The sequence below is a fragment of the Jonquetella sp. BV3C21 genome, from assembly GCF_000468895.1.
GTDB classification, from domain to species: domain Bacteria; phylum Synergistota; class Synergistia; order Synergistales; family Dethiosulfovibrionaceae; genus Jonquetella; species Jonquetella anthropi.
On record NZ_AWWC01000006.1, the window covers coordinates 1 to 54,839 of the forward strand.

At 60.3% G+C, this 54,839-nt stretch carries 58 protein-coding genes and 5 tRNA genes (1 of these 63 running past the window's edge); 44 read left to right on the forward strand and 19 right to left on the reverse strand.

Going from position 1 to position 54,839, the window contains the following annotated elements; translation table 11 throughout:
• On the forward strand, positions 1-235 hold a 235-nt coding region (locus HMPREF1249_RS00975; protein ID WP_008520807.1), incomplete at its 5' end, for an IS3 family transposase.
• A 190-nt stretch (positions 236-425) separates the two neighbouring features.
• Here the strand turns inward: HMPREF1249_RS00975 and HMPREF1249_RS00980 are convergent.
• The 4 genes from HMPREF1249_RS00980 to HMPREF1249_RS00995 form a co-directional block, all read right to left on the reverse strand.
• Positions 426-2,444 (reverse strand): hypothetical protein, encoded by a 2,019-nt coding sequence (locus tag HMPREF1249_RS00980; RefSeq protein WP_196799694.1) that lies wholly within the window; start codon positions 2,442-2,444, stop codon positions 426-428.
• Between the two features lie 318 nt (positions 2,445-2,762).
• On the reverse strand, positions 2,763-3,524 hold the full coding sequence (locus HMPREF1249_RS00985) for an amino acid ABC transporter ATP-binding protein (RefSeq protein WP_008521957.1): 762 nt from the start codon (positions 3,522-3,524) through the stop codon (positions 2,763-2,765).
• The gene (locus tag HMPREF1249_RS00990; RefSeq protein ID WP_008521958.1) at positions 3,521-4,201 is read right to left on the reverse strand and encodes an amino acid ABC transporter permease; all 681 of its coding nucleotides are present in this window, start codon (positions 4,199-4,201) and stop codon (positions 3,521-3,523) included. Before HMPREF1249_RS00990 ends, HMPREF1249_RS00985 begins: the two co-directional genes overlap by 4 nt.
• Positions 4,198-4,974 (reverse strand): transporter substrate-binding domain-containing protein, encoded by a 777-nt coding sequence (locus HMPREF1249_RS00995; protein ID WP_008521959.1) that lies wholly within the window; start codon positions 4,972-4,974, stop codon positions 4,198-4,200. Before HMPREF1249_RS00995 ends, HMPREF1249_RS00990 begins: the two co-directional genes overlap by 4 nt.
• Before the next feature lie 349 nt (positions 4,975-5,323).
• On the opposite strand from HMPREF1249_RS00995, the gene groES reads away from it, so the two are divergent.
• Both groES and groL read left to right on the forward strand, forming a co-directional pair.
• On the forward strand, positions 5,324-5,614 hold the full coding sequence (gene groES, locus HMPREF1249_RS01000; protein WP_008521961.1) for a co-chaperone GroES: 291 nt from the start codon (positions 5,324-5,326) through the stop codon (positions 5,612-5,614).
• A 26-nt stretch (positions 5,615-5,640) separates the two neighbouring features.
• Positions 5,641-7,284, forward strand: a complete 1,644-nt coding sequence (groL, locus tag HMPREF1249_RS01005) for a chaperonin GroEL (protein ID WP_021775726.1) — start codon at positions 5,641-5,643, stop codon at positions 7,282-7,284.
• Positions 7,285-7,354: 70 nt separating this feature from the next.
• Here the strand turns inward: groL and HMPREF1249_RS08185 are convergent, their stop codons facing one another.
• The 6 genes from HMPREF1249_RS08185 to HMPREF1249_RS01030 form a co-directional block, all read right to left on the reverse strand.
• Positions 7,355-8,026, reverse strand: a complete 672-nt coding sequence (locus tag HMPREF1249_RS08185) for an esterase-like activity of phytase family protein (protein WP_342399224.1) — start codon at positions 8,024-8,026, stop codon at positions 7,355-7,357.
• Positions 7,930-8,700: an esterase-like activity of phytase family protein gene (locus HMPREF1249_RS08190; RefSeq protein ID WP_342399223.1), complete on the reverse strand. Its 771-nt coding sequence runs from the start codon at positions 8,698-8,700 to the stop codon at positions 7,930-7,932. The genes HMPREF1249_RS08185 and HMPREF1249_RS08190 overlap by 97 nt, the downstream gene beginning before the upstream one ends.
• 162 nt (positions 8,701-8,862) lie before the next feature.
• A complete protein-coding gene (locus tag HMPREF1249_RS01015; protein WP_008521964.1) occupies positions 8,863-9,033 on the reverse strand; it encodes a 4Fe-4S binding protein in 171 nt (56 codons plus the stop codon).
• 85 nt (positions 9,034-9,118) lie between these two features.
• Positions 9,119-10,126: an NAD(P)H-dependent glycerol-3-phosphate dehydrogenase gene (locus tag HMPREF1249_RS01020; protein ID WP_008521965.1), complete on the reverse strand. Its 1,008-nt coding sequence runs from the start codon at positions 10,124-10,126 to the stop codon at positions 9,119-9,121.
• Positions 10,127-10,188: 62 nt separating this feature from the next.
• Positions 10,189-12,081: a translational GTPase TypA gene (gene typA / locus HMPREF1249_RS01025; RefSeq protein WP_008521966.1), complete on the reverse strand. Its 1,893-nt coding sequence runs from the start codon at positions 12,079-12,081 to the stop codon at positions 10,189-10,191.
• Positions 12,082-12,247: 166 nt separating this feature from the next.
• Positions 12,248-12,952, reverse strand: a complete 705-nt coding sequence (locus HMPREF1249_RS01030; protein WP_008521967.1) for a DedA family protein — start codon at positions 12,950-12,952, stop codon at positions 12,248-12,250.
• Between the two features lie 89 nt (positions 12,953-13,041).
• Between HMPREF1249_RS01030 and HMPREF1249_RS01035 the strand changes: the two genes are divergently transcribed.
• The 3 genes from HMPREF1249_RS01035 (at position 13,042) to rpoD (ending at position 16,243) form a co-directional block, all read left to right on the forward strand.
• The gene (locus tag HMPREF1249_RS01035; protein ID WP_008521968.1) at positions 13,042-13,695 is read left to right on the forward strand and encodes a hypothetical protein; all 654 of its coding nucleotides are present in this window, start codon (positions 13,042-13,044) and stop codon (positions 13,693-13,695) included.
• Positions 13,696-13,826: 131 nt separating this feature from the next.
• Positions 13,827-14,453 carry a hypothetical protein gene (locus tag HMPREF1249_RS07775; RefSeq protein WP_021775721.1) on the forward strand — a complete coding sequence of 209 codons (627 nt, stop codon included), beginning with the start codon at positions 13,827-13,829 and terminating at the stop codon, positions 14,451-14,453.
• 665 nt (positions 14,454-15,118) lie between these two features.
• Complete coding sequence (gene rpoD, locus HMPREF1249_RS01045; RefSeq protein WP_196792683.1) at positions 15,119-16,243, forward strand: RNA polymerase sigma factor RpoD; 1,125 nt, start codon at positions 15,119-15,121, stop codon at positions 16,241-16,243.
• Positions 16,244-16,344: 101 nt separating this feature from the next.
• On the opposite strand, the gene HMPREF1249_RS01050 is transcribed toward rpoD, so the two are convergent.
• Genes HMPREF1249_RS01050 through HMPREF1249_RS01060 form a run of 3 tightly spaced genes read right to left on the reverse strand, consistent with a single transcriptional unit; the run spans position 16,345 to position 19,730 of the window.
• A complete protein-coding gene (locus HMPREF1249_RS01050; RefSeq protein ID WP_008521971.1) occupies positions 16,345-17,868 on the reverse strand; it encodes an AMP-binding protein in 1,524 nt (507 codons plus the stop codon).
• Between the two features lie 30 nt (positions 17,869-17,898).
• Positions 17,899-19,224 carry an OmpP1/FadL family transporter gene (locus HMPREF1249_RS01055; RefSeq protein ID WP_008521974.1) on the reverse strand — a complete coding sequence of 442 codons (1,326 nt, stop codon included), beginning with the start codon at positions 19,222-19,224 and terminating at the stop codon, positions 17,899-17,901.
• A gap of 8 nt (positions 19,225-19,232) precedes the next feature.
• Positions 19,233-19,730, reverse strand: coding sequence for an RrF2 family transcriptional regulator (locus HMPREF1249_RS01060; protein ID WP_039873041.1), 498 nt, complete (start codon positions 19,728-19,730; stop codon positions 19,233-19,235).
• Between the two features lie 302 nt (positions 19,731-20,032).
• Between HMPREF1249_RS01060 and def the strand changes: the two genes are divergently transcribed.
• The 14 genes from def (at position 20,033) to tsaD (ending at position 30,489) form a co-directional block, all read left to right on the forward strand.
• Complete coding sequence (gene def, locus HMPREF1249_RS01065) at positions 20,033-20,521, forward strand: peptide deformylase (RefSeq protein WP_021775710.1); 489 nt, start codon at positions 20,033-20,035, stop codon at positions 20,519-20,521.
• A complete protein-coding gene (fmt, locus tag HMPREF1249_RS01070) occupies positions 20,518-21,444 on the forward strand; it encodes a methionyl-tRNA formyltransferase (RefSeq protein ID WP_021775744.1) in 927 nt (308 codons plus the stop codon). Before def ends, fmt begins: the two co-directional genes overlap by 4 nt.
• Positions 21,441-22,268, forward strand: a complete 828-nt coding sequence (locus HMPREF1249_RS01075; protein ID WP_008521981.1) for a hypothetical protein — start codon at positions 21,441-21,443, stop codon at positions 22,266-22,268. Before fmt ends, HMPREF1249_RS01075 begins: the two co-directional genes overlap by 4 nt.
• Positions 22,269-22,341: 73 nt before the next feature.
• Positions 22,342-22,563, forward strand: coding sequence for a 4Fe-4S dicluster domain-containing protein (locus HMPREF1249_RS01080; protein WP_008521982.1), 222 nt, complete (start codon positions 22,342-22,344; stop codon positions 22,561-22,563).
• 16 nt (positions 22,564-22,579) lie between these two features.
• Positions 22,580-23,629: a 3-methyl-2-oxobutanoate dehydrogenase subunit VorB gene (vorB, locus tag HMPREF1249_RS01085; protein ID WP_008521983.1), complete on the forward strand. Its 1,050-nt coding sequence runs from the start codon at positions 22,580-22,582 to the stop codon at positions 23,627-23,629.
• Positions 23,630-23,643: 14 nt separating this feature from the next.
• On the forward strand, positions 23,644-24,405 hold the full coding sequence (locus HMPREF1249_RS01090; protein WP_008522351.1) for a thiamine pyrophosphate-dependent enzyme: 762 nt from the start codon (positions 23,644-23,646) through the stop codon (positions 24,403-24,405).
• A gap of 12 nt (positions 24,406-24,417) precedes the next feature.
• On the forward strand, positions 24,418-24,966 hold the full coding sequence (locus tag HMPREF1249_RS01095; RefSeq protein ID WP_008521985.1) for a 2-oxoacid:acceptor oxidoreductase family protein: 549 nt from the start codon (positions 24,418-24,420) through the stop codon (positions 24,964-24,966).
• Between the two features lie 4 nt (positions 24,967-24,970).
• A complete protein-coding gene (locus tag HMPREF1249_RS01100; protein WP_008521986.1) occupies positions 24,971-25,504 on the forward strand; it encodes an NUDIX hydrolase in 534 nt (177 codons plus the stop codon).
• A 160-nt stretch (positions 25,505-25,664) separates the two neighbouring features.
• The gene (locus HMPREF1249_RS01105; protein ID WP_008522352.1) at positions 25,665-26,474 is read left to right on the forward strand and encodes an LptA/OstA family protein; all 810 of its coding nucleotides are present in this window, start codon (positions 25,665-25,667) and stop codon (positions 26,472-26,474) included.
• Positions 26,471-27,208 carry an LPS export ABC transporter ATP-binding protein gene (gene lptB / locus HMPREF1249_RS01110; RefSeq protein ID WP_008521988.1) on the forward strand — a complete coding sequence of 246 codons (738 nt, stop codon included), beginning with the start codon at positions 26,471-26,473 and terminating at the stop codon, positions 27,206-27,208. Before HMPREF1249_RS01105 ends, lptB begins: the two co-directional genes overlap by 4 nt.
• Positions 27,209-27,228: 20 nt before the next feature.
• Positions 27,229-28,764: a murein biosynthesis integral membrane protein MurJ gene (gene murJ, locus HMPREF1249_RS01115; RefSeq protein ID WP_021775700.1), complete on the forward strand. Its 1,536-nt coding sequence runs from the start codon at positions 27,229-27,231 to the stop codon at positions 28,762-28,764.
• Positions 28,761-29,294, forward strand: a complete 534-nt coding sequence (locus tag HMPREF1249_RS01120; protein WP_008521990.1) for a hypothetical protein — start codon at positions 28,761-28,763, stop codon at positions 29,292-29,294. The genes murJ and HMPREF1249_RS01120 overlap by 4 nt, the downstream gene beginning before the upstream one ends.
• A gap of 5 nt (positions 29,295-29,299) precedes the next feature.
• Complete coding sequence (locus HMPREF1249_RS08005; RefSeq protein ID WP_008521992.1) at positions 29,300-29,476, forward strand: zinc ribbon domain-containing protein; 177 nt, start codon at positions 29,300-29,302, stop codon at positions 29,474-29,476.
• Positions 29,428-30,489, forward strand: a complete 1,062-nt coding sequence (gene tsaD / locus HMPREF1249_RS01125) for a tRNA (adenosine(37)-N6)-threonylcarbamoyltransferase complex transferase subunit TsaD (RefSeq protein WP_008521993.1) — start codon at positions 29,428-29,430, stop codon at positions 30,487-30,489. The genes HMPREF1249_RS08005 and tsaD overlap by 49 nt, the downstream gene beginning before the upstream one ends.
• A gap of 56 nt (positions 30,490-30,545) precedes the next feature.
• On the opposite strand, the gene HMPREF1249_RS07965 is transcribed toward tsaD, so the two are convergent.
• From HMPREF1249_RS07965 to HMPREF1249_RS01145, 5 genes are all read right to left on the reverse strand, one after another.
• Positions 30,546-30,644 (reverse strand) — tRNA-Sec (locus HMPREF1249_RS07965).
• Positions 30,645-30,696: 52 nt separating this feature from the next.
• Positions 30,697-31,095: a J domain-containing protein gene (locus HMPREF1249_RS01130; protein ID WP_008522000.1), complete on the reverse strand. Its 399-nt coding sequence runs from the start codon at positions 31,093-31,095 to the stop codon at positions 30,697-30,699.
• A gap of 10 nt (positions 31,096-31,105) precedes the next feature.
• The gene (locus tag HMPREF1249_RS01135) at positions 31,106-31,939 is read right to left on the reverse strand and encodes a purine-nucleoside phosphorylase (protein ID WP_008522002.1); all 834 of its coding nucleotides are present in this window, start codon (positions 31,937-31,939) and stop codon (positions 31,106-31,108) included.
• Positions 31,936-32,862 (reverse strand): tyrosine-type recombinase/integrase, encoded by a 927-nt coding sequence (locus HMPREF1249_RS01140; protein ID WP_008522004.1) that lies wholly within the window; start codon positions 32,860-32,862, stop codon positions 31,936-31,938. The genes HMPREF1249_RS01135 and HMPREF1249_RS01140 overlap by 4 nt, the downstream gene beginning before the upstream one ends.
• Before the next feature lie 79 nt (positions 32,863-32,941).
• The gene (locus HMPREF1249_RS01145; protein WP_008522005.1) at positions 32,942-33,424 is read right to left on the reverse strand and encodes a YbaK/EbsC family protein; all 483 of its coding nucleotides are present in this window, start codon (positions 33,422-33,424) and stop codon (positions 32,942-32,944) included.
• A 191-nt stretch (positions 33,425-33,615) separates the two neighbouring features.
• Here HMPREF1249_RS01145 and HMPREF1249_RS01150 point away from each other — a divergent pair, with 191 nt between their 5' ends.
• The 8 genes from HMPREF1249_RS01150 (at position 33,616) to HMPREF1249_RS01185 (ending at position 39,116) form a co-directional block, all read left to right on the forward strand.
• Complete coding sequence (locus HMPREF1249_RS01150; RefSeq protein ID WP_008522006.1) at positions 33,616-34,032, forward strand: hypothetical protein; 417 nt, start codon at positions 33,616-33,618, stop codon at positions 34,030-34,032.
• A 253-nt stretch (positions 34,033-34,285) separates the two neighbouring features.
• On the forward strand, positions 34,286-35,647 hold the full coding sequence (gene mgtE / locus HMPREF1249_RS01155; protein ID WP_008522008.1) for a magnesium transporter: 1,362 nt from the start codon (positions 34,286-34,288) through the stop codon (positions 35,645-35,647).
• Positions 35,648-35,784: 137 nt separating this feature from the next.
• On the forward strand, positions 35,785-37,050 hold the full coding sequence (mgtE, locus tag HMPREF1249_RS01160; RefSeq protein WP_231286765.1) for a magnesium transporter: 1,266 nt from the start codon (positions 35,785-35,787) through the stop codon (positions 37,048-37,050).
• 27 nt (positions 37,051-37,077) lie between these two features.
• Positions 37,078-38,487 (forward strand): TolC family protein, encoded by a 1,410-nt coding sequence (locus HMPREF1249_RS01165; RefSeq protein WP_008522354.1) that lies wholly within the window; start codon positions 37,078-37,080, stop codon positions 38,485-38,487.
• Positions 38,468-38,770 (forward strand): MTH1187 family thiamine-binding protein, encoded by a 303-nt coding sequence (locus HMPREF1249_RS01170; RefSeq protein ID WP_008522011.1) that lies wholly within the window; start codon positions 38,468-38,470, stop codon positions 38,768-38,770. The genes HMPREF1249_RS01165 and HMPREF1249_RS01170 overlap by 20 nt, the downstream gene beginning before the upstream one ends.
• An 82-nt stretch (positions 38,771-38,852) precedes the next feature.
• A tRNA-Thr gene (locus tag HMPREF1249_RS01175) sits at positions 38,853-38,928 on the forward strand.
• Positions 38,929-38,951: 23 nt separating this feature from the next.
• A tRNA-Tyr gene (locus HMPREF1249_RS01180) sits at positions 38,952-39,037 on the forward strand.
• Between the two features lie 3 nt (positions 39,038-39,040).
• Positions 39,041-39,116, forward strand: a tRNA-Thr gene (locus HMPREF1249_RS01185).
• A gap of 105 nt (positions 39,117-39,221) precedes the next feature.
• Here the strand turns inward: HMPREF1249_RS01185 and HMPREF1249_RS01190 are convergent.
• Positions 39,222-39,974 (reverse strand): SIR2 family NAD-dependent protein deacylase, encoded by a 753-nt coding sequence (locus tag HMPREF1249_RS01190; protein WP_021775690.1) that lies wholly within the window; start codon positions 39,972-39,974, stop codon positions 39,222-39,224.
• Positions 39,975-40,055: 81 nt separating this feature from the next.
• Here HMPREF1249_RS01190 and HMPREF1249_RS01195 point away from each other — a divergent pair, with 81 nt between their 5' ends.
• The 16 genes from HMPREF1249_RS01195 to HMPREF1249_RS01270 form a co-directional block, all read left to right on the forward strand.
• Positions 40,056-41,429, forward strand: coding sequence for a uracil-xanthine permease family protein (locus HMPREF1249_RS01195; RefSeq protein WP_008522357.1), 1,374 nt, complete (start codon positions 40,056-40,058; stop codon positions 41,427-41,429).
• A gap of 67 nt (positions 41,430-41,496) precedes the next feature.
• Positions 41,497-41,988: a ferritin gene (locus HMPREF1249_RS01200; protein ID WP_021775751.1), complete on the forward strand. Its 492-nt coding sequence runs from the start codon at positions 41,497-41,499 to the stop codon at positions 41,986-41,988.
• A 58-nt stretch (positions 41,989-42,046) separates the two neighbouring features.
• A complete protein-coding gene (locus HMPREF1249_RS01205; RefSeq protein WP_021775707.1) occupies positions 42,047-42,856 on the forward strand; it encodes a TIGR02757 family protein in 810 nt (269 codons plus the stop codon).
• On the forward strand, positions 42,853-43,479 hold the full coding sequence (locus HMPREF1249_RS01210; protein WP_008522020.1) for a 3'-5' exonuclease: 627 nt from the start codon (positions 42,853-42,855) through the stop codon (positions 43,477-43,479). The genes HMPREF1249_RS01205 and HMPREF1249_RS01210 overlap by 4 nt, the downstream gene beginning before the upstream one ends.
• A 13-nt stretch (positions 43,480-43,492) precedes the next feature.
• Positions 43,493-43,568: transfer RNA gene (locus HMPREF1249_RS01215), tRNA-Gly, on the forward strand.
• Positions 43,569-43,935: 367 nt separating this feature from the next.
• On the forward strand, positions 43,936-44,262 hold the full coding sequence (locus tag HMPREF1249_RS01220; RefSeq protein ID WP_008522361.1) for a hypothetical protein: 327 nt from the start codon (positions 43,936-43,938) through the stop codon (positions 44,260-44,262).
• Entirely contained in the window at positions 44,249-46,249 is a 2,001-nt protein-coding gene (locus tag HMPREF1249_RS01225) for a V-type ATP synthase subunit I (protein WP_008522363.1), read from the forward strand. Before HMPREF1249_RS01220 ends, HMPREF1249_RS01225 begins: the two co-directional genes overlap by 14 nt.
• 41 nt (positions 46,250-46,290) lie before the next feature.
• Complete coding sequence (locus tag HMPREF1249_RS01230) at positions 46,291-46,767, forward strand: V-type ATP synthase subunit K (RefSeq protein ID WP_008522024.1); 477 nt, start codon at positions 46,291-46,293, stop codon at positions 46,765-46,767.
• A gap of 12 nt (positions 46,768-46,779) precedes the next feature.
• Complete coding sequence (locus HMPREF1249_RS01235; protein ID WP_008522025.1) at positions 46,780-47,364, forward strand: V-type ATP synthase subunit E; 585 nt, start codon at positions 46,780-46,782, stop codon at positions 47,362-47,364.
• 10 nt (positions 47,365-47,374) lie between these two features.
• Entirely contained in the window at positions 47,375-48,385 is a 1,011-nt protein-coding gene (locus tag HMPREF1249_RS01240; RefSeq protein ID WP_008522365.1) for a V-type ATPase subunit, read from the forward strand.
• On the forward strand, positions 48,378-48,710 hold the full coding sequence (locus tag HMPREF1249_RS01245; protein ID WP_008522367.1) for a V-type ATP synthase subunit F: 333 nt from the start codon (positions 48,378-48,380) through the stop codon (positions 48,708-48,710). The genes HMPREF1249_RS01240 and HMPREF1249_RS01245 overlap by 8 nt, the downstream gene beginning before the upstream one ends.
• A 36-nt stretch (positions 48,711-48,746) precedes the next feature.
• A complete protein-coding gene (locus HMPREF1249_RS01250; protein WP_008522029.1) occupies positions 48,747-50,522 on the forward strand; it encodes a V-type ATP synthase subunit A in 1,776 nt (591 codons plus the stop codon).
• Positions 50,519-51,934, forward strand: coding sequence for a V-type ATP synthase subunit B (locus HMPREF1249_RS01255; RefSeq protein WP_008522031.1), 1,416 nt, complete (start codon positions 50,519-50,521; stop codon positions 51,932-51,934). Before HMPREF1249_RS01250 ends, HMPREF1249_RS01255 begins: the two co-directional genes overlap by 4 nt.
• 12 nt (positions 51,935-51,946) lie before the next feature.
• Positions 51,947-52,570, forward strand: a complete 624-nt coding sequence (locus tag HMPREF1249_RS01260; RefSeq protein WP_008522370.1) for a V-type ATP synthase subunit D — start codon at positions 51,947-51,949, stop codon at positions 52,568-52,570.
• A 358-nt stretch (positions 52,571-52,928) separates the two neighbouring features.
• Entirely contained in the window at positions 52,929-54,251 is a 1,323-nt protein-coding gene (locus tag HMPREF1249_RS01265; protein ID WP_039873049.1) for a nucleotide sugar dehydrogenase, read from the forward strand.
• Between the two features lie 9 nt (positions 54,252-54,260).
• On the forward strand, positions 54,261-54,839 hold the 5' portion of the coding sequence (locus HMPREF1249_RS01270; RefSeq protein ID WP_021775750.1) for a Gfo/Idh/MocA family protein. 435 nt of this gene lie beyond the right edge of the window; the window shows 579 of its 1,014 coding nt (coding positions 1-579); it begins with the start codon at positions 54,261-54,263; its stop codon lies beyond the right edge, outside the window.

The window sequence follows — 54,839 nt, forward strand, 5'->3', positions numbered from 1 at the left end:
TCGAATGAAGCAGAGCATGTCCAGAGTAGCCCATTGCATTGACAATGGGCCTATGGAAGGCTTCTGGGGGATCCTGAAGCGTGAAATGTACTACAGGAAACGCTTCACCTCAAAGATGGATCTGGTGAAGACCATAGAGTCATACATCAGGTATTACAACACGGAGCGGTTCCAACGGAAATTGCATCTGATGACACCTGCCGAATACCATGCAAGCTTCTATACTGCGGCGTAAAAGAACCGCCAGCCGATTACTCGACTGGCGGTACGGGACTTTTTGATTTTTCACTGTCCTATTGACGGGGAGCAGACCAAAACGGGAGAGGCGGTTTTATTTACATATGTAATTGAGGGTGTTTGGAGGAGTAGTGAGACGAGGTCTTCTCCTGCGGTCTCTGGTATTACTGCTCTACTGCTGTTTTCATTTAGTGTCCGCATCCGCCACCCTTGTCGTCTTTACCCCAGATTTCCCTTTCTCTTCGGCTCTGTTCTCTCAAGGTGGGCTTTTTAGGTTTTTGGGGTTTCCCTTTTTCTGTCGGCGGCGTTTTTTTCGGTCCCTGTCCTTGAGCTCGGCGTTTTTGTTCCTGAAGTCGCCGTTTTTTTTCTTGAGCTCGGCGTTTTACCTCTTGGGCCTGGCGCTGTTTTTTTAAATTTTCAGCGCGTTGCACGGCTTGATGTTCTTCCGTGGCTATATCAATAAATTTTTGTAGTTCGTCTGGGACAATGTCTCTCCAGTCCAAATCAACAGGCTTTTCATGGTCCGTTCCGTCGACGCTGCTCGTCGAGGGATTTTCATTCGTATCGACAATTTCTTCGGTATTCTCGTTCTCACCCGTTTGCTCTACGGTGTTCGAGGCGGCTTCTTGTCCCGCTTGTGGTTCTGTTTTTTCCGGCCGAGTTTCTTGAGCGTTGTCCTCTGGTGTCTCATCTTGGGTTTCTTGGGCATCCTTCTCTGGCTTTTTCTCTGACGTCTCATCGGTTATTCCGCCGGCCTCGCGAACCGCTATTGTTCCGGGGTTATTTCTGTCTGTGGAAAGGATGTCTTTGGTGTATTGATTTTTGTTAAACGCGTCTATCGCAGCTATTAACACCGACAGTTGTGTGGGGTGTTTCTTTTCCCAGTCCGGTGTCCTCTTTTTGTAGAGAGTGACCACATTTTGAGTAAGAGTCACTCTCGCCTCATTATTGGCCGAGTCGAGTCTGCCGAGTGTCTCAATTCCCCACTCAGTCAACGTTTTAGTGATTGCATTGCCATCGATGAAATCTAGTGCCACGGAGGAAGCTGCATACGTGACGGAAAGTCCGCTTTCTATTGCTTCCTTGCGAACGTGAATCACGCTGAATGGGTCGAGAATGGCGGTTACATAGGATCCTTTATTGCCTAAATCCGCTAATATATCGGCAAAGTTTTCTTTTCTGTAGTCGCCTTGAGCAGCGCCCACACAATTAAAAAGGTGGGATGTCGTATTAAGCGATCCGACTGCCATGGTGGCAGTCGCTTTTACAGCGAAAAAAGCGGCTCCACCGAGAGTCGTGGGTATCGCCATCGTGGCCACTGCGCCTACAGTAGTAGCTAGGGTCGCGGTTGCTGCGGTAGCCGACGAGAGAATGACTCCTGCGTTGGCGACATTTGCGATGCTTTGATAAGCTTCGGAAGTTTGGGCGTAAATTTCTTGAGTTTTATTGTAATGTTCAAGGGCTTTCGCCTTGGCTTCCGGCGTCGGGGCATTTTTTATTCGTTGAGTGAGGCTTTGTATGTCCTGCTTAGTGTTTGCGATTTGATCTGCGATTTGTATTGCGGAGGCTTTATCAAAGTAGCCTTCAGCCGCTTTTTTAAAGCCCAAAGTTCCCACAAGGGTTCCCCAAGTGTTATAAAACGTTGAGCCCATCGCGGCGTTAGCCGGTGTCCCGATAAAGAAACTTAACAGCTGTGCGAGCCGGTTGGCGTCTTCTTCCGGCATTGTGTTCATGGCTTGGGTAGCCCACGAGATGGCCTCGGAATACGTTTGGGCGCTGGCGCTCAGTTTTTCAATCAGGTCAAAACAGACGTTCATCATGGCTTGATGCTGCTGGTCGGTGAGTTCTACGCCGGTCACGTACCGAGAATCATAGATGGCCTTGATGTAGGTTCGAAGCCCCATTTCCGCGTTGATTAGATTCAAGCAGAATTGATTGTGAAAAGGAATAATTTTTGCCGCGACATCTTCGGGGATCGTTTCAGAAAAAGATGTGAGTCTGTTTGCCGATTCGTCAGAATCGGACTCTTCAATCAGGTTTTCCGCACGACTGATTTCCTCTGTTGCCGCGTTTGGCTGGGCTGCTTCATCTTGCGACTGCACGGCAGGTTCACTTGGAGCCGACAGGCTGGCTAGGAGTGGCGTTGTTGCAAACGATAGGAAAAATGTCAGCGCAATTATCGGTGCGAATATACGGTGCGATTTCATGGTTAATCCTCCTTTGACTGGAATGAAGTTAGCATTTTTTGTTCGCTAAGTGTAATTACGTAAATGTAATCCTTTTATTCCATTTAACAGCCTTTATGTATTGTTGTCAAATCAGAGAGGTAACGCTTTAGGGTGTCTTGTGCTCTTTGAGCAAAAACGAAGTGTGAAGAAGTCGGGCAGGTGGCTGCGGAGCAAGGCGCGTCTTTTTGCAGAGAGGTATAACTGCGCTGGCAGTTTGTTCACACAAAAGATTATCAGAGGTTCAGTGTTGTCCCCAAAAAGCACAGCAGGCCGTCGAGCTTCGACGGCCTGCTTCCTTTAAGAGTCGCTTCCTTTGGGGACCCCACGTTGAGCGAGGGAGTTGAGAAACTGCTGCAATCGTTCGCTTTTGGGGTGTCCGATGATCTGGTCTGCTGGGCCGTGTTCGATGATCTGGCCTTGGTCCATGAAGCATATTTCGTGGGCCACCGACGCGGCGAAGGATATTTCGTGCGTGACGATGATCATGGTCTGCTGCTGTTTTGCTAGGCTGCCGATGAGGCGCAGGACTTCGTTAACGAGTTCGGGGTCAAGGGCGCTGGTCGGCTCGTCGAGCAGGAGGACTTTCGGGTCGAGCGCGAGGGCCCGGCCGATGGCGATTCGCTGCTGCTGGCCGCCGGAGAGGGTCTGAGGGTAGCTGTCTTTCTTGTCGGCTAGGCCGATTCGCTCTAGGATCTGCAGGCCCGTTTCCCGCGCCTGATCTGGCGGGACGCGCCGGACGACTGTGAGCCCTTCGGTGATGTTTTCCAGCGCCGTTTTGTTGGCGAACAGGTTGAACGACTGGAAGACCATGCCGGTGTGCCGGCGAAGGAAGAGGGTTTCCAGTTTCCTGATGGTCTGAAAGTCGACGGTCGTGTCGGCGATGGTGACGGTCCCGCGGTCGGCTTTTTCGAGGCAGTTGATGCACCGGAGCAGGGTCGACTTGCCCGTGCCGCTGGGGCCGATGACCGCCATGACGTGGCCGGTCTGCAGGGAGAACGAGACGTCCCGCAGGACGGGCGTTCCCTCAAAGCTCTTTCCTAGGTGCTGGACGCTGATCATTTTTTCGCCCCCATGGAGCCGGCGAGCCGTCCTTCTAAGGCGCGCTGGGTTCGTCCCATGACGGCGGTGATGGCCCAGAAGACGAGGAGCACGCAAAGGTAGGCTTCCAGATATCGGTAGTTGCCGGAGCCTTCGAGCTGCGCTTGGGCCATCATTTCCTTGACGCCGATGGCGAACACGAGGGACGTGTCCTTGACGATGTTGATGAAGCTGCTGAACAGCGTGGGCAGGGCGACACGGACGGCCTGCGGCAGGATGATCCGGCGCATGGCCTGAGGGTAGGTCATGCCGATGGACTGGGCCGCTTCAAACTGGCCTTTGGGCACCGAGCCGATGGCGGCCCGAAGGGATTCGGCCATGTACGCGGCGCTGGCGAGGCTCAGGATGATGAGAGCGGCCTGAAACGACGAGACGCTTTTGACGGCTCCTCGAATGGCCGGCAGTATGCCGAAGTAGAAGCAGAAGAGCTGAGCCATGAGCGGCGTGCCGCGGAAGAACGAGATGTACAGCCGGAAGAACTGGCTGAGGCCGGGGATCCGAAGGTCCATGACGATGGCAATGAGGAACGCCAGACACAGGCCGCAAAATATAGCAAGGGCGGACAACCGAATGGTTGTTCCGCCGTATTTGATGATCGAAGGGAAGAGGTGGAGAAAGAAGGAAAAATCAAAGTTCATTTCTCAGTGCTTTGCGTCGTGTCCACGTTGAACCATTTCATCGAAAGTTGGGACAGAGTGCCGTCGGCGCGCATATCGTCAATAGCCTTGCTGACTTCCGTGGCGAGCTTTTCGCCCTGGGCGTCCTTGCGGAACGGGTAGGCGTTCGTCTCGTAGACGAGTTTTTCGTTCAACTGCTGTAGCGGCAGGTTCTGCTCGGCGATGACGGTCTTGGTCTTGATCTCGCCCTGCCAGAAGGCGTCGATACGGCCGATGACCGCTTCGTTTTCCATGGCGATGCCGTCGTAGGTGACGATGTCCAGCCCCAAGTTGTACTTGTCGTTGATGGCCCGGAGAGTAGCTTCGCCGTTACCGCCCAGCCAGCAGCCGACTTTATGGCCTTTCAGGTCCTCTTTGGTCTTGAGCGGGCTGTCATTTTTGACGAAGAAGTCGTAGTAGCTGTAGGCGTATGGGGTCGAGAAGGCGTACTTTTCGAGCCGCGCCGGGGTGATGGACATTTGGTGCGCGACCGTGTCGATTTCGCCGGCGTCGAGCATGCCGACTAAGCCGCTGAACTGGCCCAGCTTGATTTCGAGCTCGTAGTTGTTCCGCTTGGCGATCTCGCGCCACACGTCGATTTCAAAGCCCTGAGCCTTGTCGTCTTTCTGGAACGCCCACGGCTTGTAGGACGCCGACGTGCCGACGATCACTTTCTGCTTGTCGGCGGCAAAGGCCGCGCTGCCCAGAAGAACCATGCCGAGAACCAACAGTGCTGAAGTTTGACGAATACTCATAAAATCACGCTCCCTCGTGAAGGTGTGATCTTATTATACGGTCCCTTTAGTTATTTTCAATATAATTTATTTAAAAACAAATGAAACAGCCCAAAGATTTTTTTCGACCGGCTGAGTGAGGGGCGGTTTTTCCTTTTGACGGGGAATTTTTAGCTGTCACGCCGCTTGTTCGCTCGGTCCTGACGAGCCGGAGAATTTACGTGGTTTGACCGACAGAAACGTCTTGCCAAATCGAGGCTGGCCGTTTATTATGTACCGTGTTAGCACTCGTGTTTGATAAGTGCTAATAAAAATAGGGCATTAGGGCGGGAGACCGCCGTGAGTCACCATTTTGAGGGAGGTTATTAGCATGCAGTTAAAGCCTTTGGCAGATCGAATTGTCGTGAAGGTCATCAGCAAAGAGGAGCGCACGAAGGGCGGCCTGTACCTGCCTGACACGGCGCAGGAGAAGCCTCAGGAGGGCGAGGTTCTGGCGGTCGGCAGCGGCAAGGTGCTTGAGAACGGTCAGAAGCTTCTGCCCGAAGTGAAGGTTGGCGACCACATCATTTTCAGCAAGTACGCCGGCACAGAGATCAAGCTGGACGGCGAAGAGCTCGTGATTTTCAGCGAGCGCGACGTGCTGGCTATTCTGGACAAGTAACGTATTCTTGAGGAGGATCGCTTATTATGGCAAAAATTCTCGCTTTCGGTGAAGAATCCCGCCGCGCGCTGCAGCGCGGTATCGACAAGGTTGCCGACACGGTCGGCATGACGCTTGGCCCCAAGGGCCGGAACGTCGTTCTGGAGAAGAAGTTCGGCTCTCCGACGATCACCAACGACGGCGTGACGATCGCGAAGGACATCGAGCTGGAAGACCCGTTCGAGAACATGGGCGCTCAGCTTCTGAAAGAAGTGGCGTCCAAGACGAACGATATCGCCGGCGACGGAACGACGACGGCGACTGTGCTGGCCCGGGAGATCATTTCCGAGGGCATGAAGAACGTGGCCGCCGGCGCGAACGGCATTTTCCTGCGCAGCGGCGTGACGAAGGCCGTTGACGCTGTGACCGAGCACCTGAAGACCCTTGGCCGGGACGTGAAGGGCAAGGACGGCATCGCCCAGGTGGCTTCCATTTCCGCCAACGACAAGGAAGTCGGCGCGATTATCGCTGAGGCGATGGACAAGGTCGGCAAAGACGGCGTCATTACCGTTGAGGATAGCCAGACGACCGGCACGACCCTTGAGACGGTGGAAGGCCTTCAGTTCGACAAGGGCTACATCAGCCCCTACATGATCACGAACACCGAGCGGATGGAAGCGTCCCTTGAGGATGCGTACGTTCTGATCAACGACGGCAAGATCAGCAACATCAAGGATATGCTGCCCATTCTGGAGAAGGTCCTTCAGACCGGCAAGCCGCTTCTGATCATCGCCGAGGACGTCGAGGGCGAGGCTCTGGCGACGCTGGTCGTCAACAAGCTGCGCGGCACGATGACCGTTGTGGCCGTGAAGGCCCCGGGATTTGGCGAGCGCCGCAAGGCGATGCTGCAGGATATCGCCATTGTGACCGGCGGCGAAGTGATTACCGCCGACCTGGGCGAGAAGCTGGAGAACGTCGAACTGTCCAAGCTGGGCCGGGCCAAGAAGGTTCGGGTGACGAAGGAAGACACGACGATCGTCGAGGGCTCCGGTGATCCGGCGGCGATCCGCGACCGGGCGAACCAGATCCGCAAGGAGATGGAAGACAGCACGTCCGACTACGACAAGGAGAAGCTGCAGGAGCGCCTTGCCAAGCTGGTCGGCGGCGTGGCGGTCATTCAGGTCGGCAGCGCGACGGAGACGGAGCAGAAGGAACTGAAGCTTCGCATCGAGGACGCCCTGTCGGCGACCCGCGCGGCGGTTGAAGAGGGCATCGTGGCCGGCGGCGGCGTGGCGCTGGTGAATTGCTACGAGCCTCTGAAGGCCAAGATCGACGAGCTGAAGCTGGCTGGCGACGAGAGAACCGGCGCTAACTTGGTGCTGGCGGCTCTGTCCGCTCCTCTGCACCTGATCGCTTCCAACGCCGGACTGCAGGGCGACGTGGTGGTGGAGAAGGTGAAGGGCCTTCCGACCGGTCAAGGTCTTGACGCGGCCAGCGGCGATTACGTTGACATGATCGAGGAAGGCATCATCGACCCGCTGAAGGTGACCCGGAGCGCTCTGGAGAACGCGGCCAGCGTCGCCAAGATGGTCCTGACCACCGAGGCCCTGATTGCCGACAAGCCGGCCAAGGAACAGCCCGCCGCCGGCGGTATGGGCCCTGGCATGGGCGGCATGGGAGATATGTATTAGACTTAACCTTTTAAACGCGCACAAGAGCGAGGCGCTCCCTTTGGGGAGCGCCTCGCTCTTTGTTGGAACGTCAGCGGATCGGTTCGTCGAAGGTGACCAGCCAGAAGGCGGTCTCTTCGCCGGTTGGGGTGACGCGGACTTTCCCGCCCGTGGGCTCCAGGTCTTTTGCCGTGACGACTTTGCCGTCAGAAACGAGGTAGTCTTTGCTCTTGCCGGAGACGCCCGTCAGTTCGGCGGTCATGCCGAAGTCGTTGTCCGAGCAGATCGCCACGGTCTTGTCGTCCACGACCGCCAAGCCTTCTGCCTTTTCGGCCTTCCATCCGAGGGCGTTCAGGTCGGCTAAGAGTTTTTTGGACGCCGGGCGGATGCCCGCGCTGGTCAGTTCGTCAAGGGAGCTCAGCGTTTCGAGTTCCCGGCCGTCGGGCGCTTTGACGCCGGTGATGTCGGTCGCTTCCGATAGGTCGACGGCGTACAGGCGGTGTATGACGCCGTCCTCTTCGGCCGCTCCTTGTTCGATGAGCAGGACGCGGTTTTCTCCTGTCGCGGCCAGGTCGCCTATTTTGGCGTCGGCGTTTTTCTTGTACGACGTCACGTCGATCGGGTAGGCAAAGGTCTTGCACTCTTTCGTCGTCGGGTCGAGGACGATCAGCCGGACGAACGGCGCGGAGCTTTTTTTACCTTTCCGTTCAGGTCCAGAATGCTCTGAACGACCGCGGCGATTTTTCCGGACGGGAGGACGCAGAGCCCTTCAAAGCCTCGGTTGATCTGCCGGCGGGCGAGAATTTCAGGCAGGCCGCTCCCGGGGCCGTATTTTTCGAGCGTGCGCCCTTTGCTGTCCAAGTGAAGGATGAACGGGCCGTACTCGTCGCAGATCCAAAGAGAGCCGTCCCGGGCGATGTCGATGCCTTCCGTATCCAGCCCGTTCACGTCAAAGGGCAGGGCTGAGAGGTTTACGTCCAAGGCCGTTTCGCCGGTTGAGCCGGTCAGTCCGGCCGGGACGGGGCGCCCGCTGATTGGCTGGCCCTTCTCGTCCCGAACGAGGGTGAGGTCGCTCAGCTTGGCCCGGTCTCCTTTGACCGTGATCGTCGCGATGGTCGGGGTGAAGTCGGGGGACGGGAACATCTTTGTCGGGTAGAGCGCGCCGCTTGCGTCGCGCCAGAGCGGCGTGTCGCCGTTTGGGCCCCGGTCGGAGATCCCCAAAAAGACGAGCGAGCCGTCGGGCTTTTTGGAGACGAAGGCTAGGGAGGAGCCGATCCCTAAGGGCATGCCTTTGGGGAACTCGGCGGCAAGGGAGCTGTCGCAGGGGATGTAATCTTCGTCGGTCAGTTCGAGGTGAACGGCCTGAACGGACGGGGCGGCTAGCGCGGCCTGGGCAGCGCAGGCAAGGAACGCGAGGGAGCAGAATACCTTTTTCATCATATCGACCTCCTGAACAGGATAGCCGTATGATATGCCGCAATCCTTGCAGAAACGTTGCGGCGATGTGACGGTAGGCTGAAGGCAAAAAAGTCCGGGGACTTCGGGGCGAGCGCGCCAATCGCTCGCCGGAAGTCCCCGGACTTTACAGAGCTGGATCAGTTACAGGGTGATTGCCTCAGACGGGCAAGCGGAAACGCAGGCGCCGCACTCGACGCAGACTTCCGGGTTGACGACCGCCTTGTCGTCGGCCATGGAAATGGCCTCTACCGGGCAAGTGCCCACACAGGTTTCGCAGCCCACGCACATATCCTTGTTCACTACAGCTGCCATAATATGACCTCCTCCAGGTAAGGTGTGAAACTAAATAAAGTATACATGACCGAAAAGGCCGGTGCAAGGCGGCCGGTCTGGTGAGCTAGTCGCCGGTAATTCCCGCGGCTTCAGGCCGCAGGGGGCGAGTCAGCAGGGTCTGGAGGGCGTTCAGCGGGTCCTGTCCTTGGTAGAGGATTTGGTACACCGCGTCGCTGATGGGCATTTCAACGCCGAGCCGACGCGAGAGGTCGGCCAGCGCGCGGACGGTCCAAGCGCCTTCGGCGACTTCGCCGATTTGGGCCGCCGCCTCTTGAAGCGAGAGTCCGCCGCCGATCAGTTCGCCCAGCCGGAAGTTTCGGGAGTGGCGGCTGAACGCTGTGACCATCAGGTCACCGACGCCGGCGAGCCCGGAGAACGTCAAAGGTTTTGCGCCCATGGCAAGCCCCAGCCGGGTGATCTCGGCGAGCCCGCGGCAGACCGTGGCGGCCGCGGCGTTGTCGCCCATGCCGTAGCGGTGAATCATTCCGGAGGCGACGGCGATGACGTTTTTGACGGCGCCGCCGATTTCCACGCCGATCAGGTCCGTGCTCGAGTAGACGCGAAACGACGGGGTGCTGAACGTCTTCTGCCACAGGCAGGCGTCGCGTTCTGACCGGGCGGCGGCGACGACGCAGGCTGGAAGCCCTTGAATTGCCTCTTCGGCGTGGCTGGGGCCTGAGATGACCGCAAACGGCGCGGCGGGCAGGAGCTCTTCCGCGATGCCGCTAGGCAGCTTCAGCGACCCGATTTCTACGCCCTTGGCGGCGTTGCAGAGCATGACGCCGGGCCTCCAATGCGGGGCGAGGTCGGTCAGCAGCCCTCTCAGGGACTGCAGCGGGACGGCTAGGACCCACAGCGGCGAGCCGGCCGCGCGGGGAAGCGAGGACGTGGCCTCGATGCTCGGGTTCAACGGCTGGTCTTTAAGGCGTTTAGGGTTGGCGTGACGCTGGGCAATGTAACTGGCCTGCTCGCTGTCCCGGCACCACAGGGTGACCGGGCCGTTGGCAGAAAGTATCTGGGCCAGAGCTGTTCCCCAGCTGCCGGCGCCGAAGACGGTGACCGGTGCGTTCACGGCGTTTCCTCCTTTGAAAAAATATCGAAAAAGCTCCCCCGTGCCGAGCAGGGGAGCTGGGATTACTCGTTGGCGTCCGCGCGGGCTGAGGCTTCCTGCCGCGCTTTGGCGGCCTTCTTGCGCTGATCCATGTCCAAGATCGCCTTGCGGATACGGATCTCCTTCGGCGTGGCTTCGACCAATTCGTCGTCGGCGATCCACTCGATGGCCCGGTCAAGGACGACCTCGCGGGGAACATCCAGCTTGACGGCCATGTCCTTGGTGGACGACCGGCAGTTGGTCATCTGTTTTTTCTTGGTGGGGTTGCAGGGCACGTCCAGCGGGCGGGAGCTTTCGCCGATGACTTGGCCGTTGTACACGTCCGTTCCCGGGCCGATGAAGAGGACGCCGCGATCCTGCAGGTTTTCCAGCTGGTAGGCCGTGGCCGTGCCGGTGTCCATGCTGACGATGGAGCCTCGGTTGCGGCTGGTGACCTCGCCGCGCCACAGGTCGTACCCCTTGAAGCGGGACGACATGATGCCCAGCCCGCGCGTGTCGGTCAAGAACGAGCTCCTATAGCCGATGAGCCCGCGGGTGGGAATGTCAAATTCCATGCGGACCATGCCGGTGTTCAGGCTGACCATGTTGACCATATCGGCCTTGCGGTCCGCCAGCTTTTGAATGACGACGCCTTGAAACTCTTCCGGCACGTCAATGACTAAGTCTTCCATCGGTTCGAGCAGGTGGCCGTGTTCGTCCTGTTTGGTGATGACTTCGGGGCGGGAGACGCAGACTTCCGCGCCCTCGCGGATCATCTGTTCGATCAGGATTGACATCTGAAGCTCGCCTCGGCCGGAAACCTTCAGACCGTCAGGGCGGCCTAAGTCCTCGACCCGCAGGGCGACGTTGGTTTGGCACTCCCGCTCAAGACGGGCTTTGAGCTGACGGAGGGTGAGCGGCGTGCCGTCCCGGCCAGCGAACGGGCCGGTGTTGACGAGGAAGAACATGGAGACGGTCGGTTCCTCGATATCCAGTGGCGGGAGGGTCCTTTCGATTGCCGGTGAGGCGATGGTGTCGCCGATGCGGATCGTCTTCGGGCCGGCAAACCAGACGATTTCCCCGGCGAAGACCTCGTCCACTTCTACCCGGTCGAGCCCCTTGGTGACCCAAATGTGGGCGGCCTTTTCGGGCGACTGGCCTGTGACGTGCCAGCCCGCGTCGTGATCCTTCTGGTTGTTCCACTCGGTGTGGCTGTGGATAAACTGTTCGCCCTGCTTGAGCCGGCCGGAGATGATTCGGCCGCAGCCGATTTGGCCGATGTAGTCGTTCCACGCCAGAGTGCTGACCTGCATGAGGAACGGCTCGTCCGAGTTGGACGGCGGCGGCGGGACTTGGTCGACGATGGTCTGGAAAAGGGCGTCCATGCCCTCGTGGGGTTGGGACAGGTCGTTGACAAGCCAGCCGGTCAGTCCGGAGCCGTAGAGGACCGGGAAGTCGGCCTGCTCGTCCGAGGCGCCCAGTTCGAGGAACAGGTCGAACGTTTTTTCAAGCGCCCCTTTGGGGTCGGCGTTGGGCCGGTCAACCTTGTTGACGATGACAATGGGCCGAAGTCCCATCGCCAGAGCGCGGGAGAGCACGTAGCGGGTCTGCGGCATGGGGCCTTCGTTGGCGTCCACCAGAAGCAGGACCGAGTCGACCATCGAGAGGACGCGTTCCACCTCGCCGGAGAAGTCGGCGTGTCCCGGCGTGTCGATGATGTTGATCAGGTAGTCATGCCACTGCACGGTGCAGTGCTTCGACGTGATGGTGATGCCCCGTTCCTTTTCCAGCTCGCCGCTGTCCATGATGCGCTCTTCCTGCTGACAGCTTCGGCCGAGGGCCTGAGTAGAACGGAAGATCGAGTCGATGAGGGTCGTCTTGCCGTGGTCGATGTGGGCCACGATTGCCACGTTGCGGATCTTATCAATAGAAAACACGAAACCACACTCCAGTTTTTGAACGCGAGGGGATGACAAAACATATACGATAATATATCGAAATTGTTCTGAATACAATCGTCAGCGGCGTTCGGCTCAGAATGAAGCCAAATTCAGCCGGCCAATGAAAAACAAAATGGCCCGGCGGTTTAATCGGGCCAAGGGATTATCGGTCTTTTGTGCGGGCCGCCACGCAGACCTTCTCGCGGCGAACCCGGCGGAGGTAGAAAAGGGCGAGGGCAGCGCAGAAGACCACGAGAGCCGCCGTGATGGCTTTCATCACGCCGTGAACGGCGTCCGTTCCGTTCTGGCCCACCCAGTAGCCCACGAGCGTCAGGGCGACGACCCAGATGGCCGAGCCGAGCGACGTGTACAGGCAGAACTGGGGCAGGTTCATTCGGGCGACGCCGGCGGGAAGGGAGACGTACTGGCGCACCACCGGCAGCAGACGACCGATGAAGGTGCTGATGTGGCCGTGCCGGGCGAAGAACCGTTCGGCCTTTTCCAGCGACGCGGGGGAGACGAACACGTACCGGCCCCAGCGGTCGAAGAACTTCCGTCCCCACGTGGCGCTGAGCCAGTAGTTGAACAGCGCGCCAAGCAGGCTGCCGCCGACGCCGCAGAGGATTACCAGCCACAGGCTCATCTCGCCCTTGGCGGCCAGATACCCCGCCGGGGGCATGACGATCTCGCTGGGAAACGGGAAAAACGACGACTCAAGGAACATCAGGGCGATGATCCCCGGGTACCCTAAGGCCCCGACGGTCGCCACGATCCACGAGACGAGCTGACCAAAATATTTAGAAACGTCGGCGAAAGCTGTAAAAAATCTGTTGATGGCTCTGTCCCCCTTTGATTTTTTCACAAGCATTGTAGCACAGCCCCGTTATCTTGGACTGGTCGACTGTGCTATACTTCCACCCGTGTAAAACTGTCGGCTTTGCGGGAGGAGGCGATCGAGTGGAGCTGCCGCTGTGGGACGGTGAACTGAGCATCGAAGTCGGATCGTGGATCTCCTACGTGGTGGCCTCTCGGCCCCTTTCCATGCTGGAGACGCACGGGCCGGTCATGAAGACGATCGGGGAGGGCGCGATGGCCCTTCAAAGCGAGTTTTTATACCTGTGCGGCGTCACGTCCGGGCTGTCCGGCGCCATGATCTGGGACGCGCCATTGGCCTCGTCGGTCGAGCCGCTGTCGCCGCTTTTTACCGTCGTGTTCGGCTACAGCCCGACGATGGAGGACTTCTTGGCTCGCTTCGTCACCCCTAAAGACGAGCTGGTGGCCGGCGTGACGTGGTGCACGTTCTGGCGCGCCGACCTGCCGCTTGGAAAGTGCAAAGCTCTGGCACTGCTGGGCTCCCTGCCGCTTATCGACGAGGACGCCTGTTTGTCCGAGCTGGCCCGAGCGCTGTCGGACAAAAAGCTGGGGAACTGGCAGATTCCATATTTTGCCGAGACGTACGGGTTCCTTCGGGCCCCGGTCATGTTCGAGACCGACCGAACCAGCGACCTGATGATAGAGAAACAGCTTGAGTCGTTTCAGCTGGACGCCACGCACAACGTTCTTGGTCCGTCGCCCCGGCTGTCGCTGCCACCGTTCTATCAGGGAGTCTGAAGTCTTTCTTAGCAACATATGATAAAATAAATAAGTTACGGATAAATCAGATCAACGCAAGCCTTTCGTCAAAGGGGAGCCGATCTGATTTTTTGTCGTTGTTACTGATTAACCAGCAGAGGAGGACATCCATGTCAGCGACGAAAAAGAAAGCGCTTCAGGAACAGACGCCGTCCAAGGCGGGCGGCAGATCTTCCGTTCCCTCCTCCACCAAGGCGGAGCCGGCGAAGCAGAAAAAGACTGCCGCGGGGAAAAAAGGTCCCGCCTCGTCGGCAGAGACAAGCGAGGCGGCCGCTCAGCGCGCTCCCCAGACGTCAGAAACGGCAAAAAAATCTCCCCGGACCGCGGCAAAGAGGCCGGCGTCGGAGCCGGCAGCTCAGCCGAAGGCGAAAAAGGACGGGGCTCAAAAGGCCCAAGTCCCTGAGAAGGGCGCAGGGAAGGCGGCGCAGGGCGCTGCAGCTCCTGAGCCGTCAAAGCAAAAGCCCGCAAAGAAAAAGGTGGCGCCGGCGATGAAGGTCCCTGCCGCTGAACAAGCTGAAACCGCACCGGAGGAAAAGAAGCCGGCGAAGAAGAGTTCGGCGGGGAAGAAAAAAGAGCCCGAGCCGAAAAAGGCCGCGTCCGAGCCGGAGGCCGCCCCGAAAGAAGAAGCAAAGGCCGAGGCCAGCGCTCCCGCGGAAGCAAAAAGTCGAAGAAGGCGCAGAAGAAGGCGAAGAACGCCGGTGAAGATCAGCCGGCGGGCGAGAGCTCGCCCGCGATGAAGGCTCCCGCCGCTGAACAGGCTGAAGCCGCGCCGGAGGAAAAGAAGCCGGCGAAGAAGAGCTCCGCGGCGAAGAAAAAAGCCCCCGAGCCGAAAAAGGCCGCACCCAAGCCGGAGGCTTCGAAAGAAGAAGCAAAGGCCGAGGCCAGCGCTCCCGCGGAAGCCAAAAAGACGAAAAAGCCGGCGAAGAAAGCGAAGAACGCCGGTGAAGATCAGCCGGCGGGCGATGGCGTCGCCAAGTCGGAGACGGCACTGAACGAGGCGGCCGAGGACGGGACGAAAGCCTCCCAGCCGAGCAAGCCGAAAAAGAAGAGCAAGGAGAGCGCCAAAGGCCAGCCGGAGGGGGCTGCGACGGAAGAAGTAGACCTTCCCGCTGGCGAGCCGTTGGATCAGTCCGAAGAAGCCGAGGAACAGATGGCCGAGGGTGAAGCTGAGCCGGATATCGACGGGCCGCTGGCTGACGATATCGCCTCGATGGACTCGGACGACGTGGACGTGTCGCTGGACGACGACCTGTTTGCCAAAGAGGCGTCCGACGACTTGGAAGAGGATAAGCCTGACAAGCCGGACGACGAAGAGGACGAGGCGGAAGACCTGCCGGTGATCGACGACGAGGAGTCGGGGGAGGCTGACGACGAGGACGCGGCGCTGGCCCGGCAGAGTCGGATGAAGTGGGTCCGCGAGCTGTACACGGTTGGCAAGGACAAAGGTTTTGTGACGAATCAGGACATTGAAGAGACCGTGCCGGCAGACGCGTGGAACTCGGACGTCCTTGAATTTGTCATTGAGAACCTGATGAACTTGGGCGTTGACTTGGTGGACAGCACGGGCAGCGCGGCCGGCGACGTGACGGCCGGACAGGCGGCGGCCCGGGCTTTGGCCGAGTCCAAGAACAGCGACGCCGACTCGGACGAGGACAACGACCCGGGATACGGCGAAGAGCTGGGCAAGATGGAAGACGTGCCCCTGTCCGATCCGGTTCGGATGTACCTGCGGGACATCGGCAAGGTGTCCCTTCTGGACGCGGCGGAGGAAGTCGCTCTCGCCAAGCGGGTCGAAGCCGGCGACGAGACCGCCAAAGACGAAATCATCAACGCCAACCTCCGGCTGGTGGTGAGCATTGCCAAAAAATACATCGGCCGGGGAATGCAGTTCCTCGACCTGATTCAAGAAGGCAACTTGGGGCTCATTCGGGCGGTGGAAAAATTCGACTACCGGCGGGGCTTCAAGTTCAGCACCTACGCCACGTGGTGGATTCGTCAGGCCATCACTCGGGCGATTGCCGATCAGGCTCGGACGATCCGCATTCCCGTCCACATGGTGGAGACCATCAACAAGATGGTGCGGATTTCCCGTCAGCTGGTTCAAAAGCTGGGCAGAGAGCCGAGCGACGAGGAAATTGCCGCGGAGATGAAGATCGAACCGGAGCGGGTGGAGGAGATCAAACGCATATCTCAGATGCCCGTTTCCCTCGAAACGCCCATCGGCGAAGAAGAGGACAGTCAGCTGGGCGACTTCATCGAGGACAGAAGCCTGCCGAGCCCGGAAGACGTGGCGGCGGACAACCTGCTTCAAGAGCAGATTGAAGAAATGCTGAACGCCCTGTCCGACCGGGAGCGGGAAGTCCTGCGGTATCGGTTCGGCTTGGAGGACGGCCGCAGCTACACGCTGGAAGAAGTGGGCCGCCGATTCGGCGTGACAAGAGAGCGTATTCGCCAGATCGAGGCGAAGGCTCTTCGCAAACTTCGTCATCCCAGCCGCAGCAAAAAACTGAGAGATTTTCTCGACTGACCTGTCGCCGGCGCCCGTTAGGGCGCCGGCTTCTGTTTGAAAAAATAACAGCAAACGCAAAAGGAGCAGGCGTCCTGTCGGACGCCTGCTCCTTTTCGTTTTTAACTATTTTCTCCGCGGCCGAGCTTTGCCGCCGCACGTTCTTTGTCCCGGAGCACCCGCCGGAGGACCTTGCCCAGCGCGTTGCGCGGGAGCTCTTCCACAAAGTCGATTTTGCGGGGCGCCTTGTACGAGGGAAGACGCTTCTTGCACCAGTTGATGAGTTCCCGCTCGCTGGTCTGGACGCCCGGCGCGGGAATGACGAACGCCTTGACGAACTCGCCGCTTAAAGCGTTCGGGCTGCCGACTACCGCCACGTCAGCCACGGCGGGGTTCTCCCTCATGCAGTTTTCAACTTCCTGCGGGTACACGTTGAACCCGCTGACGATGATGATGTCGTTGGCTCGGTCGATGATCTGCATTCCTTCCGGGAGCAGGCGGACCACGTCGCCTGTGTTGAACCACCCGTCGTCGAACCGCTGGCAGTTGTCGTCTCCCTCGGCCTGAACGTATCGGCTGCATACCGACGGACCCTTGAGCCACAGCACGCCTTCATCCCCGCCGATGACCCGGCCTTCCGTGTCCCGAATCTGGTGCTGAAAGCCCGGGAAGAACGGCCCGATGACGCCGAAACGGCCGTCTTCAGCGCGTCTGACGGCGGCTACGACCGGCGAGCACTCTGTCAGGCCGTACCCCTCGTGGACGGGAACGCCTAAAATTTTCGGAACAAGATGGTACAGCCGTTCCGGGACAGCGGCGCCGCCGCAGATGATCCGCTTCAGCGAGCCGGGAGGGGGAAGCTGGGCGCGGGACACGGCCTCGCAGAGCATGGCGATCAGCGTGGGCACGGCGACGAGGATGGAAATTTTCTCCTTGTAGATAGTCTGAATCGTTCGGGTTGGCGGCAGGAAGCTCGGCAGAAGGACCTGAGGATATCCCAGCGCCAGCGGCCAGACGCCGGACAGGCAGAAGCCGAAGGTGTGGAAGTTTGGCAGCATGTTGAGTATGCGGAGCTCTTCGGGGACCAAGCTCACGTGCTCCTTGGCGGCCTCAAGGTTGGCCAGGACGTTGCTGTGGGTCAGAGGCACGGCCTTAGGGGCGCCGGTGGTGCCGGACGTGGAGAAAATGACCGCCGTGTCCGGTCGGCCGGGACGGCAGACCCGACGGGGCAGGGGCGACAAAGGCCGGTCCAGCGGGACGCGGACGACCCGGTCACCCAGCGGGGAAAGAGCTTGGGCCATCAGGTCCATCTCCTTGACGTCAGCTGGGAGGATCAGGGCGAACGGGTCGAGCAGCCCTACAAAACGGGAGATCAGTTCGGGACCGGCGACCGGGCTCAAGGGAACGACAGAACCTTGAAGTTTCCACGCGGCTAACGACAGAGCCAACATCAGCGGGCTGTTGGGCAGCACGGTGGCCAGACGGTCGCCGGGCTGAAAGCCCGACTCGCGAAGGGAGCCGGCGCACGCCTCAACCAGCCCGACGAACTGGCGGCGGCTGATGGAAACGTCGGCGAACTTGCAGCACTCCTTCTCCGGCGTCCTGGAAAGGCTCTCGTAAATGACGGACTCAAGACGGTTATCCATGAGATTGTTCCCTCCTCAAAGTCTCACGAGCTACATGTCAATCTGACAGGCCAGACCGAAAATCGTGGCGTAGCAGCTGCGGCTGATGCAGGTGAAGTCCGGGTCGCCCAGTGGCCCGCCGGCAGAGCTGATGGGCTTGTCCTCGATATCCATATAACCGGCAGAAAAAGACAATTTAAGTCCCTTGTTGACGTATTGGGCGCCCAGCGAGTAAGTAGTGCGCGAACCGACCGGGACGATGAAATCCGAGAATTGGTCGGGTGAAGGGCAGTCGTCCCATGCGACGCCAGCGCCCAATGTCCAGTGACTGTTCATCCGGTGTTCGACGCCCAGCTGGAATCGCCACTGGTCTTTCCAGTTCTTCGGCGAGACGACCGTGTAATTTAGGGCGCCGGGGCCGAGGGCCGGAAGGAGCGGGAAAAACGTGTCGAAGGTGATGTCCAGCGAGTTGTACGAGCTCCACCGAGTGTAAATGGCGTCGAACTCGACCCTCGTCTTTTCGTCGAACTTCCAGCCAAGTCCGAACGTCCAGCTGTCCGGCAGGGTGACAGTCCCTCGGCCGAAGGTCTCCCCACCGACTCCAACCGGGCCGAAGTTCGTCTGGGGTTGGGTGAACGTCGTCGTGGCGTGGCTGATGGTCTGCTTGATTTTTGAGCGGTAGACCGCTGCCATGGACAGCTTATCGGAAGCCTGCCAGTTCAGCCCGACATTCCAACCGGTACCGAAGCTCTTGCCGTGAAGGTTCATATGGCTTTCATACGACGAGAACGGCGCCCAGGCGGGCTTGGGATCTTTGCTCGTCCAGCCGATGGCGCGCCCCAGCTCGAGGTCCGTCCACATCAGATCGCCGCCGAAGGACAACGACAGCGACGGGGAGATCTTCAGGGCGATCGTCGGGGCCACGCTGAGGGTTTTGAAATCGGCCAGGTAGTTGTTGAACCGGCCAGGGAAGTCCGACGGGAACTTGGACGCCAATCCGAAGCGAGGGTACAGCCCTAAGCCGAACCACGCCGAGTCGCTGATCTGTTTGGCGAAAAACGCGTAGGGCGCGACGCAGGGTGAAATCGTGTTGTCAGACGTCGCGACTTGTTTCCCGTTGCGGTAAAAATGGGCGGTTCCTACCGGGGTGATGCAGGTCGCGCCAAACGCGACCGAGCCGTTGGCGTCGAACTGGGTGATCCCAGCCGGGTTAAAGCCTATCACGGAGGGGCTGTCGCTGAACATCATGGCGTCAGCCAGCGCGACGCCCCAGCTGTCCCACTCGTACACGGCAAATCCAGCAGCGCAGGCAGGAACGTGAGCGGTAAAAAGCAACGCGGCGGCCGCACCAAAAGCGGCGATTTTTTTCAGATGCATTGGGAGTGTCAGTTCCTTTCGTTTGCGGCTCGTCGGCAGGAGCCGCCTGTCCGCTGGCTTACCGAGACGCCGATTCTGATTTCTGGGGCCAGTTCGTAAAAGCGAAGCAGATGGTAAAATGTTTTTGTGGCGAGGTAATCCCGAAACGCGATGGTCAGTTCGTCCATCATCGCGCCGATGAGGCACGGCTCGTTTTGATGGTGATCCACCGTGCAGCCCGTGGGAATGAACGGGCCGCCAAGAAGCTCGAAAACGTGAAGCATGCAGATCTTCTCGGGGCGAAGTGCCAACTGGTACCCGCCTCCGGGCCCGCGCAGCGCCGTGACGTACCCGGCGTGGCAGAGCTTTTGAAGCACCTTGGAAAGGTGTGTCTTTGAACAGCCGATCGACTCAGAGAGGGTTTCGGTCGTCCGGGGCTGCTCCGGTTCCCGTCCGAGGGCGACAAGCGCGTGAAGGCCGAGCCACAACGGTTCCGGAAGATTGACGATTGGATTGATTGGGCTCACCTCCGCGGCGGCTTATCGCCTAAAATGGTAATGTGGATATACTATTCCACTTTTACGAATTTGACAAGCGCAGCGTCGATTCAAGGCTTCATCGGGAAACGGCAGGCCAAAACCGCCGGGGGAGCTGAAACGCGCCGGCTGTCATCAAAAGAGAGCAAAGAGGAAGATTTTTATAGGTCAAGCAAATAAAATTTAATGTGTAGCTAAAGTAAGACAATTTAAAGTATAGAATATGAGTTGTAATCTCTAAGGAGTGATACAATAAAATCGTAAGCATATTAAAGTGGAAAGGTGGTGCCACGATGAATGTGACCGACATGATTCGCGTGTACCCCGATCCGGTTCTGCGGCAGCCGACCGAACCTGTGACGGTTTTTGACGAGACGCTGCGCCGCCTGCTGGAAGACATGGCGGTGATCATGCACGAAGCCGACGGCGTCGGCCTAGCGGCCCCGCAAATTGGGATCGCGAAGAAAATTGCCGTCGTCTACGACGCTGAAACGGATCATCTGTATCATCTGATCAACCCTGAAGTGATTGCCTCCTCGGGCGGGCAGACCGGCGAGGAAGGTTGCCTGAGCTTCCCGGGAATTTTCGGCCAAGTGAAGCGGCCGCTCAAGGTGACCGTCCGGTGTCAGGACGGCGACGGGAACCTGCAGGAGTACACGGCGCAGGGATTTATTGCCCGGGCGTTTACCCACGAGATTGACCACCTGAACGGCCGGCTGCTGATTGACAACTTCTCGCCGCTCAAGCGGAACCTTGTGCTCAAAAAGATGGGGTTGGCGTGAGATCCGTCTGGTTCTGCGGCACGGGGAAGTTCGCCGCCCGGTGTCTTGCCCGTCTGGCGAGCTGCGGCGTCTCGTTTGAACTGGTGGTGACTCAGCCGCCGACCCGACGGGGTCGAGGCATGAAGGAGCTGCCCTCGCCGCTCGAAGAAAAAGCGGTTGATCTGGGGCTACCGGTGGCGCGGACGCTCCGGCTGAACGGCGACGAAGAACTTCAAAGCCGCCTGTCGGCTTGCCCGCCCGACGTGATGTTGGTTGTAGACTTTGGACAGATGATCCGCCGCCCGTGGCTTGATGGGCCTAGGGCCGGATGCCTGAACATTCACCCGTCGCTGTTGCCGAAGTGGCGCGGCGCGGCGCCGGTGCGGCGGGCCCTGATGAACGGCGACCAAACGGTCGGCGTGACGGTCTTTTCCCTGACGGAAGGGATGGATTCCGGGCCGATTCTGTTGCAGGAGGCCATGCCGCTTGGGCCAGACGACGACGCGGGAACGCTGCTGGACAAGTTGGCCGATAGGGGGTCGGAGCTTCTGGCTTCTCGGCTCGAAAGTTTTTGTGCCGGCGGCGAGACGCTTCAGCCGCAGGACGACCGGGAGGCGACGTTTGCCCCTAAGATCGACAAAGGCGAATGCCGGCTCGACGCAGGTGAATCGGCGTCCCGCTTGGCCTGTCTGGTTCGGGCTCTGTCGCCGGATATCGGCGCGTGGTTTGAGTTCCGAGGCCAGCGGGTGAAGGTCTGGAAGGCCGCCCCGGTGGAAGCTCGGACGGTTCCAGAAGGGCATATGGCCTTTCAGGGTGGAAACCTTTTGATTGGCACTTCGTGCGGTGCGCTGCGCCTTGATCTGGTTCAGCCGGCGGGGAAAAAGCCGCTGGAGGGCGTCAGTTGGGCCCAAGGTTTGAGATTAGAGGGAGCTGAGATCCTATGAGAACGGACGACCGGGAAGAGCTTCGCCGCCTGATGGGGATGTACGAGTGGCCAAAGTCTGTGGCCGTCACAGGGGCTCTGGGCTCCGGAAAGACCGAGTGGGTGCTTAATCTGTCGGCGGGCTTCCGGGCTTTGGGGGACGACGTGACAGTTGCGGACGCGGATATCATTAACCCGTATTTCTGCATCCGTCAGGTGACGGAAGCCTTGGAAGCGGAAGGCTTTCAGGTTTTGACGGCTCCCGGTCAGGCCAAATGGAGCGACATGCCGGTGGTGACATCTGAGGTCGATCGGGTTCTTTCCGCGCCGGGAAAGCGGGTGCTTCTCGACATCGGCGGCGACGCGGAAGGCGCTCTGGCGCTGAAACAGTACCAGCTGCGCCTTCGTCAGGCCGGTTTCCTGCTGATCCTTGTGGTGAACTCATTCCGGCCTCAAACGAGCACGCTTGACTCGATTCGGGTGATGAAAAGCCGCATGGAAGCAATCGGAAGTCTGGAAGTCGGCGCTCTGGTGAGCAATTCTCACGTGATGACTGAGACGACGCCGGAAGACGTCTACTCGGGGTGGCAGCTGGTCGAAGAGGCGTCTCAGGCGTTTGGCCTGCCGCTTTTGTACTGCAGCACCCGGCCGTCGATTCACGAGGAGACGGTGAAGCTCTTCCAAAAGAAGGGCGTGAAGACGCCTTTGTGGCAGCTGTCGCGGCATATGCTTCTTCCGTGGGAGCCCGGCGCCATTTGGGGAACTGGCCTGCCGGCGAAAAACCACGGACACAGGATGCTTCAGACGTACGAGTACAATCGCTCCAAACAGGGCTCGGAAGAATAGAGGCCGGAAGGAGCTTTTGGGCGAACATAAAGAGGCAGTTTGGCAGCGCGTATTTTGAGAGGGGGAGTTATGTATGGCGGCCAAAGGAAGGATCACGGTCAACGAGGCGTACTGCAAGAGCTGCGGCCTGTGCGTGGCTGCGTGCCCGAAGCATGTGCTTCGCATCTCCGACCATCTGAACGCCCGGGGTTACCGTCCCTCGGAGCAGTTCACGGAAGGGTGCATCGCCTGTTCTATGTGTGCGATGTCCTGCCCTGACGCGTGCATCGAAGTGTACCGGATCAAAGAGGACTAGAAGGGGGAGAGGCCGAATGACCAAGGTACTGATGAAAGGCGCCGAGGTTTTCGGGGAAGCGGCAATTAAGGCCGGCTGCCGGTATTTCTTCGGCTACCCGATCACGCCGCAGAACGAAATCCCGGAGTACATGTCAGCGAAACTGCCGCACTGCGGCGGCGTGTATGTCCAAGGGGAAAGCGAAGTAGCGTCCATCAACATGGTGCTGGGCGCCGCTGCGTCGGGAGCTCAAGTGATGACGTCGTCGTCCAGCCCCGGCATTTCTCTGATGTCCGAGGGCATGAGCTACCTGGCCGGTTCTGAGCTGCCCTGCGTGGTCGTCAACGTCATGCGGGCCGGCCCGGGGCTCGGCGGAATCCTTCCCGCTCAGGGAGACTACAACCAGGCGACGAAGGGCGGCGGCCACGGCGACTATCACGCCATGGTGTTCGCTCCCAGTTCTCTGCAAGAAGTCGTCGAGCTCGTTCAGGGCTCGTGGGACTTCGCGTTCAAGTACCGCACGCCGGTTATCATCTTGGCCGACGGGTTCATGGGGCAGATGATGGAGCCGGTGGAGATCAACGAGCGGGAGTGCAACCGGGGCGATTACAAGTCCTGGGCGCTGGGTTACTTCCCTGACCGTCAGGGCAAGAGGACGCTGCTCAAGAGTTTGTACTTGGCAGCCGAGCCTCTGGAGACCCACAACAAGAACCTGCAGGCCAAGTACGCGGCGATGCAGGAAGACGCCCGCTGGGAAAATTACCACGCTGACGACGCCGAACTGGTCATTACCGCGTTCGGCACTGTGGCGCGTATCGCGAAGACCGCGGTGGATCACCTGAGAGCTGAGGGGAAGAAAGTCGGGCTCATTCGTCCCATCACGCTGTTCCCGTTCCCGCTGAAGGCGTTTGAAAATCTGCCCAAAGCCAAAAAGCTGTTCGACGTGGAGATGAACTACGGACAGATGCTCGTGGACGTGAAGAACGCCACGGAAAACCGCTGGCCTATCAGCTTCTATGGCCGTGCGGGCGGTTTTGCGCCGTCGGTCGAGGAAATTGAGACCGAGTGCCGGAAGCTTCTCGGTTAGGAGGGGGAACCGTCATGTCTGAAACGAAAACTTATTCCGTTCCGAAGAGCTGGATGCCGAACGTCCACACCCACTACTGCCCGGGCTGCGGACACGGGATAGCTCACCGGCTCATCTGCGAGTGCATCGATGAGCTGGGCATTCAGGAACGGACCATTTCTATGTCTCCGGTAGGCTGCGCCGCCATGATGTACGACTATATCAATATCGACTTCGTCGAGGCCGCTCACGGCCGCGCGCCGGCGACGGCGACCGGCATCAAGCGGGTTCACCCCGACAAGATCGTGTTCACCTACCAGGGCGACGGTGACTTGGCCTCCATCGGTATGGCGGAGATCATTCACGCCGCCAACCGGGGTGAGAAGATCTGCGTGTTCTTCATCAACAACGCGATTTACGGCATGACCGGCGGCCAGATGGCCCCGACGACGCTGATCGGCCAGAAGGCGACCACCTGCCCGGAGGGTCGCGACCCGGAGACGACCGGTTGGCCTATCCGCATGTGCGAGCTCATCTCGGCGCTTGTCACGCCCGCGTACGTTGAGCGCGTGTCTGTCGGGTCGCCTCAGCTCATCATGAAGGCGAAAAAGGCCTTCCTCAAGGCGTTCAAGTACCAGATGGAAGGCAAGGGCTTCTCGTTTATCGAAGTCCTGAGCACCTGCCCCACGAACTGGGGGATGTCGCCGGTTGACGCCTTTAAATGGCAGAAGGATGAAATGTTCCCATACTATCCGTTGGGGCTGTACAAGGACTTCCCAGCGGAAGAGGCCAAGTAGGGAGGCGGAACAATGGCTGGATTCTACAAAGAACTGCTGGCCGCAGGTTTCGGCGGTCAGGGAGTCATGATGCTCGGCCAGCTTGTGGCGTTCTCCGGCATTGAGGACGGTCGCAACGTGACGTGGATCCCGTCGTACGGTCCAGAGATGCGCGGCGGCACGGCGAACTGCTCCTGCGTGGTGAGCGACGAGCCGGTCGGCTCCCCAATGGTGACTTCCGGCGACGTGGTTGTGGTGATGAACCAGCCGTCGCTGACCAAGTTCGAGTCTGCCGTCAAGCCCGGCGGCCTGTTGATTTATAACAGCGACTTGGTGAACTACGAGAAGCCGCGCACCGACATTCGGGTTCTGCCGGTTCCTGCCAACTCGATAGCGACCGAACTGGGAAGCGACAAGGTCGCCAACATCGTTATCTTGGGCACGCTGGTTGAGGCCAGCGGCATGGTGAGCCTTGACTCGGCGATGAAGATCATTCGGGAGAAGCTGGGCAAGAAGAAGCCCAAGTTCCTGCCGATGAACCTTGAGGCCTTTGCGAGGGGCCGGGCTCTGGTTAAGAAGTAAGGGTATGGAACGCCTTCTCGAAAGCCGAACGGTTTACCACGGCAAGATACTGGACCTAAAAGTTGACACCGTTCAGGTGGTGGAGCGGAACAACCGCCAAACGACCCGCGAGGTGGTCGTCCATCGGCCGGCCGTCGGGCTGATTGCCCTTGGGCCTGGCGGGGTTGTATTGGTCAAGCAGTTCCGCTACCCGCTCGGCCGGTCGGTGCTGGAGATCCCCGCCGGTCTCATTGAGCCGGGCGAAAGCCCTGCCGACGCGGCCCGCCGGGAGCTTCGGGAGGAAACGGGGTTTGACGCTGGAACGCTGAGGCTCATCCGCCCGGTCTACACTTCGCCTGGGTTCTGCGACGAGGTCATCTACCTGTTCTTGGCGAAGGATCTGCGCCGCGCGCCTCTGGCCCCCGACGTCGACGAGGTGATCGAGCTGGAGACCTTGACGTTCGGCCAAGTGGAGGAGCTTTTAAGGTCGCCTGAACCGCTGGACGGCAAGACGCTGGCGGGACTGTCGTGGCTCTGCGCGTTTCGAGAAGAACTGTAACTTGCGGCCGGCCCGTCTGTTGGGCCGGCCTTTTTGTGCTCTGGGTTCGACAATCGATGCTTCCTGCGAAGACCTCAGCCGTTAAAACAGTTATAATGACACAAGACAAGTTACTGCAGGACGGCGGAGCTGTCCTCAAACGCAGATGGGAGTGTCAGAGATGAGAAAAAGCGTTTTAGCTGCCCTAGCTGTGTTGCTGTTCTGCGCCACACCGGCCCGTTGTTCGCAGATGACCCTGACGGCAGAGAAGCTGGACTACGATATGGATTCAGGTCACGGGACGGCGGCCGGCAAAGTAACGCTCGTCCGAGAAGGGCTGACGGTCACGTCAGACCGGGCCGAGGCGTGGTCGAAGGAGAAAAAGGTTCATCTGTGGTCCAACGTGAAGGGCTCGGGCGTCCAAGACGGGACGCCGTTCACGTTCTCGGCTGAGGACGCGACGGCTGATTTTTCCGTGCCGGGCAACGGATATCACATGAAAGGCAACGTCTTGCTTCAGCGCGGACAGCAGTACTTGGACGCGGCCGAGGCGGACGTGCGGGAAGGAAAATTCTGGGCAAAACAGGTGGCCCGGCTGGCGGACGAAAAACAGAAGACTGAGTTGAAGTGCGACGCCGTCAACGGTCAGTACGACGATGGGGGCGTCCTGTCCGCCGAGGCGAAGGGGAACGCCTACCTGCGTCACAAGGACGAAAAGGACGTCCTGACGGAGATCTGGGGCGACGTGATGACCTACGATCGGACGAAAGACATCGTGACCGTGACCGGGAACGCCCGCGCAGTTCAGCAGGATCGGACGCTGAAGGCCAATCGGCTCCTTTACAGCATTTCATCGGGGAAGTTGACCGCTGTCGGAGGCACGCAGATCGTTGTCGACGTGCCCGAGCAGACTCAAAAGAAGCCGGCACAGCCTGCTCAGCCAGCCAAGCCGGCTAAGCCAGCGCAGGGAAAGAAGAAAGTGAAGCGATGACCGAAAGTCATAACAAGCGGCTTGCCGCTCGAAACCTGACGAAAAGTTTCCGCCGCCGCAAAGTGGTGGACAACGTGTCCATTGACTTTGCCTGCGGCGAGGTGGTCGGACTGCTGGGGCCTAATGGGGCGGGCAAGACGACCAGCTTTTACATGATCGTCGGGCTGATTTCTGCCGACTCGGGCGAGGTGTACCTTGGCGACACGGACGTGACGAAGATGAAGGTGTACGAGCGGGCCCGCGCCGGCATCGGCTACCTGCCGCAGGAAGCGTCGGTCTTTCGGGATCTGACGGTTCGGCAGAACCTTGAACTGGTTCTGGAGGAGCGGGGGGCTAGCAAGTCGGAGATCGCTTCCGAGCGGGATCGCCTGCTGGAGGAGTTCGGTTTGACCCGGCTGGCTGATGAGTTCGGGTACTCCCTTTCGGGCGGCGAGCGCCGTCGGGTCGAAATTGCTCGGGCTTTGGTCAATAAGCCGGATTTTATCCTGCTGGACGAGCCGTTCAGCGGTATTGACCCGATCGCCGTCAGCGAGATTCAGGAGATCATTCGGCAGCTGAAGTCCCGGGGCTTTGGCGTGATGATCACCGATCACAACGTGAGGGACACTCTGGCGATTACCGACCGGGCGTATCTTATTCACCTTGGGCAGATTCTCGTGCAGGGCAAGCCCTCAGAAATCGCGTCCAACGAGATGGCCCGCAAGTTCTACTTAGGGGAGCGCTTCTCGCTGTGACGCCGCACCGAAGCGGCCGTATGGTGCGCAACGCGCTGGTCATGATGCTCGGCACACTGGCAAGCCGGGTGCTGGGACTTGCCAGAGAAATGGTGACTGCCGCGCTGTTTGGAGCGTCGGCCGCCTTGGACGCGTTTTTCGTGGCGTTTACCCTCTCCAATTTGGCCCGCCAGCTTCTGGCCGAAGGCGCGCTGTCGGCGGCGTTCGTGCCGGTCTTCTCCCGCGTTCTGTCCGAATCGGGAAAGGACCGGGCGGCGCGGCTGGCCCGACGGGCGTCAGCCGTCCTGATTGCTTCCTGTTCGGCCGTCGTCGTCTTGGGAATCCTCCTGAGTCCCGCGCTGGTGAAGGTCATGGCTCCCGGCTTTTCGGGACAGCAGTTCCAATTGGCCGTCGCTTTGACCCGCCGCATGTTCCCTTTCCTGCTGTTCGTGTCAGTCGCCGCGTTGGCTATGGGGGCGCTGAACAGTTTGGGAAGCTTTTTTGTCCCCGCTCTGGCTCCAGCTCTGAGCAACGTGGTTTTCATCACCCTGACGGCTCTGCTGGCCCGTTCGCTCGGCGTGGAAGGGATGGTCTGGGCCGTGCTGGCCGGCGGGGCGGCTCAAATGGTCTTTCAGGTCTGGTGGCTTCGCCGGAAGGAAGGATTGTCCCTTTTGCCGGCAGTCCCTGAACGGTCGGACAGCGACCTGCGGCGGATGATGGCGCTCTTTTTGCCCTACGCCTTAGGGCTGTCGCTCAACCAGCTCAACCCGGTTTTAACTCGGGCATTCGGCTCGTTTTTGCCCGACGGCACCATTTCGGCGCTCAACTACGCCAACCGGATCATTCAGCTGCCGCTGGGCCTTGTGGTGGTGGGCATTTCTCAAGCCGTTCTGCCTGAGCTGTCCCGGGCGGACGGGGACGACGCGTTCTGCGGCGCCCTGTCTGACGCCCTGCGGTTCAGCCTGTTTTTGGTTCTGCCCGTCACGGTCGGCGGATTGCTTTTGAGCGGCGAGTCGGTTCACCTGCTGTTCGTCCGTGGCGCGTTTGACCGGGCGGCGTGGGACCTGACGAGTCAGGTCCTGTTCTGGTCCCTTCTGGGGCTGCCCGGCATGGCGTGCGGCACCGTGGTCATGCGGGGCCTGTACGCTCGGCAGCGGCCTCGCGACGCGGTCCTGACGACCGGAAGCTGCGTTGGCTCGCTGTTTCTCTTCGGCCTGCTGCTGGCCCGTCCGTTCGGCGCCCGCGGTGTGGCGCTCGCCGGTTCTTTGGCCTTCACCGTTTCGCCGATCGTCGGCGCGCTCCTTTTACGGCGGTGCGTCCCGTCTCTGGGGCGGGTGAACTGGAAGCGGTTGGGCGGTAGTTTGGTTCCTCCGGCCGCGTTGGGCTGCTGCTTGGCGGTCTGGAAGCTGTTTTTGCCCTATGACGCCGGTTGGGGGCTTGCGGTCCGGTGCCTCTGGCTTGTCGGCTGTGCCGGGTCCGCCGGCGCCGTTTGGTGCGCCACTGGCCTTCTGATGAAACGGGACGAGTGGACGATGCTTCGTTCGGCGATGATCCGCCGAAAAGGAGGAAAAGCATGAAGTTCTATCGGGGAGCCGCGTGCCTTCTCGCCGCTTTTTTGGCGGCGTCGCCGGCGTGGGGTGCGTCAAACTTGGAGGCGCTGAAAGAACCTCGGTCAGCAGTTATCTACGTCGAAGGCCAGAAGGTGGCCGACGTGATCGTCGGCTCTAAAGCGAAGGTGACGTTCCTCTACGTCGACGACAAGCTGAAGAAGGAAATGGAACGGAACCTGCAGCAGCTGTCGTCTGTTGAGGAATGGATGCTGTCGGACGCCGTCAAGGCCCGGGTGAAGAAGATGGTCCCGGTGATCGTCACCTGCGAGGCGTTCGGTCACCTTTACTTCGCGCCCGAGTCCGTGTCGGTGAACGGCGAGCCGGTAACGCGCCGTCAGCTTTTTACGAATCTGGACGCCCGGACGGTGGGGGACGTGGCGCCGGATGACTTCGTCTGGTTTGTCATCGGTCTGCCCAAGTCGACTGCGGCGCCTGGGCAGAAGATAACCTACTCTGTCGGCGAATGGAAAACTGACTTCACAGTTCCGGGGAGGTGAGGGGAATGGCTCTTCACGTGTTTCGCTGCGTCCTGTGCGGACACAGGTTTGAATCCGACCGCGCGGGCGTTAAGTGCCCGAAGTGCGGCTCCCGCACGCTGGTCCACGAGAGCGGGGACTCGCTGAGAGGCAAGTGCGGCTGCGGCGGTTCGTGCTGCTCCTGCTCCGGGTGTTCCCATTGAGCGACGGCTTACTGTTAGCCATTGAGAGCAGCTGCGACGACACGTCCGTTGCACTCGTTCGAGGACGGACGGCGCTCGGGTGGCTCATCTCCAGCCAGATTGAGCGACACAGCCCGTTCGGCGGCGTCGTGCCCGAGTACGCGTCGCGAATGCACCTTGAAGCCCTTCTGCCTCTGACCGAGCGTCTGATGAAAGAGGCGGCAGTTTCTCCTAGAGACTTGGACGGAATCGCCGTGACCTACGGTCCCGGGCTCATGGGGTCGCTACTGGTGGGCGTCATGGCGGCCAAGGCGCTGAGCCAGGTCTGGGGCGTCCCGCTGATCGGCGTGAATCACTTGGAAGGCCACCTGTGCGCCGGGTTGGTCTCGTCTCCTGACTTGGACTTCCCGTTCCTCTGCGCCGTCGTCTCGGGCGGACACACTGAAGTCCTGCTGTGCCGCGGCCCCGGCGACTATCAGCTGGCGGCCCGGACGAGGGACGACGCGGCAGGAGAAGCGTTCGACAAGCTGGCTAAAATGCTCGGCTTGGGCTATCCAGGCGGGCCGGTGGTCGATCGGCTGGCAGCCGGAGGGAGGCCCGACGCGTTTGACCTGCCGCGGCCGAAGTTCGACGGCTCAATGGACTTCAGCTTCAGCGGGCTGAAAACGGCGGTGCTGAACATGGTGAACCACTGGCGTCAGCGCGGCGAGGAAATTCCGACGGAAGACCTGTGCGCGTCGTTTCAGCAGGCCGTTGTGGACGTGCTGATCGATCGGCTGGAGCAGGCCGCGGAAAAGACGGGCGTGAGGTCCGTCGCCATCTCCGGCGGCGTGGCGGCCAACTCGCGGTTTCGGGAAGCCGTGTCGTCCCACCCGGGGTGGAAGGCCTTCGTGCCGCCCAAATCGTACTGCACCGACAACGCGGTGATGATCGGCGTCGCCGGCGGATTGTCCCTGAAAGCCGGCCGAACGAGCGACCTGACGCTCTCGCCCGATCCGTCGCTGGACGTCACAGCCGGACTGTCGTCGTTGTAAGAAAGACAAAAGCGAGCCGTTCCCAAAAGGGAACGGCTCGCTTATTTGTGTCATAGTGGCGGAGGCGTGTGCGAATCGAACACACCAAGGACGACTCAAATCGCCCCTCGCGCGGGTTTGAAGCCCGGGGCGGCCACCAGGCCACATTCGCCTCCGAAAACTCAAATATTGTACCCTAGATAGGCGCGTCGTTCAACTGTTGAGCGGTTAAAACCCGCGAAGGCGCCGCAGAGTCTGATAGGCCTCCTGAAGCTCTTTGAACTTCTGGGCGGCCAGCTCGGAAAACTCTTGATCTTTCAGTTCGGAGAACCGATCAGGGTGATACTTGGAGACTAGCTCTCGATAGCGCTGTTTAATCTCTTGGTCTGACGCCGTCGGGCTGAGACCGAATACCTCCCACGGCGACTTATGCGGGCGGCCCGGCGGACTCGTCGTCCAGCTCTGTCCGCCCTCGGCGCGATAGGGGCCGGAGAGGAACGAGCGGACAAATCGGCGCCAGTCGAATTTTTGACCGCTTCTCGCCATATCGCGCCGCATGGACCGAATGAACCAGCCGATGAAAAGCGGCACGATCAGCAGCCGAAGAAGTCGGACGACGAAGGCCATCGTCGAAAGGTTAAGCGGTTTGGGACAGCTTGGACGCGACGGAGAGCAGCAGCGACGTGAGAGCTCCGGCGGTCCGGTCCATGGTGTCCAGGACTTCCTGTTCGGTCAGCGCGTTGCCTGTGATACCCGCGGCCGCGTTGGCCACGCAGGACAGACAGGCGATTTTCATGCCCATGTGTCGGGCGACGATGACCTCAGGCACGGTGGACATGCCGACCACGTCGGCGCCCAAGAGCCGCCCCATGCGAATCTCGGCGGGCGTCTCGTAGGACGGGCCGCTCATCGCCAGATAGACGCCCTCGTGGGTCGGTATCCCAAGCTCGAGGGCGCAGCGGGATATCAGCAGCCGAAGGTCCGGGCTGTAGGCGGTTGTCATGTCAGGGAACCGGGGGCCCCACGACGGTTCGTTCGGGCCGGTCAGAGGGTTGCGTCCCATCAGGTTGATATGGTCCCGGACGATGATGATATCCCCGGCCCGGTACCCTAAGTTGATGCTTCCCGACGCGTTGGTGGCGATGAACGTCTTGACGCCCCAAGCGCCCAGAACTCGGACGGGGAACGTCACGTCCTCCATTGAATACCCCTCGTAGGGGTGAAGCCTGCCTTGCAGAGCGGCGACGGTCATGCCGTTCACCGAGCCGATGACCAGCCGGCCGGCGTGTCCCGGCGCGGTGGAAAGAGGCCAGTTGGGGATGTCGCTGTACGGGATAACCTGTTTTTCTTCCAGAGACTCGGCGAACGCCCCGAGTCCGCTTCCTAAAACGATGGCCAGCAGGGGCTGACGCGGCTCTTTGCCCTTGATGAACTCAAGAGCGTCTGTGACCAGTTGGCGGTACGATGTCATGAGATGTCCTCCGTTTGTCCGCCCAGTCGGGCGTGGGGATGGCAGCGGTCGTAGACGTCCCGCAGCTCCAAATCAAAGTGAGTGTACTTTTCCGTGGTGCCGATCGAGCTGTGGCCTAAGAACTCCTGCAGGGTCCGAAGGTCCATGCCCCGGCGTAGCAGCCGCGTGGCGACCGAGTGGCGCAGCACGTGAGGGTGAAGCCGAGCCTTGGCGACCCCGGCCCGTTCTCCCCGTCGGCGGATCAGCCGCCACAGGTCAATGCGGGTCAGCCGGTCGCCGGTTCGGCTGGCAAACAGGAACGACCGGGCGCCACCTGTCGGATGACCGTCGGCGCGGACCGCCAGCCACTTGGTCAGCCAGTCGGCCACGCTGGCTCCGAAGGGGACGGACCGGTCCTTGTTCCCCTTGCCGCGCACGTGAAGGAACCGGGTGTCCATGTCGACCGACGCCAGAGTCAGCGAGCAGATTTCAGAAGCCCGCAGACCGCAGTCGGCGAGGATCTGAAGGATCGTCCGGTCCCGGACGTCCATCCAGCTCTCGCCGGAGCAGCTTTCAAGAAGCCGGTCGATCTCGCCGTCAGAAAGCACTTGAGGCAGGCGGCGGGGCTTGTCCGGCAGCGCGGGAAGCCGAAGGGCGCTTGCTGCCGCCGAGCCGGTGCTCTGCCGATAGCGAACCCAGCTTCTCAGCGCCGCCATGGTCTGCTGAACTGTGCTGGACGCGAGGTCCTGTTCCCGCATCGCGGCGATGAACCGAGGAGTCGTCGCGTCGTCGGGGCTCATCGGGTCGGCGCCGGACGTCTCGCACCAGCTGCGCCACTTGGCCAGAGCCCGGGCATACGATCTGACGGTATGGTCGCTGCTCTGCCGCTCAAAGCGCAGGTAGTCGGCGAAATCGTCGGCCGATCGGTCAAATTGTTCGTTCATGAGCTCTCCTTCGTCCGCTTTCGCTCCCGCGGCGCACAGTGCAGGGGACGTCCCAAACGGCCTGATGAGGCGCGGCCGATTATTTTTGAGGGGCGTCGGATTTTTTCAGCGCGGCTCGTCGGCCGCCGGTGTATCGGGCGAGGTCGTCAGGGCTGATCGGGAAGAAGTGGTGATCCGTCCCAGCGGCGGCCCAGACGGCTGGGTAATTCCACAGGTCCTCGTCCAGAAGCGCCGGCAGCTGCTCGTCGTAACCGACGGGCGGCACGCCGCCAACGGCGTAGCCGAAATGTTCCAGCACGTAGTCCGAAGGGGCCATGGAAACCTTTTTCCCGCCCGAGGCGCGCTTGACCGCGCCGGAGTGAACCTTGTTGCTTCCCGACATGAGGACGAGCCACGGCGAGCCGTCGATGAGAAAGATCAGGCTTTTGAGGATCTCCCCTTCGGTCACGCCGACGGCTTTCGCCGCGTCCGACACGGTGAAGATAGTCAGTTCGCTGTAGGTGATGCCCTGTCCGTACCCTAGGGCCGTGAGGGCTTTCTGAACTCGCTCGACTGGGTTCATCGCGGCGGCTCCTTTCAGGGATGATATTTTTATCTTAGGCTGGCCCGGCGGTTCTTGCAATCCCGCCGGTTGCGGAAAGGAAAACTTGTGAAACGGTTTCTCTGGCGCGCCTCGCGGGTTCGTGGAATAATACGGCTGTACGGCGGGGCCGCAGGGGCCTTCGCGAGTTTCGGACGAACGGAGAATGACCCATGAAGCTCTTAAAAATTATCCCAGCGGCAGTCTGCGCGGCGGCCATCCTGTGCTCGCTGAACGCCTGGGCGGGGGATTTGAACGGCGACGCGGCGCTTTGCCAGATTGTGTTGGACCGAAGCGGCGCCAGCAAGCAGGAGTGGAACCGCTCGGCCAAGGCGGGCATGACGCTGGAGGACTTTCTCCTGTCCAAACTGATCATCGACCGTCTCAATCAGCCCGACGGGGACCTGACCGGCGTGTATCGAATGAGAAAGGCCGGCAGAACCTACGAGAAGATCTGCGAGGCGATGAACATTCAGTGGCCCCCGATCTTGAAGGAGTTCAACGATCAGGTCGATCAGATGAAGAAGGACGCCGAGGCGCAGGGGCTGACGATGTGGCGCCTGAATCAAAATTTGAAGACGACGGACTGAAGGCGGAGGGCGAAGCTCAACCGCCTTTTTTGTCCTCTGGCGGCGCCCGTCATTGACGGTCATTTTAAAGCAAGTGTATGATGATAGACAGCCGCCTATGGCGCGAAATTTTGCGGGTGCAGAAAGAACGGTGATGATATGGAACAAGGCTCATTATCGGCAGACCCTGTACCGATAAGTACACCGAACGTACCGTAAAAACGAGGCGGCGGCTTTCCGCGTCGGCTCGTGTTGACGTGGAAAGGAGTACGAGATGATCTCGAGAGAGCGCGAACTCATCGAGCAGATTCGAGAGCTCATCCAGGCGAAGGAGTTCCGCCGGGCCAAAGAAATTCTGTCCGGCGTGGAGCCTGTCGATATGGCGGAGTGTCTCGGCCTGCTGCCGCCGGCGGAACTTGTGTTCTTTTTCCGCCTGCTGCCCAAGGATATGGCGATCGACGTTTTCGAGCTGCTGGACACGGACGTTCAGCAGACGTTTTTGCGTCATGCGTCGGACAAAGAAGTGGCCGTCATGTTGGAAGATATGTCCGACGACGACCGGACCGAACTGTTCGACGAGCTGCCGGCCAAAACGGTCAAGGAGCTTCTGCGGCAGCTTTCACCGCAGGAGCGTGCTCTGGCCAACCGGCTGTTGGGGTACCCGCAGGACTCGGCAGGCCGGATCATGACGCCCGAATATATCGACTTAAAAGCGGCCGCGACCGTTCAGGAGGCGCTGGATCGGATTCGCCAGACCGCGCCGAATAAAGAGACGATTTACACCTGTTTTGTCACCGACCCGTACCGGCACCTGCTGGGCGAAGTTGACTTGGAAGACCTGCTTCTGGCCGACCCTGACGCCCTTGTTGGCGACGTGATGGACCCGGCGCCTATTTGGATTTTGACGACCCAGGACCAGGAAGAGGCCGCCAAGGTCATTTCCCAGTACGACCTGTACTCGCTACCGGTCGTCGACTCGGAAGAGCGGCTGGTTGGGATCATCACCTTTGACGACGTACTGGACGTGGTCGAAGAAGAGGCCACCGAGGACTTGGAACTTCATGCCGGTATCCAGCCGATGGACGAGGACTACTTGGACGCCAGCGTGGTTACGCTGGTGCGCAAGCGGTTCACGTGGCTTGTGATCTGTATCTTCGCCGAGTCGCTCACGTCGGCGGTTCTCAGGTATTTTGAGCCGGTCATCAGCCAAGCGGTGACTCTGACGTTTTTTGTGCCGCTGCTCATTGGGACGGGCGGCAACTCGGGCACCCAGTCGGCCACCGTGATGGTCCGCAGCATCACGCTGGGAACCGGCAGCTGGCGCAACGCCGGGGAGACGATTTTGCGCGAGACCGGCGTCGGGGTGACGATGGGCGTCGTGCTGGGGATCTTAGGGCTCCTTCGCGCCGTTTCCTTGGGCGTTGGGCTGCCTGTGACGCTGGCGGTCGGCGTGGCGCTGGCGGCCGTCGTGCTGATGGGAAACTTAGTCGGCACGCTGCTGCCCCTCGTGGGGCACTCGCTGGGAATTGACCCGGCAATTATGTCAGGTCCTCTGCTGACTACCGTGGTCGACGTGTGCGGGCTGATGGTGTATTTCGGGATCGCGCAGGCGTTCCTGAAAGTCGCCTCGCTATGAGAACGGAGGCTGAGCCGATGAGCTGTTTGACTTGCGCCGGCTGGGTCTTCGGGAAAGAAGCGTAGACCATGGCGGCGCCGCACCGCAACAATTTCAGAGGGGTCTTTGAGCGCGGCGACAGGGAAACCTGCGTTCGAATGCTAAACCGGCTGCCCTCGTCAATGCTGAAGGAAGAGCTCCGCCACCTTCATCCGCGGCGGGCGCTTTTGCTGTGCAGTTACTTAGAGCCGGCCCGCTTCGTGGCGCTGCTCAAGGACTTGGACCGAAACGAGCGGCAGAGAATCCTGTCCAGCGCGACGGTGAAAGAGCTTGGCAACTTGGTTCTCGCGCTGCCTCAGACGACGATCATGACCCTGCTGGACGAGCTGCCGGCCCGGCTCACCCGCGACGTGGTGGGCGCTTTGCCGGTCAAAGTCCGCCGAGAGGTCGAAAAAGCCCTGCCGTGGCCCGCTGAGAGCGTCGGGCTTTTAATGACAAAAGGGTGGGTGCAGCTCCTGCCGACTGACAGCGTCAAAGACGCCATCGGCCGGATACGGACCGGCGCGGAAAACCGGGAAACGGCCCGCAGCTGCTTCGTCGTCGACGAGGACGGTCAGTTCGTCGGCTCGGTGCCGTTGGAGGATATCGTCCTGTCCGACCCGGACCGTCCTGTGATGGAGCTGCTCGACCCGAATCCCTGCCAAGTCTCGCCTCTGACCCCGCAGGACGAAGCGGCCCGGATCATGTCCCGGTACGATCGGGACGTGCTCCCCGTGGTTGACGGCGGCCGGTTGATCGGGCTGCTTACCTTCGACGACGTGCTGGACTTGATCGATCAGGAAAACGCCGAACTGTTCCTTCAGATGGGCGGTCTGTCGTCCGGCGAAGAGCAGGAAAGCCCGAGCATTCTGCGCCAAGCTCGGCGGCGTCTGCCCTGTCTGCTCCTGTGTCTTGTGACCGGCATTATGACTACCAGCTTGATGAAGTCATTTGAAGAGGCGCTGAGCACTGTGGTTGCCCTGTCGTTCTTCATTCCCCTTCTGGTGGACACGGGCGGCAACACGGGCTCTCAGGCGTCGGCCTTGGTTATTCGCAGCATGGCGCTCGGCCAAATGCCCGATTCAACGGTCTGGAAGGTGCTCGTCCGCGAATTGGTGACCGGCCTGATGTTGGGCCTTGCCATGGCTGCTATGGCTGTCGGGCGGGCTTGGATGATGGGAACCCAGCCGCCGATATGGATGGTCGTGGCGAGCGGCATGATCGCTGTTGTGACGCTGGCGAACGCCATGGGCACGCTTCTGCCGTTTGCTATCCGGCGGATGGGCTTTGACCCGGCGCTCCTGTCGGGGCCGCTTCTCAGCACCATCGTAGACGTCGCAGGACTGGCAGTTTATCTGGGAATTGCGGCGCGCTTTCTGCTGTAAAGCGCGCGGCGTGTGGGAGGGTATCAGATGAAGAAGCTGTTCCTTTTTGTGGAGTTATGCCTGCTGTTTGCCGTGCCTGCGGCGGCTTCTCCGGTTCTGACGCCTCAGGAGGCCGTGAGGCTGGCGTTGGAACACAGCCCGCAGATTCAGGCGGCGAACCGTCGGTTCGACGCGGCTCGAGCTGCCATCGATCAGGCACGATCGGACAAAATTCCGCACCTGTTCGCGTCCCTCGGCGGCTCGTGGCAGGGCGAGGACGGCAAGATTCCGGCGTTTGTCAGGGTTCAAGGTGCCGCGTTGGGGCCCTTAGGCACGCCCATCGGCACGGTCGTTGGCGGAGGAGCCGGGTACGCGCTTGACAGCTTTACCGAGGCATATGCGGCTGAGCTTGGCGTGCAGTGGCTCGTCTTCAGCAGCGGCGCCGTGGAAAACTCCGTCGCGGCAAAAAAATGGGCTGCCCGAGGGGTTGACGCCCAGACGGAACGGGTCCGCCAGACGATCGCCCACGAGACGCTGGCCTGCTGGTATGGCTTGCAGAGAGCCAGAGCGAAACGGGCGGTGGCTCAGGAGATCTACGACTTGGCGAAGGAACATCTGGACCAAGTGAACACGTTCTATCGCCACGGGGCGGTGGCCAAACACGACGTGCTTCGCACCGAAGCGGCTGTGGCCGAAAGTCAGCTGGGGCTGATCACTGTGGACAACGCCGTTCAGCTGGCGTGGAAGGGGCTGGAACGCCTTGTAGGAATCAGTCTGCAGGGCTGCTACGACCTGCCGGAGCCGAACGGCCGAGGCGTCGCCCAGCTGGATGAGCCGGGCGAGGACGACGCGGCCCTTCGCCCCGAACTGGTCGCTTTAGGGTGTTTGAAGCAGGCGGCGAACGCGTCGGCCAAGGCGGCTCACGGGTCTTTAGGTCCTAAACTGCTCGCCAAGGGTTCTCTTGTCGCGCAGGGGCGGCAGTTTTGGCCAAACGACCGGCAGGACTGGGAGGTCGGGCTGGCTCTTCGTTGGGACTTCTTCGACGGCGGCAAGGCGTCCGCTCAGGCCCGGGAGGCTAAAGCCAAGGCCGCTGAGGCCGACGCCCAGATCGAGGACGTGAAACGCCAGATCGACATGGAGATCGCCCAGTCGCGGCTTAACATGACGTCGGCAATCAGCCGGAACAAAGTGGCGGTTCAGCAGGAAAAAAGCGCTTCTGAGGACTACCGTATCGCGCTCGTGCGGTACAACGCGGCGGTGGGGACGAACTTGGACGTTCTCGACGCGCGGGCTCAGCTGTCCAAAGCCCGCAACGGCGTCGTTGACGCACTGTACGATTCTCTTCTGGCACGGAACGACTACTGGTTCGCCTTGGGGGGCGACCCGTTGGACGAAACGTTTATGTCCGGAGCTTGGAGCTCGGAGAAGGGAGAAGAACATGCCAAAAGTCATCGCTGAAGTGACGGTTGTGCCGGTCATTCCGGGACCGGGAGGGTACAGCCCGTACGTGGCGGCTGTGGAGAGGACGCTTCGGAGTTTTGACCTGAAAGTGCGTCTTACCCCGATGGGCACGGTGCTGGAGGGGGAACTTGACGAGGTGTTGAAGGCGATCCGCGCCGCTCACGAGGCGCCGTTTGGCATGGGGATCATGCGGGTTGGAACGACGATCCGAATCGACGACCGGCGGGACAAAGAGCTCACCATGGACGGGAAAATTCACGCCGTGGAGGAAAAAATTTAACCGATCAAGCCCGTTCAGCCAAAGTGTATGGCGTCTGCCGGTTGACAAGGGCCCGAAAGTCGGTATAATACACAGCGTTCGGGCCGGCGTAGCTCAGTTGGTAGAGCGGCTGACTTGTAATCAGCAGGTCACCAGTTCAAATCTGGTTGCCGGCTCCATTACTACGCCAGCGTGACCGAGGGGTAGTGTGGCCGAGTGGTCAAAGGCAGCAGACTGTAAATCTGCCGGCTAGCGCCTACGGTGGTTCAAATCCACCCGCTACCACCACTAGCCGACTTAGCTCAGTCGGTAGAGCACCTCCATGGTAAGGAGGGGGTCTCCAGTTCAAGTCTGGAAGTCGGCTCCAGTCATTGCGGCTCCCGCGCAAAAGCGCGGGAGCCTTTTGTTTTGCAGAAAAGCCGGCCCTTCTGCCGCTCGCGGCAGAAGGGCCGGCCATTTGTGTTCGTGACCGTTAAGGGAACGTCACAAGCCTTGACAGCTGGGTGAAAAAGTCGTCCAGGTCGCAGTCGGCCTGAAGGATCTCCCTGCTGCGCGGGTAGGAAAGGTGAACCGCCCCTTTGTTGACGATCACCACCGGCGCGGGGCAGAGGGCGGGAACGGAACAGGCCGGAGCGACGGTCAGCGACGTGCCCAGCACCAGCATGAAGTCCGCCGCCTCGGCGGCGGCGAACGACTCGCTCAAAAACTTCACCGACTCGCCGAAGAACACCACGTCGGGCTTAATGACGCCGCCGCAGGGACAGTGAGGCACGTCCTGTTCGGCAAGAAATTCGTCCAGCTGGGCCGCGGAAAAACCTCTGCCGCACCGCAGACACGTGTTGGTCGCCACCGTGCCGTGGACTGGGAAGACGCGCTTTGAGCCGGCGGCCTCGTGAAGTCCGTCGAAGTTCTGAGTCACGAGGGCTACCAGCCGGCCGGACTGCTCCCACTGGGCCAAAAATCTGTGGGTGACCGTCGGCCGAATGCCCGCCAAAATTTTTCGCAGCTGGCGATGGAACCGATAGTAGTACGACGGATCCTCATAAAACGCGTCGATGTCGAAGAGACGGGAAGCGTCCACGTCGGACCGACGGTACAGGCCGTTCGGTCCTCGGAAATCCGGCAGACCGGCGTCGGTGGAGACTCCCGCGCCGGTAAAGGCGACGGCTCGGCGGGACGCGGCGACCAGTTCGGCGCACCGCTGAAGAACTGACTGAACAGACATGGGGAACCTCCTTCATGATTGTGCAACCGTTTTCACACAAAATATGATATAATCCCTCCAGAAAAAAAGAGGAGGGTCATGATGAACAAGAGAGTACTCGTCTATGGCGTTGAAGACAGACCGTCCATGCCGGTCATGCTGCTGGCCGGGGCTCAGCACGTGCTTACGCTGTTTGGCGCCACGACGCTCGTGCCGCTGATTTTCGGCCCTGCGATGGGCATGTCGCCGCTGCAGATCGGCTTCTTTATCAGCTGCGTCTACCTGTCGATGGGGATATGCACGCTCGTCCAGACCAGCCGTCTGGGCTCCCGTCTGCCGATCGTTCAGGGTTCCAGCTTCAGCTTCATCCCGCCCGTGATGACCGTCATCGGCATCTACGGATCGCAGGGGCCGAACGTCATCATGCAGTATCTGGGCGGCTCGCTGATCGTCGGCGGTCTCGTGATGGCCGTGTTGGGGTACTGCGGCATCGTGGGCAAACTGCGCCGGTTCATCGGCCCCCTGACCATGGGAACCACCATCATGGCAATCGGGTTCTCTCTGGCCCCCGTCGCCGTGGGCAGCAACGCGGCGAAGTTCTGGCCCGCGTCGCTGGCGGTCGTCGCGCTGATCTTCCTGTTCAGCCTCGTGGTCAAGCGGGTCTACGTGAACATCTTCTCGATTCTACTCAGCGTGGTGGTGGTGTATCTGGTCTGCTTAGCCCTCAGCGCCACAGGCGTTCTGCCGCCGGATCACCCGGTCTTCATCAATCTTACCACCGTCAGAGGGGCTCATTGGCTGCAGTTCACCGGGTTGGCCCCGTGGGGGATGCCCAAAATCAGCTTCGTCTCCATGGGCGCCGTGCTTGCTGGGTTCTTCTCCGTGTTCATCGAAAGTCTGGGCGACTACTACAACGTGAGCAACGCCTGCGGGCTGCCGGATCCGTCACCCGAAGTCATCAATCGGGGCATTGCCGCCGAGGGAATCGGCTGCATGGTGGGCGGCCTGAGCGGCGCGGTCGCCTGCACGTCCTACACGGAGAACATCGGCCTGATCAGCCTGACCGGCGTGGCGTCCCGATGGGTCGTCCGAACCGGCGCGGTTCTTCTGATCCTGATGAGCTTTGTCGGCAAGTTCGGCGCGCTGGTAGCGACGGTCCCCACGCCGATCATTGGCGGATGCTACATCGCGCTTTTTGGCTGCATCGGGGCGCTGGGCATTCAAGCGCTGCTCCGGGCGGACATGCACTCCCAGCGCAACGTGATGATCATCGGGTTCTCGTTCCTCATGGCTCTGGGGCTTCCCGGCTGGGTCGAGGCCCATCAGGCGGCATTCTTCGAGCTGGGGATCATCGGTCAGGTTCTGTGGGCGCTCGGCAAGACGGCCATGGCCGTAGCGGGCATCTCATCGTGCCTTCTCGATAATCTGATCCCCGGGACGGCCGAAGAACGGGGCATGGCGACGACGAATCACTAGTTTCACTCTTGCCGGCTCCAGAGGGGGAGACTAGGCTGTAAAAAAGCAAGAAGGGAGAGGGATAGGGATGAAACTTTCTGATAAGCTTTACAAAGCGCTGAACGATCAGGTGAACGCCGAGATGTACTCGGCCTATCTGTACCAGTCCATGGCCAGCTGGCTGACCGCTCAGGAGCTACCGGGCATGGCCGGTTGGATGGCCCATCAGGCCAAGGAAGAGATGGAGCACGCTTTCAAGATCTACCACTACATCGAATCCCGCGGCGAGCAGCCCAAGCTGACGGCTATCGAGGGGCCCAAGACGTCATGGGAAAGCGCCTTAGCCGTCTTCGAGCAGGCGCTTGGCCACGAGCGTCACGTGTCCGACCTCATCGCGTCGATTATCAAGCTCGCCCGTGAGGAAGAGGACTTCGCCACGGAAACTCTGATGAGCTGGTACATCAACGAGCAAGTGGAAGAAGAGGCGAACGCGACGCGGAACGTTCACGCGGTCTCCTTGGGCAAGGGCGACGCAGGAAAGCTTCACCTGCTGGACGCCGGCTTCGTCAGACACGAATAAGTTCACAGCCGAAGAGGGGCCCGAGATCGGGCCCCTCTTTTTTTGAAGGAGTGTGCTTATGGCCAAACGGCTTTCTAAAAAGCGCCTGTCCTGCCTGCTCGAGTCCCTGTACAGGACGTACAACAGGAGAGAACTCATCAGCCCGGATCCGCTTCAGTTCCTCTACGAGTACAGAGAGCCGGAGGACCGGGAGCTTGTCGGGTTCGTCGCGTCGTCTCTGGCATACGGGCGGGTTGCCATGATCCTGTCCAGCGTCGCGCGTCTGCTCGCTCCGCTGGGCAGTCATCCCCGGGCTGCGCTGGCCGACGCGACCCGTTCGAGCTTGATAGACAGTTGGGGAGATTTTAAGCACCGGTTCACCCCAGTCGCCGAGGTGGCCGACGTCCTGTTGGCCGTTCGGGACGTGATTGGCGACGGGACGATCGGGAGCTGGATTGGGAAGAGTTTTTCCCGCACGTCCGACCTGACTGCCAGCTGGGACGAGTTTGCCGGAGCGGTCGAAGATCAAGCCGGCCGCACCAGTCTGGTGTGCCGTCCCAGCAGGAAAAGCTCCTGCAAGCGGGCGTTTTTGTTCATGCGCTGGATGGTTCGGCATGACGGCGTTGACCCCGGAGGCTGGGACGACGTCCCGCCGTCGGCGCTGGTCGTCCCGTTGGACACGCACATGTTCCGCGTCGCGCGGCTGTTCGGCCTGACCCGTCGGAAGGGAGCCGGGCTGGCGACGGCGCGGGAGATCACTGAGGCGTTTCGGCGGTTGCGGCCCGATGACCCGGTGAGGTATGATTTTACCCTGACCCGGTGGGGAATACGCCCTGACATGACCTATCGGGAGCTTGAACGGATTGCCGAAGGAGCTGATGAGCCGTGAACGACGAGGCCTTTGCTTGGGAGACTGGATACGTGGCGCTGGACATCGAGACGACCGGCCTGTCACCGAGGAGCTGCTCCATCATCGAGGTGGGGGCTCTCAAGTTCGTTCCCGGCAAGAAGGGCGAAGAGTTTTCCTCGCTCATTGATCCGGGCTGCCCTATCCCGGCCAGCGGCAGATCCATTCACGGCATAACCGACGACATGGTGGCCGGTCAGCCTCGGGTCGAAGAGGTCATCGCGGGACTGCTGGACTTTGTCGGCCCCGCGCCGCTCGTTCTCCACAACGCGCCGTTTGACCTAAGCTTCATCGCGCCGGTTTTAGACAAGCTGGGCCGCAAGTGGCAGGCGATGACGGTGTTTGACACGCTTCCTCTGAGCCGAGTCGCCTTCCCCGGGCTGCGAAGCTACAGTTTGGAGTCGCTGAGCGACTTTTTCGAGTTCAAAGAGGGCGTTCATCACCGGGCGCTGTGCGACTGCTGGTACACCCAGCAGCTGTTCACCCGCTTCCTTGAAAAGGTCGATCAGCTGAGGTGCCTCGAATTGGCCGATCTGGCTCACGAGTACGGAGATTTCCGGCTCCTGACGCCGGGCACTTGCCAACGCATGGGCCCTGCCATATAATTGCAAAATAGTTGCGGATGTAGCTCAGTTGGTAGAGCATCAGCTTCCCAAGCTGAGGGTCGCGGGTTCGATCCCCGTCATCCGCTCCAACTGATTTCTCTCCCCGCCGGTCACGAGACCGGCGGGTTTTTTCTTTTCTCCCGCAATGGGCTCCTTCGCCGCGGCTGTGAATCGTCAGACGGCGAGAGCTTGAAGGGGAAGCCGTCTTTGGGGGACCGCGCAGTTCAGAAACGGCAAAAGGCGTCGGAGAGTTCTCGCGGGAAAACAGGTGATACGCGAACGGTTCTGTGCATTTGCGACAAAATAGAGACAACGTGATGGGCATCTCTGCTGAAAGTTCGCTGAAACTTTGATCGAAGCTGAATTTGAATTGACATCTCGTTATTTCACCAATAGAATCTAACTAGTTGTAACCTGCGTCTTTGTGTATACACAACGACGGAAGGAGGTGGAATGATGGCGACGAATTTGACCGATGAGATTCGTGCCCTAGAGGAGGCCGCGGCAAAACGGGTGTCCGACGCCGAGGCTCAGGCCGCGTCATGTGTGGCGCGCGCCAGGGACGAGGCGGCGAAGAAAGTGAAAGAGTCCCGTCAAAGCCTCTATCGGGAGTATCGGAATAAGGTCGAGAAACTGGAGAAAGAAGCGGCTGACCAGGCAGCCGGCCTGGTAGATCAGGGGAAAAAGAAGGCGGCGGAGTTCGTCAAAGCCCACGAAGGACTTTTGGCGAAAACGTCCAAGTGGGTTGCCGAAGAGGTGATGTCACGCTATGGCCGTAGCTGAAGTCAAACGAATTGAGCTTCACGTGCTCCGGTCATCTCTTGAGCCGGTCATGGCCGCCCTGCAGTCTTGGGGCCGGTGCGACGTGTCCGAAAAAGCCGCTTCCGACGTCCCTGAAACCTTAGCCGAGTCCGCGTCTGACTACGAGTCGGCCCTTGCGGACCTCCGGTACGCCATTCGTTTTCTGACGCCTCGGTACGACGATCCGACGAGCTCGATCGCCCGAATGCTCGGCGACCGGGATCGGCTGACGATGGACCAGCTGATGCGGCTGAAAGACTCAACGGACGTCCCGGCGCTGGTCGGTCAGGTCCGGGAGAAGGAACGCCGTCTTTTAGAGCTCAAGTCAGCCAAGGAGCAGACCCGTCAGGTGATCGACGTGCTGCGGAACTTGTCCGACCTTCCCTGCCCGCTGTCGCTCTTAACTCAGGGCACCAAGCGGGTCGCCGCCTTTTTAGGGCAGGCGTCGCCGGAAGCCCTGACGGTCTGGAAAGACGCGCTGGCTGAGGCGCTGGGTTCCGACGCCGACGTGACCGTTCACCTGCCGGCAGACAAAAAGGTGGGAACCCCGTGGGGGCTTGCCATCTACCTGCGCGAGCGGGAAGAAGAGTTTACCGCTGTGGCCCTTCGGTGCGGCGTGGCTCGGCTTGAGCTGCCGGAAAATTTGGCCGGATCTGTTTCTGAGGAAATCGGGGGCCTTTTGGCTCAACTGGACGAGATGACGGCTCAGGAACGGGCCGTGGAGAGTGAGCTGACCCAGTTTGCCGTCGAGCATATGACGGTCCTTCGTCAGCTGGCAGACTGTTATCAGATTTTGGAAGACCGGCGCGAGGCCGTCGCTCGGGGCGAAAAAACGGCCCAGACGGTGGCCCTTGCGGGCTGGGTGCGCAGCGCCGACGAGGCGGAACTAAAGCGCGTTTTAGCGCCGTGGGAGCGGGAGATCGACCTGCAGGTTCACGCGCCGCAGGACGGCGATAATCCGCCTGTGACGCTGGAAAACCCGAAGTTCGCTCAGCCCCTCGAAATGCTCACCATGCTTTACGGGGCGCCGGTGTACGGTGGGGCCGACCCGTCGGTTCCGATGTTCCCGTTCTTCCTGCTGTTCTTCGGGCTGTGCTACGGCGACGCGGGATACGGCGTCGTTGTGGCTGCGATTACTTGGTACGTCCTCCACAAGTACCGGTCAATGTCCGAAGGTCCGTATCGGTTCATCAAGCTGATTTTCTATTCTGGCATCGCCACGATTATCGTGGGCGCTCTGACCGGCGGTTGGTTCGGCAATATGGTCGACGAGTTTCCCTTCCTGTCGTTCCTCCGGCCGGTTGTCCACGGCATGGCGGTCATCAACCCGATGGAGCAGCCCATGGTCATGCTGGGGCTGTCCTTGGCTTTAGGGCTGGTGCACATCTTCTACGGTTTGGCGATCGCGTTTTACACCAACGTCCGCCACGGCAAAGTTTTTGCCGCGGTAGCCGATCAGGGCGGCTGGGCGCTGCTTTTGATCGGACTTCTGTCGCTTGGGGCTTCGACTCAGGTCCCGTCGCTGGCTCCGGCCGGCAAGCTGCTGGCTTTGGGCGGCGCCGCGCTACTGATCCTCACGCAGGGGCGGGAGAAGCCCACGCTGTTTGGCAAACTGACCAGCGGCGTGCTGAGCCTGTACGGCGTCACTTCTTACTTGGGTGACGTGCTGAGCTACAGCCGCCTGCTCGCTCTGGGGCTGGTCGGCAGTGCCGTAGCGATGATCATCAACCTGATGTCGTCCATGGTGGCCGGCGTGCCGTATGTCGGGTGGGTGCTTGCCCTGCTGCTGTTCTTCGGCGGGCAGATTTTCAGCATGGTCATCAACATCTTGGGGGCGTTTGTTCACCCCCTGCGCCTTCAGTACGTGGAGTTTTTCGGAAAGTTTTACGAAAGCGGCGGCACGCAGTTCGAGCCTCTAACGTACCGAACCGAGTACGTCACTGTGGCCGAAAACGACGGCAGAGCCTAGCCGCCTATTAAGACGGAATCCCTTGAGAGGAGTGTCATGGAATGGAGTATCTTGGTGTCGCTCTGGTGATTTTTGGTGCAGCCTTGGCAGCAGGAATGGCCGGATGCGGTTCGGCTATCGGCGTCGGTATTGCCGGTGAAGTCGGCGCGGGCGTCATGACGGAAGATCCGGGCAAATTCGGTCTGGTGCTGATGCTTCAGGCTCTGCCGGGCACGCAGGGCATTTACGGTCTGCTGATCGCCTTCTTCGCCATGCTGAAAATCGGCTTGGTGGGCGGTACTGTGACGACGATCGGCTGGGGCGTCGGCCTAGCTATCTGCTTCGCCTGCCTTCCGATGGCCTTAGCGGGGCTGTACTCGGCAATTGCTCAGGGAAAGACGTCGGCGGCCTGCATTCAGATGATCGCCCGTCAGCCCGGCGAAGCGGGCAAGGCGGTCATTCTGCCCGCCATGGTCGAAACGTACGCCGTTCTGGCTCTGCTCGTCAGTATTCTGCTGCTTAACGGCATTTCCCTGTAAGGAGCCTTCGCCATGGCCCTTGCAGACATTCGGAAGAAAATCGAGGGCGAAGCGGCTGCCAAGGCCGAGTCGATTCTGGCCGAAGCTCAACGTCAGGCAGACGAGCTTTCCCGTCAGGCCGAGGAAGAAATAGCGGCTGTTGCGGCCCGCTATGATAAGTCTCTTGCCGACGAGACGCCGGAAATCAAGCGCCGCGCGACAATTGTCGCCAACTTGGACGTGGCCCGGCTGATGCTGGGAGCCAAACGGGAGCTGATGGACCGGGCTTTAGACGGCTCTTTGGACGTTTTGGCCTCGATTGACGAGAAACAGTACGGGAGCTTTATGGAGAAGCTGCTGGACAAGGCTGCCGTGACTGGCGAGGAAGAGCTTCTCGTCGGCCCGGAGGAAAAAGTCCTGAACGCCGCGTGGTTGGATAAGTACAACGCGGCTCGGGGAAAGAAAATCACCATGTCGTCTGAACACCCGGCTATCCGGGGCGGCTTCATCCTGCGGCGGGGAAAGATCAGCGAGAACTGCTCTTTTGAGACGCTGGTCCGCTGGCTCAGGGATGATTTGGAGTCTGATCTGACGGCCCGTCTCTTTGCAGACGAGTAAGGAGGCTGTCATGGCCTCGAAAAAAGACTACGGGTACGCCGTTGCCCGGCTGAAAGCGATGGAGGACCGCCTGCTCGATGAGGCGTTCTTCGCCCGTCTGCTGGAAAGCCAGTCTCTGGAAGCGGCGATCAAGGCTCTGAGCGAGACGCACTACTCGGCGGCGTTCATGGAACTCAAGTCGCCGTCCGACTTCGACTCAGCGATTGACGGCGAGCTGGCCAGAACGTACCGGGATGTGGCGTCATTCGTCCCGGACGAGGCTCTGGTGACGCTGTGCCGGCTGCTGTACGACGTTCACAACGCGAAAGTCGTCATGAAAGGTGCCATGATGTCCGACGGAGGCACCGGCCGGCGGCTTGACCTGCTCAGCCCGCTCGGCTCGATGGACACCGACGGACTGGTCCTGACGCTTGAGGGCGGCGAGTGGGGCAAGCTGCCGTGGAACCTCGGCGAGTGCTGCCGTCAGGCGCAGGGGCACTGGGACCAGCATCACGATATGCAGGCGGTGGAGTGCCTCATTGACCGCGGCTACTACCGGGCTCTGCTCGATATTGCTTCGGGGCTGGATATGGACTTGGTCACGGCTTGGGCAAAGGCGAGAATCGACGGCGACAACGTCAAAAGCCTGCTTCGGCTCAGCCGGCTGCAGCTTGATCCGGGCGCAGTCGAGGCCTTTTTGCACCCCGGCGGGACGATTGATACGCCGCGGCTCAAGTCGCTTCTGGCCGAACCGGTCGAGAACTGGTCGAGAGAGCTTCAGGCTCACCCAATCGGCCGGCTGCTCGAGTCGTTCCAAGAAGGCGGAGCCTTCAGCACGCTGGTCGTCCGATTTGAACGGGACTTGGACGACTACATCTCGTCGGTTCTGGCGCCCTCTAAATTCGGAACGTTTGAGCCGGCGAACGTAGTTCGTTACCTGTGGGCCAGAGAGGTGGAGACCAAAAATCTGCGCATCGTTCTGGTGGCGGTGGCGAGCGGCGTGAATCGGGAAACGATAAGGGGGCTGCTGCGTCATGTCTAAACCCCAGACGAGTTCAATGGCGGCTGTAGGAGCGTACGATACGGTTCTCCCGTTTCAGGCGGTAGGCGTTAAGCCGTACGTCCTCGCGCCCAATGACAGCCCGGCCGACGTCCTGCAGCGCTTGGCAGCCGAAGGCTGCGGCGTCGTGTTCGTCGAAGAGGCTGTATACCAGAAGGAAAGCGCGCTCGTCGACCGTCTGAATCTGGAGTACGGCACGAGCATTATCCCGATCCCGGGCATCAGAGGATCGCTCGGCACGGGGCTCAGAGCCATTCGAGCCAGCGTGGAGCGGGCCGTCGGGATGGACATCTTTGCCAAAGAATAGTGGACAGCGGAGGCGATCAACTTGGCCGTGGATCACATGGTAAAAGGCACTATTGAACGAATCTCCGGTCCCCTGGTCGTCGCGAAGGGGATGACTGGCGCGAGCATGTACGACGTGGTTCGCATCGGCGACATCGGGTTGGTTGGCGAGATCATCGAACTCAAGGGTGATACTGCCTCCATCCAGGCCTACGAGGAAACGTCAGGCCTTCGCCCCGGCGAGCCGGTCGTGAGCACCGGTGAACCCCTGAGCGTCGAGCTGGGCCCCGGACTGATCGAGCAGTTTTATGACGGGATTCAGCGCCCGCTGAGAGATATTGAGACGGTTGCAAAAAGCCCCTATATCGCGAAGGGCATTTCCGTCTCGCCGCTGGATCATTCCCGGAAGTGGGGCTTCGAGCCCCGCGCCGAAGTCGGCGACCGGGTGAGCGTGGGAGACGTTTTAGGCGTTGTGAAAGAGACCGTTCTCGTTGAGCATCGGATCATGGTGCCGTGGGGCGTGGAAGGAAAACTGATCAGCGTTGAGCGCGGCGACTTCACGTTGGACGACGTCATTGCGGTTGTGGAGGACGACAGCGGAGTTCGGCACGAGCTGACCATGATGCAGCGGTGGCCCGTGCGCAAAGGACGCCCGGTCGCTCGCCGGCTGCCGCCCAATACGCCGCTGACCACCGGTCAGCGGGTCGTCGACACGTTCTTCCCCATCGCTATGGGCGGCACGGCCTGCGTGCCTGGCCCGTTCGGTTCTGGGAAGACGGTCATTCAGCACCAGCTGGCAAAGTGGGCGGAGGCTCAGATCGTCGTCTACATCGGCTGCGGCGAGCGCGGCAACGAGATGACCGACGTGCTTCTCGAGTTCCCCGAACTGGAAGACCCTCGGTCCGGCCAGCCCCTGATGAAGCGGACTGTGCTCATTGCCAACACGTCCAACATGCCCGTGGCGGCCCGCGAGGCCAGCGTGTACACCGGCATCACCATTGCCGAGTACTACCGGGACATGGGATATTCAGTCGCCCTGATGGCCGACTCGACGAGCCGCTGGGCAGAAGCCCTGCGCGAGATGTCCGGCCGTCTGGAAGAAATGCCCGGCGACGAAGGGTACCCGGCGTATTTGGGCAGCCGTCTAGCTTCGTTCTACGAACGGGCCGGTCGGGTCGTCTGTCTCGGCAAGGCTCGGGCCGAAGGCTCAGTTTCCGCCATCGGGGCCGTATCGCCTCCTGGCGGCGACCTGTCCGAGCCGGTCACGCAGAACACGCTGCGGGTCACCAAGGTGTTCTGGGGGCTGGACGCCAACTTGGCGTACCAGCGTCACTTCCCGGCCATCAACTGGTTGACCAGCTACTCGCTTTACACCAACCAGCTTGACGCGTACTGGGACGGCAAGTTCAACGCCGAGTGGACGCCCACCCGGGTCGAGGCCATGAGCCTGCTGACCGAGGAGTCGTCGCTCAACGAGATCGTTCGGCTCGTCGGGTTGGACGCCCTGTCCCGCAACGAGCGAATGATCATGGAGACCGCCAAGTCCCTTCGAGAGGACTTCCTGCACCAGAACGCCTTCCACGAGACGGATACCTACACGTCCATGGACAAGCAGTTTAAAATGCTCTCCACCATCATCAAGTTCCACCATTTGGGGGCCGAAGCGCTCAAGGCCGGCGCGGACATGAACAAGCTGTTCAACCTGCCGGTCCGCGAGAAGATCGCCCGAATGGGGTTGGTGGGCGAAAACGAGCTGGAGAAATTGGACGCCCTTGAGGACGAAATGAAAGCTCAGATCGGCGAGCTGGTCACTGCAGGAGGTGGACGGTCATGATGCTGCCAAGAGAATACCGCACCGTCACGAGCCTTCAGGGGCCTCTGCTGGTCGTTGAGTCCGTGGCTGACGTCAAATACGACGAATTGGTCGAAATTGAACTGGCAAACGGCGAGCGGCGCCGAGGCCGAGTTCTGGAAATTGACTCCAACCGCGCGTTGGTACAGGTCTTTGAAGGGACGGACGGAATCGACGTTTCCAGCACGGTCGTCCGCTTCCTCGGGCGAGTGCTGACCCTGCCGGTGAGTGCCGACATGCTGGGTCGCATCTTCAACGGACGCGGTCAGCCGCTGGACGGCGGCGCGCCGATTATCCCGGAGAAGTCCATCGACGTGAACGGCCTGCCGATGAACCCGTACTCCCGGGACTACCCGTCCGAGTTCATTCAGACGGGCATCAGCACCATCGACGGGATGAATCCGATGGTCCGCGGCCAGAAGCTGCCGATCTTCTCCGCTTCCGGGCTGCCTCACAACCGCATGGCCGCTCAGCTGGCCCGTCAGGCCAACGTGTTGGGCGCCAAGGGGAACTTCGCCGTCGTGTTCGCCGCCATGGGCATCACGTTCGAGGAGTCGTCGTTCTTTATGGAAGACTTCCGAAAGACCGGCGCTCTGGAGCGGACCGTCATGTTCGTCAACTTGGCGGACGACCCGGCGATTGAGCGAATCACCACGCCACGCTTGGCTCTGACCGCTGCCGAGTATTTGGCGTTTGAAAAGAACATGCACGTGCTGGTGATCCTGACCGACCTGACCAACTACTGCGAGGCGCTCCGGGAAATTTCAGCCGCCCGCAAGGAAGTTCCCGGCCGGCGCGGATACCCCGGGTACCTGTACACCGACTTGGCGAACCTGTACGAGCGGGCCGGTAAGCTGCGCGGCAGCACCGGTTCCATCACCCAGGTTCCGATTCTCACCATGCCCGAAGGCGACAAGACTCACCCGATCCCCGACCTGACCGGCTACATCACCGAAGGCCAGATCATCCTGAGCCAGACCCTGCACCGCCGGGGCATTTACCCGCCGGTGGACGTCATGCCGTCCCTGTCCCGACTGAAGGATAAGGGTATCGGCAAGGGCAAGACGCGGGAAGATCATGCCGACCTGATGAACCAGCTGTTCGCCGCTTACGCCCGAGGCAAAGAGGCCAAAGAACTGGCCGTGATCCTCGGCGAAGGCGCGCTGAGCGAGGAAGACAAGGCGTTTGCCCAGTTCGCCGGCCGGTTCGAGGACGAATACGTCCGTCAGGGCGAGTACGAGAACCGCACCGTTGAAGAGACGCTCAAGTTAGGCTGGGAGCTGCTGACCATCGTGCCGGAGAAGGAACTGAAGCGCGTCCGGGACGCTTGGATTGAAAAGTATCTGAGACCGCTGAAGGAATCGAACGGCAAAAATCCGGCAAAAGCCGAGTAAGGGGGGAGCGTCATGGCGTTGATGAACGTGAACCCCAACCGGATGGAGCTGACCCGGCTCAAAAACCGGCTGACCGTGGCCAAACGGGGCCACAAGCTCCTGAAGGACAAGCAAGACGCCCTGATTAAAGCGTTCTTGGAAAAGGCGAAGGCCGTGCGCAAGACGCGGGAAACCGTCGAAGCCGAGTTGGAAAACTGCTACAAGGATTTCCTCATGGCTCGAGCTCAGACCATACCCGCCATGCTGGAAGCCGCGCTGATGAGCAGCGCGGCGGCCTGCGAGCTGACAATCGAAAGCCATAACGTGATGAGCGTGCTCGTCCCCGAGTACCGGGTAGAGCAGAAAGGCAGCACGTTCAGCTACGGCATGGCCACCACGCCGGCCAGTTTGGACGTGGCGTTGGAGAGGTTTTCTCAGGTGATCCCCAAGCTCCTTCAGCTGGCGGCGGACGAAAAGGCCGTGGCCCTGATGTCCTCTGAGATTGAGAAGACCCGCCGGCGCGTCAACGCGCTGGAACACGTGCTCATCCCGTCCTGCATCGAGACGATTCGCCATATCTCGATGAAGCTGGAAGAGCAGGAGCGGTCTACCCTGAGCCGGCTGATGAAGGTCAAGGAAATCGTCCGATCCCATTAGCACCATGATTTAGGTAAAAGCATTCTGCTATGGCAGCATTATTTGCGTGGCGCCCTCCTGTTAGAGGGCGCCACGTTTTTGTGTCAACGAGGTATCGTTTGACGGCGTAGGGTTGTTTTTGTGGCCATAAAAGGTTCTTGTGCTATTTCATGAGAGGTTCAGCAAAAAAATCTGGTACGAAACGGAGATGTTGAACGAAAGACAGAGCAGGTCACGCTGAATCTGATATAATAACTGAAAATAGCCAATATGTCTGCTGGGTGAAGCCGCGGTGTTTTGCGGGGAAAGAGACAGCGGGGCGCATACATAAAGCAAAGTGTTCGCCAGTCGGATATTTTATGATGAGGAAGGCCTTACAATGACAGAGCTTATGAACAGACTCCGTGACAAGACGGCCAAGCTGGGCGTTATCGGCTTGGGATACGTAGGATTGCCCCTCGCTGTCGAAAAGGCTCGGGCTGGTTACCACGTGCTTGGGTTTGATGTCCAAGACGAAAAGGTCAACAAGGTCAACAGGGGAGAAAACTACATCGGTGATATCATCCCCGAGGAGCTGAACAGACTTGTCGAGACTGGGTTCTTGGCGGCGAGCTCGGATTTTGGCCGGATTGCCGAGTGCGACGTGGTGACGATCTGCGTTCCCACCCCCTTGGACGAGTTTAAACAGCCTGACCTGAGCTACATCGAAGCGTCTGCCAAGGAAATTGCGCCGAGGCTTCATCAAGGAATGCTTGTCGTCCTCGAAAGCACCACGTACCCGGGGACGACCGAAGAGGTCGTCAAGCCGATTCTGGAGGGCACAGGCCTCTCCTGCGGCGGGGACTTCCTCTTGGCGTTCAGCCCTGAGCGGGTCGACCCGGGCAACGCCCAGTACAAGACTCACAACACGCCGAAGGTAGTCGGTGGGTGCGGCCCTGAGAGCGCGGCCGCCGCGCAGCTGTTGTACGAGACCATTCTCGGCGCGCCGGTCTTCATGGTCTCGTCGCCTAAGGAAGCCGAGGCGGCGAAGATCCTCGAGAACACGTTCCGAATCGTCAACTGCGCGTTGGCCAACGAAATGGCACTGGTCTTTCACCGGATGGGCATCAACGTCTGGGAAGTCATTTCTGCTGCCGCCACCAAACCGTTCGGCTTCATGCCGTTTTACCCCGGCCCTGGGATCGGCGGCCACTGCATTCCGCTGGACCCGTTCTATCTCACCTATAAGGCCCGGGCGTACGACTACCATACCCGACTGATCGAGCTCAGCGGGGAGATTAACGACGCCATGCCGGATTATGTGGTCGAGCGGCTCATGGAACTGTTGAACGATCGAAGCAAGGCCCTGAAAGGCAGCAAAATTCTTCTGCTTGGATTGGCATACAAGGGCGATATCGACGACCTGCGGGAGTCTCCGTCGCTGAAAATTTGGGATCTGCTGGAGCGTAAGGGAGCAACGGTCGCAGTCTGTGACCCGTACTGCTCAACAGTTCGCCACGGAGGCAAAACAGTCACCCCAGCCGAAATGACCGACGAATTGATCGAAAGCTGCGACGCCGTATTGGTAGCCACCGGCCACAAGAAACGAGTTGACTATGCTCAGCTTGTCGCGAAGGCCAAGCTGATCTTCGATACCCGAAACATCGTCGCCCCGTCACTTCACAAGCCGGTTGAAGAGATCAAAGGCCTGTACATTCTCTAGGAGGCTCACATGTACTGTATCGGCATCGTCGGCTGTGGCCGAATCAGCCACAGTCACGTGAACGCGCTGAAAGCCATGAATGGCGGAGAACTCCGCCTTGTTGCCTGTTGTGACATTATCCCCCAGCGGGCGGATGAAATTGCCGCTTTGACAGGAGCGAAGGCGTATACTGACTACGACGTCATGTTGGCGGAAGAAAAACTTGACCTCGTCGTCCTCTGCACGCCTTCGGGGCTGCACCCGGCTCATGCCCTCAAAGCCGCCGAAGCCGGCGTCAACATACTGAGCGAAAAACCGCTGGGCACAAACGACTTGGAAAGCATCGACCGGGCAATCGTGGCAGCCGATCGGGCGAACGTGCTGTATTTGGAAGTCAAACAGAACCGGCTGAACCCGCCGATCCTGCTCTTGAGAGAGGCCCTTGAAGCCGGGCGGTTCGGCCGAATTCACCAGATCGTCTCCAACGTTTTTTGGGCGCGCCCGCAGGACTACTACGACATGGCGCCTTGGCGCGGCACGTGGGAAATGGACGGCGGGTGCCTGAGCAACCAAGCCGCTCACTATGTGGACATGGTGCAGTGGATGGGC

Bases quoted from the DNA above. Each gene is read 5' to 3' on its own strand.
- HMPREF1249_RS00980 (WP_196799694.1), bottom strand. From the start codon at position 2,444: ATGAAATCGCACCGTATATTCGCACCGATAATTGCGCTGACATTTTTC.
- HMPREF1249_RS00985 (WP_008521957.1), bottom strand. From the start codon at position 3,524: ATGATCAGCGTCCAGCACCTAGGAAAGAGCTTTGAGGGAACGCCCGTC.
- HMPREF1249_RS00990 (WP_008521958.1), bottom strand. From the start codon at position 4,201: ATGAACTTTGATTTTTCCTTCTTTCTCCACCTCTTCCCTTCGATCATC.
- HMPREF1249_RS00995 (WP_008521959.1), bottom strand. From the start codon at position 4,974: ATGAGTATTCGTCAAACTTCAGCACTGTTGGTTCTCGGCATGGTTCTT.
- groES (WP_008521961.1), top strand. From the start codon at position 5,324: ATGCAGTTAAAGCCTTTGGCAGATCGAATTGTCGTGAAGGTCATCAGC.
- groL (WP_021775726.1), top strand. From the start codon at position 5,641: ATGGCAAAAATTCTCGCTTTCGGTGAAGAATCCCGCCGCGCGCTGCAG.
- HMPREF1249_RS08190 (WP_342399223.1), bottom strand. From the start codon at position 8,700: ATGAAAAAGGTATTCTGCTCCCTCGCGTTCCTTGCCTGCGCTGCCCAG.
- HMPREF1249_RS01015 (WP_008521964.1), bottom strand. From the start codon at position 9,033: ATGGCAGCTGTAGTGAACAAGGATATGTGCGTGGGCTGCGAAACCTGT.
- HMPREF1249_RS01030 (WP_008521967.1), bottom strand. From the start codon at position 12,952: ATGCTTGTGAAAAAATCAAAGGGGGACAGAGCCATCAACAGATTTTTT.
- HMPREF1249_RS07775 (WP_021775721.1), top strand. From the start codon at position 13,827: ATGTCAGCGACGAAAAAGAAAGCGCTTCAGGAACAGACGCCGTCCAAG.
- rpoD (WP_196792683.1), top strand. From the start codon at position 15,119: ATGAAGTGGGTCCGCGAGCTGTACACGGTTGGCAAGGACAAAGGTTTT.
- HMPREF1249_RS01050 (WP_008521971.1), bottom strand. From the start codon at position 17,868: ATGGATAACCGTCTTGAGTCCGTCATTTACGAGAGCCTTTCCAGGACG.
- HMPREF1249_RS01055 (WP_008521974.1), bottom strand. From the start codon at position 19,224: ATGCATCTGAAAAAAATCGCCGCTTTTGGTGCGGCCGCCGCGTTGCTT.
- def (WP_021775710.1), top strand. From the start codon at position 20,033: ATGAATGTGACCGACATGATTCGCGTGTACCCCGATCCGGTTCTGCGG.
- HMPREF1249_RS01075 (WP_008521981.1), top strand. From the start codon at position 21,441: ATGAGAACGGACGACCGGGAAGAGCTTCGCCGCCTGATGGGGATGTAC.
- HMPREF1249_RS01080 (WP_008521982.1), top strand. From the start codon at position 22,342: ATGGCGGCCAAAGGAAGGATCACGGTCAACGAGGCGTACTGCAAGAGC.
- vorB (WP_008521983.1), top strand. From the start codon at position 22,580: ATGACCAAGGTACTGATGAAAGGCGCCGAGGTTTTCGGGGAAGCGGCA.
- HMPREF1249_RS01090 (WP_008522351.1), top strand. From the start codon at position 23,644: ATGTCTGAAACGAAAACTTATTCCGTTCCGAAGAGCTGGATGCCGAAC.
- HMPREF1249_RS01095 (WP_008521985.1), top strand. From the start codon at position 24,418: ATGGCTGGATTCTACAAAGAACTGCTGGCCGCAGGTTTCGGCGGTCAG.
- HMPREF1249_RS01100 (WP_008521986.1), top strand. From the start codon at position 24,971: ATGGAACGCCTTCTCGAAAGCCGAACGGTTTACCACGGCAAGATACTG.
- HMPREF1249_RS01105 (WP_008522352.1), top strand. From the start codon at position 25,665: ATGAGAAAAAGCGTTTTAGCTGCCCTAGCTGTGTTGCTGTTCTGCGCC.
- lptB (WP_008521988.1), top strand. From the start codon at position 26,471: ATGACCGAAAGTCATAACAAGCGGCTTGCCGCTCGAAACCTGACGAAA.
- murJ (WP_021775700.1), top strand. From the start codon at position 27,229: ATGGTGCGCAACGCGCTGGTCATGATGCTCGGCACACTGGCAAGCCGG.
- HMPREF1249_RS01120 (WP_008521990.1), top strand. From the start codon at position 28,761: ATGAAGTTCTATCGGGGAGCCGCGTGCCTTCTCGCCGCTTTTTTGGCG.
- HMPREF1249_RS08005 (WP_008521992.1), top strand. From the start codon at position 29,300: ATGGCTCTTCACGTGTTTCGCTGCGTCCTGTGCGGACACAGGTTTGAA.
- HMPREF1249_RS01130 (WP_008522000.1), bottom strand. From the start codon at position 31,095: ATGGCCTTCGTCGTCCGACTTCTTCGGCTGCTGATCGTGCCGCTTTTC.
- HMPREF1249_RS01135 (WP_008522002.1), bottom strand. From the start codon at position 31,939: ATGACATCGTACCGCCAACTGGTCACAGACGCTCTTGAGTTCATCAAG.
- HMPREF1249_RS01140 (WP_008522004.1), bottom strand. From the start codon at position 32,862: ATGAACGAACAATTTGACCGATCGGCCGACGATTTCGCCGACTACCTG.
- HMPREF1249_RS01145 (WP_008522005.1), bottom strand. From the start codon at position 33,424: ATGAACCCAGTCGAGCGAGTTCAGAAAGCCCTCACGGCCCTAGGGTAC.
- HMPREF1249_RS01150 (WP_008522006.1), top strand. From the start codon at position 33,616: ATGAAGCTCTTAAAAATTATCCCAGCGGCAGTCTGCGCGGCGGCCATC.
- mgtE (WP_008522008.1), top strand. From the start codon at position 34,286: ATGATCTCGAGAGAGCGCGAACTCATCGAGCAGATTCGAGAGCTCATC.
- mgtE (WP_231286765.1), top strand. From the start codon at position 35,785: ATGCTAAACCGGCTGCCCTCGTCAATGCTGAAGGAAGAGCTCCGCCAC.
- HMPREF1249_RS01165 (WP_008522354.1), top strand. From the start codon at position 37,078: ATGAAGAAGCTGTTCCTTTTTGTGGAGTTATGCCTGCTGTTTGCCGTG.
- HMPREF1249_RS01170 (WP_008522011.1), top strand. From the start codon at position 38,468: ATGCCAAAAGTCATCGCTGAAGTGACGGTTGTGCCGGTCATTCCGGGA.
- HMPREF1249_RS01190 (WP_021775690.1), bottom strand. From the start codon at position 39,974: ATGTCTGTTCAGTCAGTTCTTCAGCGGTGCGCCGAACTGGTCGCCGCG.
- HMPREF1249_RS01195 (WP_008522357.1), top strand. From the start codon at position 40,056: ATGAACAAGAGAGTACTCGTCTATGGCGTTGAAGACAGACCGTCCATG.
- HMPREF1249_RS01200 (WP_021775751.1), top strand. From the start codon at position 41,497: ATGAAACTTTCTGATAAGCTTTACAAAGCGCTGAACGATCAGGTGAAC.
- HMPREF1249_RS01205 (WP_021775707.1), top strand. From the start codon at position 42,047: ATGGCCAAACGGCTTTCTAAAAAGCGCCTGTCCTGCCTGCTCGAGTCC.
- HMPREF1249_RS01220 (WP_008522361.1), top strand. From the start codon at position 43,936: ATGGCGACGAATTTGACCGATGAGATTCGTGCCCTAGAGGAGGCCGCG.
- HMPREF1249_RS01225 (WP_008522363.1), top strand. From the start codon at position 44,249: ATGGCCGTAGCTGAAGTCAAACGAATTGAGCTTCACGTGCTCCGGTCA.
- HMPREF1249_RS01230 (WP_008522024.1), top strand. From the start codon at position 46,291: ATGGAGTATCTTGGTGTCGCTCTGGTGATTTTTGGTGCAGCCTTGGCA.
- HMPREF1249_RS01235 (WP_008522025.1), top strand. From the start codon at position 46,780: ATGGCCCTTGCAGACATTCGGAAGAAAATCGAGGGCGAAGCGGCTGCC.
- HMPREF1249_RS01240 (WP_008522365.1), top strand. From the start codon at position 47,375: ATGGCCTCGAAAAAAGACTACGGGTACGCCGTTGCCCGGCTGAAAGCG.
- HMPREF1249_RS01245 (WP_008522367.1), top strand. From the start codon at position 48,378: ATGTCTAAACCCCAGACGAGTTCAATGGCGGCTGTAGGAGCGTACGAT.
- HMPREF1249_RS01250 (WP_008522029.1), top strand. From the start codon at position 48,747: ATGGTAAAAGGCACTATTGAACGAATCTCCGGTCCCCTGGTCGTCGCG.
- HMPREF1249_RS01255 (WP_008522031.1), top strand. From the start codon at position 50,519: ATGATGCTGCCAAGAGAATACCGCACCGTCACGAGCCTTCAGGGGCCT.
- HMPREF1249_RS01260 (WP_008522370.1), top strand. From the start codon at position 51,947: ATGGCGTTGATGAACGTGAACCCCAACCGGATGGAGCTGACCCGGCTC.
- HMPREF1249_RS01265 (WP_039873049.1), top strand. From the start codon at position 52,929: ATGACAGAGCTTATGAACAGACTCCGTGACAAGACGGCCAAGCTGGGC.